The organism is Pantoea sp. sgz302252 (assembly GCF_042610525.1).
GTDB lineage: Bacteria > Pseudomonadota > Gammaproteobacteria > Enterobacterales > Enterobacteriaceae > Erwinia.
Map to the genome: position 1 here is coordinate 1 of NZ_JBHDVM010000014.1, position 56636 is coordinate 56636.

Consider the following 56636-nt stretch of genomic DNA (forward strand, 5'->3'; position numbering starts at 1 on the left):
GCGATAGCGGGCAAGGCGATGTCGCGTAAAACCGGCGCGCGCGGTCTGCGCTCCATCGTGGAAGGCGCGCTGCTGGAGACGATGTACGATCTGCCATCAATGGAAGCCGTAGAGAAAGTGGTGATCGATGAGTCGGTAATCGCAGGTGAATCAGCGCCGATGCTGATTTACGGCAAGAACGATGCGCAGCAGGCTTCTGGCGAATAAATAACCAAATCATTCCAACCGGTTACCGTAAAATGGGGGAAATTTTCCCCCATTTACTTTTCTCGCGCACATAACGTTGAATGTCCTGCATTCATCCCCATATACTCAACTACCTGTGGGTAAAACTGCATGCCTGACGAATGCGGTTCCCCTCACCCTGGCGGAAATTAAACTAAGAGAGAGCTCTATGAATCCTGAGCGTTCTGAACGCATTGAAATCCCTGTGTTGCCGTTGCGTGACGTAGTGGTTTATCCGCACATGGTAATTCCGTTGTTTGTAGGCCGTGAAAAATCGATTCGCTGCCTTGAAGCCGCCATGGATCATGACAAAAAGATCATGCTGGTCGCGCAAAAAGAGGCTTCAACGGATGAACCTGGCATTAACGATCTCTTCTCTGTAGGGACCGTAGCATCGATTTTACAGATGCTGAAACTGCCCGACGGCACGGTAAAAGTGCTGGTCGAAGGGCTGCAGCGCGCGCATATCACCACGCTCGCCGACAATGGCGATCATTTTACCGCCCAGGCGGAGTATCTGGTTTCGCCTGAGATCGACGAACGCGAGCAGGAAGTTCTGGTCCGCACGGCGATCAATCAGTTTGAAGGCTATATCAAACTGAACAAAAAAATTCCGCCGGAAGTGCTGACCTCGCTGAACAGCATTGAAGATGCGGCGCGCCTCGCGGATACCGTAGCGGCCCATATGCCGTTGAAGCTGGCCGACAAACAGTCCGTGCTGGAGATGTCCGACGTTAACGAGCGTCTGGAATATCTGATGGCGATGATGGAGTCGGAAATCGATCTGCTGCAGGTAGAAAAACGCATCCGTAACCGCGTGAAAAAGCAGATGGAAAAAAGCCAGCGCGAGTACTATCTGAACGAGCAGATGAAGGCGATTCAGAAAGAGCTGGGCGAAATGGACGATGCGCCGGACGAAAACGAAGCCTTAAAGCGTAAAATCGACGCGGCGAAAATGCCGAAAGAGGCGCGCGAAAAAACCGAAGCCGAGCTGCAAAAGCTGAAGATGATGTCACCGATGTCGGCAGAGGCTACGGTAGTGCGTGGCTACATCGACTGGATGGTACAGGTGCCGTGGAACGCGCGCAGCAAGGTCAAAAAAGATCTGGTTAAGGCGCAGGAAACGCTGGATACGGATCACTTCGGCCTGGAGCGCGTGAAAGACCGTATTCTGGAATATTTAGCAGTGCAGAGCCGCGTCAGCAAAATCAAAGGGCCGATCCTGTGCCTGGTAGGGCCGCCGGGCGTGGGTAAAACCTCGCTGGGGCAGTCCATTGCTAAAGCGACCGGCCGTAAATATGTGCGTATGGCGCTGGGTGGCGTGCGTGATGAAGCGGAAATCCGTGGCCATCGCCGTACCTATATCGGTTCTATGCCGGGCAAGCTGATCCAGAAAATGGCTAAGGTCGGCGTGAAAAACCCGCTGTTCCTGCTGGATGAAATCGACAAAATGTCTTCGGATATGCGCGGCGATCCGGCTTCGGCGCTGCTGGAAGTGCTGGATCCGGAGCAGAACATCGCGTTTAACGATCACTATCTGGAAGTGGATTACGATCTCTCCGATGTGATGTTCGTGGCGACGTCTAACTCCATGAATATCCCGGCACCGTTGCTGGATCGTATGGAAGTGATCCGCCTGTCGGGCTATACCGAAGACGAAAAGCTCAATATCGCTAAACAGCATCTGCTGCCAAAGCAAATTGAACGCAATGCGCTAAAAGCCAGCGAGCTGACCGTAGACGACAGCGCCATCGTCGGCATCATTCGCTACTACACCCGTGAAGCGGGCGTGCGTAGCCTTGAGCGCGAGCTGTCGAAACTGTGCCGTAAAGCGGTTAAAACGCTGCTGATGGATAAAACCGTTAGCCATATCGAAATCAACGCGGAAAACCTGAAGGATTTCCTGGGCGTGCAGCGTTTCGACTATGGCCGTGCCGACAGCGAAAACCGCGTAGGCCAGGTAACAGGTCTGGCGTGGACGGAAGTGGGCGGCGATCTGCTGACCATCGAAACCGCCTGCGTGCCGGGTAAAGGCAAGCTGACCTACACCGGCTCGCTCGGCGAAGTCATGCAGGAGTCAATCCAGGCAGCGCTGACCGTGGTGCGCGCGCGTGCAGAGAAGTTAGGCATCAATGGCGACTTCTACGAAAAACGCGACATTCACGTTCACGTGCCAGAAGGCGCGACGCCGAAGGATGGCCCGAGCGCCGGTATCGCTATGTGTACAGCGCTGGTTTCCTGCTTGACCGGCAACCCGGTACGTGCCGATGTGGCGATGACCGGCGAAATCACGCTGCGCGGCCAGGTTCTGCCTATCGGCGGCCTGAAAGAAAAACTGCTGGCGGCGCATCGCGGCGGCATCAAAACCGTGCTGATCCCGGACGAGAACAAACGTGACCTGGAAGAGATCCCGGATAACGTTATCGCCGATCTGGAGATTCATCCGGTTAAGCGCATCGAAGAAGTGCTGACGCTGGCGCTGCAAAATGCCCCTTACGGCATGCAGGTCGCCACCGCGAAATAGTGATATAAGACAAAAACACCCTAAATGCAGAGCTGGCAAACCAATTCGGACTTGCCAGCTTTTTTTTGTGCCGTTAATTTAGGGGGCTGTTAAGCCGGTGAAGGTCTGAACAGGCCCGCTTTTACGACTCGACAAAAATGATAATCAACGCGCGTTCGTAGCCGGGAAGCCCGTTTGCGAAGTGAAAATACTTAAAGAGGGGATGATTAAGTGAATAAATCACAGTTGATCGACAACATCGCTGCCAGTGCGGATATCTCTAAAGCAGCAGCTGGACGTGTATTGGATGCCTTCATGGAAGCCGTCACCGACTCGCTTAAGGCGGGCGATGAAGTGGCGCTGGTTGGCTTCGGCACTTTTTCCGTGCGCGAGCGCGCCGAGCGTACCGGGCGCAACCCGCAAACCGGGAAAGAAATCACTATTCCTGCGGGCAAAGTGCCGGGCTTCCGTGCCGGTAAGGCGCTGAAAGACGCGGTTAATTAACCTCAGGCAGCAATTTCTTCGGTGGAATGAGGACTGTCCTGACGTTCTCATGTACCATACGGGGCACATCACACAATGATGTGCCTTTTTTGTTTCAACGGTCGCGAGAGCCTGATACGCAGCGGCGTAGCGATCCCCGGTATCCGGGGAGCAAACGCAAGGGTTTACATTCATAACACAGCGGAGTGTTGTCACACCATGATGGACAATTTACGCGCGGCGTCGAACCATGTCGTGCTCAAAATTTTACTGGGTCTGATCATCCTCTCTTTTGTTCTGACCGGGGTGGGCAACTACCTGATCGGCGGCAACGGGGATTATGCAGCTAAGGTCAACGGCCAGGAAATCAGCCGGGCGCAGCTTGAAAGAGCCTTCAGCAACGAGCGTTCGCGTCAGCAGGAGATGCTGGGCGAGCAGTTTTCTCAGCTGGCCGGCAACCCTGCTTACCTGCAACAGATCCGTCAGCAGGCGCTGTCGCAGCTGGTGGACGAAGCGCTGCTGGATCAGTATGCGAAAGATCTGCATTTGGCGATTAGTGACGATCAAATTAAACAGGCGATCTTTAACCAGCCGGCATTTCAGAACAATGGCAAGTTTGATAACGCTCGCTACCTGGCGATTATCAACCAGATGGGCCTGACCGCCGACCAGTATGCCCAGGCACTGCGCAAGCAGTTGACCACCCAGCAGCTGATCGCGGCGGTAACCGGCACCGACTTTATGCTGCCGGGCGAGACCGATGCGCTGGCTGCGCTGGTTTCTCAGGAGCGTCTGGTGCGCGAGGCAACCATCGACGTAGCGGCGCTGGCAGCAAAACAGACCGTCAGCCCGGAAGAAGTGAAAAACTACTACGAGCAGAACAAAAACAGCTTTATGGCACCGGAGCAGTTCCGCGTGAGCTATATCAAGCTGGATGCGGCCTCGCTGCAGAAAGACCCCAGCGAGAGCGATATCCAGAACTGGTATAACGGCCATCAGCAGGATTATACCCAGCCGCAGCGCAGCCGTTTCAGCGTTATCCAGACTAAAACCGCCGCCGACGCACAGGCGGTGCTGGACGCGCTGAAAAAAGGCGAGGATTTCGCCAGTCTGGCAAAAGCGAAATCAATCGATCCTATCTCTGCCCGTAAAGGCGGCGATATGGGCTGGCTGGAGCCGGACACCACGCCGGACGAGCTGAAAGGCGCTAACCTGACGCAGAAAGGCCAGCTGTCTGGCGTGATTAAATCTTCCGTTGGCTTTATCGTCGCCCGTCTTGACGACGTGCAGCCGCAGCAGATCAAACCGCTGGCGGCCGTACATGACGAAATCGCCGCTAAGGTGAAACGTGAAACGGCTATCGACGCCTTCTTTAAACTGCAGCAGAAAGTCAGCGAGGCGGCCAGCAACGATAACGAGTCGCTGCAGAGCGCAGAAGAAGCGGCAGGCGTCAAAGCGGTGGAAACAGAGTGGTTCAGCCACGACAACCCGCCAGCCGAACTGAATTTCAAAGCGGTAGAGCAGGCGATCTTCAACGGCAACTTGGAAGGCGATAACGGCGCGCCGGGCAGCAATTCTGACATCATCACGGTCGATGGCGATCGCGCCTTTGTGCTGCGCATTTCTGCGCATAAACCGGAAGCGGTTAAACCGCTAACCGAAGTCAATGCAGAAATCGTTGCCACGCTGAAAAACCAGAAAGCGCAGGCGCAGGCTAAAGCGCAGGCAGAAAAACTGCTGGCGGATCTGAACGCAGGCAAGGGCGAAGACGCCATGAAGGCGGCTAACCTGAGCTTTGGCGAACAGAAAACGCTGACGCGCAGCGGCCAGGATGCGGTAACGCAGTCCGCCTTTACGCTGGCGCTGCCGGAAAAAGCTAAGCCGGTTTACGGTATCAGCGAAGACAGCAAAGGCAATGTCGTGCTGCTGGCGCTGGATCAGGTGCGCAGCGGCACTATGCCGGAAGCGCAGAAAAAAGCCATGGTGCAGGGCATTACGCAGAACAACGCGCAAATCGCCTTTGAAGCACTGCTGAGCAACCTGCGTAAAGAAGGCAAAATCAAGTACGGCGCAGCCGCGCAGGCGCAATAAGCCTCGCAAAATTTTTGCAACTTAATGCAAATTCAAAGGCCGCTTATGCGGCCTTTTCCATTTCTGTCATCTGCCGTTTGTGGCGATCTTTCAGGGGGCGTAGTCTGGCGTTGCTGTCAAACACATGGAGGAAAACAGCATGCAAAATAAATTAAGGGCTTTAGGTTTTACCTTGCTGCTTGGTATGGCTTCGCCACTGTACGCCGGCCCAGCTATCGATAATGTCAGCGCCGCGCAATCCGGCACGCGTCCGTCAGTGGAGCAAACTGCGCCACAGGCTGAACAGGGCGGGCAGGTCAGCATCAACAGCGCTACGGCAGAGGAGCTAAGCGCTGCGATGAACGGCGTCGGGCAAAAAAAAGCGCAGGCCATTGTCGGCTATCGTGAACAATATGGTCCATTTACACAGGTTGAACAGCTGAAAGAGGTTCCCGGCATCGGCAACGCGCTGGTCGAAAGAAACCTGACAAGGCTGAAACTGTGACTGCTCTCGCGACTCACCTTTGCGGCCTCGCAGAATAGCGTGGCAGCCTGCTACGCTGACAGAGGTCATACCAGCAGGTGCTGCTGCGCGATTCCCTGAACGCAGCTGCGTCTGGCCGGTTACTCAGGGCCACTTCTGCCGGAGTGGCCTTTTTCGCAGAGGGCAACTATGCAAATCAGCATCAAGGTTCGCGGCTATCATCTGGATGTTTATCAGCACGTCAATAACGCCCGCTATCTGGAGTTTCTGGAGGAGGCGCGCTGGGCCTGGTTAGAAAAACTCGACGCCCTGCGCTGGCTGCATGAAAACCAGCTGGCTTTTATCGTGGTGAATATCAATATCAACTATCGCCGCCCGGCGCTGCTGGGCGACGAGCTGCTCATCAGTAGCCAACTCTCGCGGCTGGGCGAAAAAAGCGGCGTGATTAGCCAGGCCATTACGCTGGCCCCGGGCGGCGAAGCGGTAGCCGATGCGGCGCTAACCTTTGTCTGCATCGACCTGCGCACGCAAAAGGCGCAGCCGCTAACGAGAGAGCTTAAGCAGCGGCTGGAAGCGTTGCTGTCGGCATAAACGCGTAGCGGCTGGGGCAGGGCGAAGGGGATAAATCAATGCCAGCCGGGGCGATTTAGCGCAGACCTGTTTTGCGCTGCATCTCCTGCATAACCGTGGCGCTATTTATTTGATAGTCGCGCAGGCCGTTAGCACGCAGATGGCAGGCGGCGCACTCGCCGCAGCCGTCGCCCTTGATGCCGTTATAGCAGGTAAGGGTTTCATTGCGCACCAGCGCCAGCTGCTGCCAGTAGTCCGCCAGCGCCCAGGTTTCCGCTTTGTTCAGCCACATCAGCGGCGTCTCAAAACGTACCGGGCGCGCCATGCCCAGCTCTACCGCATGATTCAGCGCCCTGACGAACTCATCACGGCAGTCAGGATAGCCAGAGAAGTCGGTTTCGCACACGCCGGTAATCACGGCTTCGGCTTCGACCTGATACGCGTAAATCGAGGCCAGCGTCAAAAACAAAATATTGCGCCCTGGCACAAAGGTGCTTGGCAGGCCGCTGGCTTCGGGGTCGTAAGCGGGCACCGGGATGCTGTCGCGGGTCAGGCTGCTGACGGCCAGTTCGTTAAGCAGCGTAACGTCCAGCACCTTATGCGCCCGCGCGCCCAGCGACTGCGCCAGCTCGCGGGCAATGTCTATCTCCGCGCGGTGCCGCTGGCCATAATCAAAGGTCAGGCAGTGCACCTCGTCATACTGCTGCAATGCCTGAATCAGACAGGTTGTGGAATCCTGTCCGCCGCTGAAAACCACTACTGCACGTTTCATACTTTCTACCTCATTAATCTGTTGGGCGTTATGGTACTGCCTGCGTCAGCAGAAAGGTAGTGCGTGGTTTGCCGTGGCCGCCAGCAGAATATCGCTCTCTACAGGCAGTTGCTGTTGCCAGGGGCGCAGATCGCCAATATGTTCAGCCACCCAGTCTGGGTGATAATAAGTATCCTGATAGCGCTCGCCACTGTCGCACAGCAGCGTGACGATAGCGCCGCCGCGCCGAGCTTGCGCCATGCCTTTCGCTACCTGCAAAGCACCCCAAACGTTAGTGCCGGTGGAAGGGCCAACCTTTCGCCCAAGCTTTTGCGTAAGCCAGTGCATAGCAGCGATGCTGGCGCCGTCCGGCACTTTAATCATCTCGTCCACCACGTCAGGAATAAATGAAGGCGCCACGCAGGGGCGGCCAATGCCTTCGATTTTACTGCCGCAATCGCTACGCAGATTGCAATCTCTGCGCTGCCAGTAATCGAAAAAAACCGAATTTTCCGGATCCACTACCAGCAGCCGGGAAGTATGGCCCTGATAGCGTAAATAGCGGCCAATAGTGGTTGCGGTATTGCCCGTCCCCGCGCCTGCTACAATAGCCGTGGGCACAGGAAAGGGCGTCCGCGCCAGCTGTTGGAAAAGGCTGGCGGCAATATTTTCTTTACGCCAGTCCGTAGCACGCTCGGCAAAGGTAAACTGATCCATGAAATGGCCATTGAGTTTTTTCGCCAGCCGGGCCGCTTCGGCAGCGAGTTCGCCTGCATGCTTTACAAAATGGCACTCGCCGCCCAGCAGCCGGATCTGTTTAATTTTCGCTTTGGCCGTGCTTTCGGGCATAACGGCAAAAAAAGGCAGCCCCAGCAGCCGCGCGAACCAGGCTTCGGAAATGGCAGTGCTGCCGGAAGAGGCTTCGATCACCGGCGTTCCCTGCTTTATCCAGCCGTTGCACAAGGCATACAGGAACAGCGAGCGGGCCAGGCGATGTTTCAAACTGCCGCTTGGCTGCGCGCTTTCATCTTTCAGGTAAAGCCACAGGCTGGATGTTAACGGCAGGCTAATCAGTGGCGTTTCAACCTGGCGGCGCTGTTCATCATAAAGTTTGGCAATAGCTGTAGCTATCCATGGATCGGACATCTGTTTTTCTCCGCTTATCAACGGAATGCAGCATAAGGCATTAACGGGAAAAATTTTTTACCTTATTCCCTGTAAAATCGCCGGTTAAGAGAAAATTATTCTCCGGAGAGCGGTTATGACAGATAAAACAGACCGTAAGCTGCTGGCGCTGCTGCAACAGGATTGTACAATATCGCTGCAGGCGCTGGCGGATGCCGTACATTTAACCACCACGCCATGCTGGAAACGCTTGAAAAGGCTGGAAGAGGAAGGCTATATTCGCGGCCGTGTAGCGCTGCTGGATGCGGACAAGCTGGGGCTGCCGCTGACCGCTTTTATGCTGCTCAAAACCCAGCAGCACAGCAGCAGCTGGTATCAGCAGTTTGTGCTGGTAGTGCAGTCGATGCCGGAAGTCATGGGCTGCTACCGAATGACCGGCGAATATGACTATCTTCTGCGCATCCGCGTCGCGGATATGAAAAGCTACGACGCCTTTTATAAGCGCCTGGTCAATGCAGTACCGGGCATGCTGGATGTGACCTCAAGTTTCGCAATGGAAGAGATAAAATACACCACGGCGCTGCCGCTGACCTAAAGCGCTCGCCCAAACCTGACCGGGACGTTTATTGTGCGACTTTTCAGCCAATTAAGCTGGTACTTTTTGCGTGAATGGCGCCGTTATCTCGGCGCCGTTTTGCTGCTGATCGCAATTGCGCTGCTGCAGCTGCTGCCGCCTAAAATCGTTGGCGTGATTGTAGACGGCATTTCTCATCAGCAAATGAGCGCCTCGCGACTGCTGATGTGGGTTGGCGTAATGCTGCTTACGGCCGTGGTGGTTTATCTGCTGCGCTATGTGTGGCGCGTGCTGCTTTTCGGCGCTTCCTATCAGCTGGCCGTTGAGCTACGTCAGGATTTCTACCGGCAGCTCAGCCGCCAGCACCCTGAATTTTATCTGCGCCACCGTACTGGCGATCTGATTGCCCGCGCCACCAACGATGTCGATCGCGTAGTTTTCGCTGCGGGCGAAGGCGTGCTGACGCTGGTCGACTCGCTGGTCATGGGGCTGGCGGTGCTGGCGGTAATGAGCACCCAGATCAGCTGGCAGCTAACCCTGCTGGCGCTACTGCCGATGCCGGTTATGGCGATAGTGATTAAACGCTACGGCGACCAACTGCATCAGCGGTTTAAACACGCCCAGGCAGCGTTTTCCTCGCTGAACGACAGAACGCAGGAGAGCCTGACCAGCATCCGCATGATCAAAGCTTTCGGCCTGGAAGACAACCAGTCGGCTCAGTTTGCCGATATCGCCCGCGATACCGGACAAAAAAATCTGCGGGTAGCCCGTATCGATGCCCGCTTCGATCCCACTATTTATATCGCCATCGGCCTGTCGAACCTGCTGGCGATTGGCGGTGGCAGCTGGCTGGTCTGGCACGGCGCCATGACGCTGGGACAGCTCACCAGCTTTGTGATGTATCTGGGCCTGATGATCTGGCCAATGCTGGCGCTGGCCTGGATGTTTAATATCGTCGAGCGGGGCAGCGCAGCCTGGAGCCGTATTCGTGCGCTGCTGTCAGAAGCACCGGCCGTAGCAGACGGCAGCAAAACGCTGCCGGAAGAGCGCGGCCAGCTGCAAATCGCCATTCGCGAGTTCTGCTATCCCGGCGCGCAGCAGCCATCGCTGCGGCACGTCAATGTTAACCTGAAACCCGGCCAGATGCTGGGGTTGTGCGGCCCTACCGGGTCCGGAAAAAGCACGCTGCTGAGTCTGATCCAGCGGCACTTTGATATCGCACAGGGCGATATTCGCTATCATGGTATTCCGCTAACGCAGCTGCGGCTGGATAGCTGGCGTAGCCGCATGGCGGTAGTCAGCCAGACGCCGTTTCTGTTCTCCGATACCGTAGCCAACAATATTGCGCTGGGAAGGCCAACGGCGCAGCAGAGCGATATTGAGCGGGCTGCAAGGCTGGCTAACGTGCATGAAGATATTCTGCGGCTGCCGCAGGGCTATGAAACCGAGGTTGGCGAACGCGGCGTAATGCTCTCAGGCGGCCAGAAGCAGCGTATCTCCATCGCCAGAGCGCTGCTGCTGAACGCGGAGATCCTGATTCTGGACGATGCGCTGTCGGCAGTCGATGGCCGAACTGAACATCAAATCCTGCACAACCTGAGAAAATGGGGCGCAGGAAGAACCATCATTATCAGCGCGCATCGCCTGTCGGCGCTGACCGAAGCCAGCGAAATCCTGGTAATGCAGCAGGGCACCGTAGCGCAGCGCGGGCAGCACGAGCAGCTGGCGGCGCAAAGCGGCTGGTATCAGGATATGTACCGTTATCAGCAGCTGGAAGCGGCGCTTAACGAGGATGAAATAGCGAAAGGGGTGCCGCATGGCAAATCTTAACCAGCTTTGGCCGACGCTGAAGCGGCTGCTGAGCTATGGCTCGCCGTGGCGGAAATCTCTTGGCCTGGCCATAGCGCTGCTGTGGGTAGCGGCGGCGGCAGAAGTGCTGGGCCCGGTGCTGGTCAGCTATTTTATTGACAATATGGTAGCGAAGCACCACATGCCGCTCGGCCTGGCGGCCGGTCTGGCTTTTAGCTTTATTCTGCTGCAGGTATTGGCCGCCGCGCTGCATTACTGGCAGGCGCTGCTGTTCAACGAGGCGGCGGTAGGCGTGGTGCAGCGGCTGCGCACGGATGTAATGGACGCCGCGCTACGCCAGCCGCTCAGCGCTTTTGATACGCAGCCCGTCGGGCAAATTATTTCACGCATCACTAACGATACGGAAGTAGTGCGCGATCTCTATGTCACCGTAGTAGCAACGGTGCTGCGCAGCGCTGCGCTAATCGGCGCCATGCTGGTGGCAATGTTCAGCCTTGACTGGCGGATGGCGCTGGTGGCGATAATGATTTTTCCGGCGGTGCTGGCAGTAATGCTGATCTATCAGCGCTACAGCACGCCTATAGTACGGCGGGTGCGCAGCTACCTGGCCGATATCAATAACGGCTTTAACGAAGTCATTAGCGGCATGAGCGTTATTCAGCAGTTTCGCCAGCAGGCGCGCTTCGGCGAGCGGATGAGCGAGGCCAGCCGTTCGCACTATCTGGCGCGAATGGAAACGCTGCGGCTGGATGGTTTTCTGCTCAGGCCGCTGCTGAGTCTGTTCTCCGCGATGATCCTGTGCGGGCTGATGCTGCTGTTCGGCTTTTCCGCCAGCGGCAGTTTCGAAGTTGGTGTCCTTTATGCTTTTATCAGCTATCTGGGCAGGCTGAACGAGCCCCTGATTGAGCTGACCACGCAACAGTCAATGCTGCAACAGGCGGTGGTAGCGGGCGAGCGTATTTTTGAACTCATGGATGCGCCTCGTCAGCATTATGGCGAGCACAACCAGCCGCTGACTTCCGGACGGATCGAAATAGAAAATCTCAGTTTCGCCTACCGCGATGACCGCAACGTGCTTAGCGATATCAACCTTAGCGTGCCCTCGCGCAGCTTTGTGGCGCTGGTGGGCCATACCGGCAGCGGCAAAAGCACGCTGGCTAACCTGCTGATGGGCTATTACCCAATAAGACAGGGCGAAATCAGGCTGGATGGCAGACCGCTGACTGAACTGAGCCACGGCGTACTTAGGCAGGGCGTGGCGATGGTACAACAGGATCCGGTAGTGCTGGCCGATACTTTTTACGCTAACGTCGCGCTGGGCCGTACCATAAGCGAGGAGGCGGTCTGGCAGGCGCTGGAGAAAGTACAGCTGGCCGGGCTGGCGCGTTCGCTTTCCGAAGGGCTCTACACGCGGCTCGGCGAGCAGGGGAATAATCTTTCCGTAGGCCAAAAACAGCTGCTGGCGATGGCGCGGGTGCTGGTTGCCTCGCCGCAGATCCTGATTCTGGATGAGGCGACGGCTAATATTGACTCCGGTACCGAGCAGGCGATTCAAAAAGCACTGCGGGCGATCCGCCAGCAGACCACGCTAATCGTTATCGCCCATCGGCTTTCAACTATCACCGAGGCCGATACCATCCTGGTGCTGCATCGTGGCCGCGTAGTCGAGCAAGGTACTCATCAGCAGCTGCTGGCAAAGCAGGGCCGCTACGGACAGATGTATCAGCTCCAGCTGGCTGGCGAAGAATTAGCAGAAGCGGAGCGCTAGCCGTCTCGCTGCACTATAAGCAGGCGGCTCTGGGTTTAAAACAGGCTGAATGCACATTTCCGAAGCACAACGCACCTTAATGGTGCGTTTTCTTTTTCTCTCCAGACTTAAAGCCGCTGCGGACAGGCTTATTTGCCATAGCCCCTTCTCAAAAAGCCCATTTCTGATTTATGGCACAGCCTTTGCTTTAGTGATTACGGGGCGGAAAAACCGTTGTCTTAACTGGAGGGGATCGTATGAAGCTGGTTACCGTGGTAATCAAACCGTTTAAATTAGAGGACGTGCGTGAGGCGCTCTCTTCCATTGGCATTCAGGGGCTAACCGTAACCGAGGTAAAAGGGTTTGGTCGCCAGAAAGGGCATGCCGAACTCTATCGCGGCGCTGAATACAGCGTGAACTTCCTGCCGAAAGTCAAAATCGATATCGCTATTGCCGACGATCAGCTGGATGAAGTGGTCGACGTCATCAGCAAGGCCGCCTATACCGGAAAAATTGGCGACGGCAAAATTTTTGTCGCCGAACTCCAGCGGGTTATCCGTATTCGCACTGGCGAAACGGACGAAGCCGCACTCTGATCTCGGGGCTAAGAATTGTTAGGGGATGGGAAAAAATGAAAAAAATGAATAAATTCGGCCTCGCCAGCCTTTGCCTGCTGCCGTCGCTTGCGCTGGCAGCGCCGCCAGCCGTGGCGGACAAGGCGGACAACGCCTTTATGATGATTTGCACCGCGCTGGTGCTATTTATGACACTACCCGGCATTGCTCTTTTCTACGGCGGCCTGATCCGCGCCAAAAACGTGCTTTCCATGTTAACCCAGGTCTCCGTAACCTTTGCGATGGTCTGCGTGATCTGGATGCTCTACGGCTATTCGCTGGCGTTCAGCTCTGGCAACGCCTTCTTCGGCGACTTCAGCATGGCGATGCTGAAAAATATTCAGCTAACGGCGCTGGTAGGGACTTTCTATCAGTATATTCACGTTTCGTTCCAGGCCTCTTTCGCCTGTATCACCGTAGGCCTGATCGTAGGCGCGCTGGCCGAACGTATTCGTTTCTCTGCGGTGCTGATTTTCGTCGCTATCTGGGTCACTTTCTCCTATTTGCCCATCGCGCATATGGTCTGGTCAGGCGGCCTGCTGGCGCAGGACGGCGCGCTGGATTTCGCCGGTGGTACCGTAGTACATATCAATGCGGCGGTAGCGGGGCTGGTGGGCGCTTACCTGGTAGGCAAACGCGCTGGTTTCGGCAAAGAGGCGTTCAAGCCTCACAACCTGCCGATGGTCTTTACCGGCACAGCTATTCTCTATGTCGGCTGGTTTGGCTTTAACGCCGGTTCAGCCAGCGCGGCTAACGAAATTGCGGCGTTAGCTTTCCTGAACACCGTAATGGCGACCGCTGGCGCGATGCTGAGCTGGACATTCGGCGAATGGGCGCTGCGCGGCAAGCCTTCATTGCTGGGCGTCTGTTCCGGCGCTATCGCTGGCCTGGTAGCGATTACGCCAGCCTGTGGTTATGTGGGCGTCGGTGGAGCACTGGTTATCGGCCTGATTGGCGGCCTGGCGGGATTATGGGGCGTTACAGTACTGAAAAAATGGCTGCGCGTGGACGATCCCTGTGATGTGTTCGGCGTGCACGGCGTTTGCGGTATCGTTGGCTGTATCCTGACCGGCGTCTTTGCCTCTTCTTCGCTGGGCGGCGTCGGCTACGCTTCCGGCGTCACCATGGGCCACCAGGTTTGGGTACAGCTCTACAGCGTAGGCGTAACGGTGATCTGGACGGGCGTGGTTGCCTTTATCGGCTTTAAGGTAGCGGATATGACGGTTGGCCTGCGCGTACCGGAAGATCATGAGCGCGAAGGGCTGGACGTCAACAGCCACGGCGAAAACGCTTACAACCAGTAACGGCCTTTCTGACTATAAAACGAGCCCCGCTTTGCGGGGCTTTTTTAATGGCGCTACTGGCGCTGGCGCATAACGCCTTCCTGCACCGTTGAAGCCACCAGCACGCCCTCCTGAGTAAAAAACTCGCCGCGAACAAAACCCCTGGCGCCGGAAGCCGAGGTGCTCTCTACGCTGTACAGCAGCCACTGATTTAGATCAAATGAGCGGTGAAACCACATTGAGTGATCGATGGTTGCTACCTGCATACCGGGTTCCAGAAAACCCTTACCGTGCGGCTGAAGCGCGACCGGCAGGAAGTTAAAGTCTGAAGCGTAGCCCAGAAGATATTGATGAATGCGCCTGTCTTCCGGCATTGGCCCGTTAGCCCGTAGCCAGACATGGCGTACCGGCTCATCGACATGGCCTTTCAGGGGGTTGTGAAACTTAACCGGACGAATTTCAAACGGCTTTTCAGACAGGAATTTTTCACGCACTTTTTCCGGAATAAAATGAGAAAACTGTTTTGCTATTTCATTTTCCGTAGGCAGTTCGTCCGGGCCGACCACATCCGGCATCGGCTTTTGATGCTCAAAACCCGTTTCCGGAGCCTGAAAAGAAGCGGTCATATAAAAAATCGGCTGGCCATTCTGGATAGCGCTTACCCGGCGCGCGCTGAAGCTATTGCCATCGCGCAGGGTTTCCACATCGTAAATGATCGCTTTCTGGCTGTCGCCGGGCCGCAAAAAGTAACTGTGAAAAGAGTGAATAATGCGTGCGGCAGGCACCGTTTGCTTAGCGGCGTAAAGCGCCTGGCCGACAACCTGGCCGCCAAAAACCTGGCGCAGCCCAAGATCTTCGCTCTGGCCACGGAATAGCCCTTCTTCCAGCTTTTCCAGATTTAATAAATTCAACAATTCTTGCAGTGCCTGGCTCATGGCGAGCTCCTTAATAGTCGATTCCCTTTCAGTTTGCGAAACCGAACCCGCAGCCGTCAACGGCAAAGCGAAATATTCCCCGCAGGCGAAAAACACTAACCTGTGCCAGAATTAAGGCTTACGAAGCAAACATTAATGCTTCTTACCCTCCGCATTGATCATAAGGAGAATAAATCAATGAAACTTTGGCCTGTATTGACCGGCGCTGCCCTGGCGGTCGCGCTTTCCGGATGTGCTGATAAAAGTGGAAATGTTCCTACGCCCACGCTGGCTTCTAAAGTTGCGGGAGAGGCAAATACGCTGCGCCAGCCACACGTTAGCGGCACTATTACGCTTCCGGCCAACGTGCGGCTGCCGCCGGATGCTTCATTAACCGTTATGCTTTCTGACGCTTCACTCTCTGACGCGCCGGCTAAAGTCATTTCGCAGCGCGTGGTGTTGACTGACGGCAAGCAGGCGCCGTTCAAATTTATTCTGCCGTTCAATCCTGCGGATATCCAGCCAAACGCAAGGATCCTGCTGAGCGCGGCAGTGATCGTCGATCGTAACGTGGTGCTGATTGCCGATTCAATCAAACCCGTGATTAACAACGGCGGCACCAAAGACCAGACGCTAAACCTGAAAGCGGTTCCGGCTAAAGCGTTGCCGACGGCGCCTGGCGCTGCAACGGCGGTACCTTCAACTTCGCCGACGCAGGTAACGCCAGCTACTACCGTTCCTGCACCAACCTCCCTGTAATTTCTCCGCCCCGCAAGGGGCGGTTTAACCCTGCCAGCGATAGCGCTCCAGCGCAACTTTGCCTGCGGGCGTGACCTCTATGCCTTCCGCCAGAAGAGCCTGGCGCTGCCGTTCAAGATCGCTGCCCGTCAGGGAAATTTCTCCCAGGCGGTTAATTACTCTGTGCCAGGGAAGTTTCGACCCCGGCGGCAGGCGTTTCAGCACGCCGCCAACCTGACGCGCAGCCCGTGGAGAGCCTGCCAGACGTGCGATATCGCCATAGGTGGTAACGCTGCCATAAGGAATGGCGGCGAGAATTTGCCAGATACGCTGCGGAAAATTTTCTTGCCCGTTCATTTTTGCTCCCTTTGATAAAGCTTAAAGTAAGCGAAAACGTGCCCAGGCTGAAGCAAAGGGCCGAAATTTTGCATAACAGAGCAGGGGTTGTGCAAGAAACCAACGGTTGTCGGGCATGGGGTTGCAATTGCCCAGGGCATCATTGATAATGCCCTCGCTCCATCACATGGAGCCGTCAATGGGGGCCCGGTTGGTTCTCCCGCAACGCTAACTTGTGAACTCGGTCAGGTCCGGAAGGAAGCAGCCGCAGCAGGTAACGCGTGTGCCGGGATGTAGCTGGCAGGGCCCCCACCCAATTCTTGCTGATAACCCTGCCTGTTTTATTCCACTTCTAACGTACAAACTTCCAGACTGCAACCGGTACCTTATCGTAAAGCTTATTCATAGTAAGTTCAGCTAAACGGTGGTCGGCAGCCGAATAAAAAACGGCCAGTTCATTATCGGAGAGTTCGTATTTGTTTTTTTCGATAACGCGTTCGAGCGTGTCAATTGAACGGCATCGTCTTAAACGCATCAGATAATCAGTTTTCGTAAGTAGTTTATCTGTCATTATTAAACCATTGAAAAAATAAAGGTTACTAAAATGAATGGCTTGCCTGTGCGGTGACGACAGCGCATTCCTCTATAAAAACGTTAAACAGCCGTTTCGCTGATTTTTGCCAGCGATGAAGATCCTGCACGTTAATACCGTAATTGCTGAACAGCACAAAGGTATCGTCAAGGTATTCATCAATCTGACTAATCAACTCGGTGTCTTCGATATGCTTGATTTTGTAATTCATGGTAAACCCAGCAATATGCTCAATAAGGTCATTAAGCTGCAAGTTAATTGCTGAAGTGGGATCGTTTACCCAACCGTGGTGGCTGTCGCCTAACGTCGCCAGGCTTTCATCATACAGGTTTTCACACAAAAATTTCAGCTGGGCAATATCATGCCTTTTCGGTGAGTATTCGTCCATCTTTTTCCCCTCCATAGCGAGTGAAAAATGGTTTACCGCTGACGTGCCGTCGGCGATGTGCCAGGAAGCGATATTGGATCTCAGGTGGATCACATATTAAATATAGCCCTATTAAAGATTATCTGTGCCTGATTACTGAAAATTACAATTCTTCAGCGGCTGAAGCGCGTGCTGTTTCAATAAAGTCGAAAACCAGCGCATCGGGCTGCCGCTCAAAATTTACCGACTGGATGGTCGTCTCATCGGCATCAATATCCAGGCAGGCGTTAAAAACGTTCCAGCGGAAACTGTAAGTCATTTTGTAGCCTGAGTGCTCGCCGCGTTCAACAGAAATAATTTTTAAACTTTCGGGAACATATTGCGCATTTTGTGAATACCACAACAGTGAGCCGGTTAGCTCGTCTTCTATTTTGGGAATAATCCGCTGAATAAGTTCAATCATTGCAGATTCGTCATCTTCGTTAATTACTGAAGAGACAGGAATACGTTTGCGCATTTTTTATCCACAGAGTTAATAAAAGCTTATAGAGATAATTGCTGCAAACCGCGAAACAATCAAGGTACCGGAAAAGACAAAAAACTATCTCAATGATTTGTCTGTTAATTATTTTAGTAGAGGATGGCGTTTTCTGCGATAGAAAATTTCAATTAAGTTGAAGAAATTTTATATAACCTTGTCTCGTCTTGTCTATTTTCGTAGAAATAAAAAGATACATTTTTACCACGGCATCCTTAAGCTCAACAGATTATGATATTGTTATGTTATAACGTAATAGATAATAAACTATGGCTTCTTCCCGTTTTCGTTTCCAGACCTCACTCCTGATGCAGTCGGCCGCTCTGCGTTTGCTCTGGGCTGCAAGTGCCGTGGTCATACTGAGCTTGCTGACCGGATGGGCGGTATCCTGATGATTAAACTTGAAAATTTGCGCGTCGGCTACCAGGGGCGCGCCGTTACGCCACCGCTTAACGGTGTTTTCGCCCAGGGGTCAATGACTGCGCTGGTCGGTGCTAACGGCTGTGGCAAATCGACTTTATTAAAAACTATTGTCGGCCTGCTACCGCCGGTTAGCGGCCTGGTAGAACTGGCCCCGCCGCAGCTCAATGTCGGCTGGCTTCCTCAACAAGCGGAGATTGAAAAAAGTTTTCCCATCAGCGTATTCGATCTGGTGGCATTGGGCTGCTGGCGACACTGTGGATGGTTCGGCGCGATTGACCGACAGGGAAGGCAAAAGGTGATGGCGGCGCTGGAGCAGGTCAATATGGCGGAATTTGCCGCGGCCCAGCCCGGTACGCTTTCCGGTGGTCAGCTACAGCGCGTGCTTTTTGCCCGGCTACTGGTCCAGGAAGCTTCGCTGCTATTGCTGGACGAGCCGTTTACCGGCATAGATGCCGAAACTACCAGGCTCTTGTTGACGCTATTGATGGATTTACATCAGAAAGGGCACACCCTGATTGTGGTTCTGCACGATCAGGCGATAGTAGAGCATTATTTTCCGCAAGTTTTACGGCTGGAAGGCGAAAAGGCCGAGTGGTTGCAGACCTTGCCGGTAGTAACCAGGCTGGAGTCGGCATGATCCTGAATCTACTTCATCCTTTTATCGAATTCGGTTTTATGCGGCGCGCGCTGGTAGCCTGCATTGCGCTGTCGCTCAGCGCTACGCCGCTGGGCGTCTTTCTGCTGTTGCGCCGGATGAGCCTGGTTGGCGATGCGCTTTCCCATGCGGTGCTGCCTGGCGCGGCGATTGGTTATTTGATCTCCGGACTGTCACTGGTGGCCATGGGCGTTGGCGGCATCATAGCCGGATTATCGGTAGCTTTGTTGTCAGGTGCAGTCAGCCGTTATACACCACTACGCGAAGATGCCAGCTTCGCCGGATTCTATCTTGGCTCGCTGGCGCTGGGCGTTACCCTGGTTTCGCTGCGGGGTTCCAGCGTCGATCTGCTACACGTACTTTTTGGCTCATTGCTGGCCGTTGATAATCCATCGATTCTGCTGGTCAGCGCTATCTCTTCGTTAACGCTGCTGGCGTTGGCGCTGATCTATCGTCCGTTGGTAATTGATGCTTTCGACCCGACATTTTTACGCGCCCAGAGCCGCTGGGTCGCGCCGCTGGTGCACTCTCTTTTTCTGATTCTGGTCGTGACCAATCTGGTCGCGGGCTTCCAGGTGCTCGGCACTTTAATGTGCGTCGGTCTGATGATGCTGCCGGCTGCGGCTTCGCGTTTCTGGGGTCGTGAACTGCCGGGCACCCTCGCTGCTGCGATGCTGCTGGCGTTAATTGCCAGTTTTGGCGGCCTGAGCGCGTCATTTTATCTGGCGTTGCCCGCCGGGCCTGCCGTAGTGCTCTGCGCCGCGCTGCTGTTTTTTATTTCAATTTTAGTCGGGCCGCGCGGCGGTATTTTGCGCACGCGTCCTTTTACTGTTGGTAAGGAGAAAATATGAAGAAGTTACCTGTTGTGCTGGCTCTGGCGGCAATCTGCGCAACGCCGCTGGCGATGGCTAAGGATCTCAATACAGTCGCCAGCTTTACGGTATTGGCTGATATCGTTAAACAGGTCGGTGGCGATCGTGTTCAGGTAAAAAGCCTGGTCGGGCCAAACGGCGATCCGCACAGTTTCGAGCCTACGCCGCAGGACAGCCAGGCGCTGGCAAAGGCCGATGTGGTGTTTGTCAGCGGCCTCGGTCTGGAAGGCTGGATGGATCGGCTAATCACTGCGTCAGAATATAAAGGCGAAGTCGTGGTCGCTTCTAAAGGAATTTCGACGCGTTCAATGGAGGAAGAGGGGAAAACCATTACCGATCCCCATGCCTGGAACAGCATGAAAAACGGCGAAACTTACGCCAATAACGTCATGAATGCACTGATAGCCGCCGACCCGCAGGATGCTGACTATTTCCGCCAACGCGGCACGGCCTATATTGAGCGGCTACACAAACTGGACGAGTGGGCAGCCGCCGAATTTGCAGCAGTACCGGCAGCGAAACGCAAAGTCCTGACCAGCCATGATGCGTTCGGCTATTTCGGCCAGCGCTACAAGGTTTCGTTTATGTCGCCAGTGGGGTTCTCCACGGAATCGGAGGCCAGCGCGTCTGACGTGGCGGGATTGATTAAGCAACTTAAAAATGAACATATCAGCAGCTACTTTATCGAAAACCAGACCGATCCGCGTTTGGTGAAGCAGATTGCCGATGCAACCGGCGCGAAGTCTGGCGGCGAACTCTATCCCGAGGCGCTGACGGAAAAGGGCGGCGAGGCGGATTCTTACGAGGCGGCTTTCCATCATAACGTGACGGCGATGCTGAACAGCATGAAATAAAAATAAGGCGGGCCGCTTAACGGCCCACCTTAATGAAATATTGCTGTGGCTTCCTTGCCGAACGCGCTTCCCGGCGCAAAACGCTATCCTCAGCGCTTCTTCTTCCTGCCCTGTACGGCTTTAAAACGCGGATTGCTTTTACAAATTACAAATACCCGGCCATGACGGCGGACAATCTTGCAATCCTTATGGCGTTTTCTGGCGGAAGCCAGCGAGTTTAATACCTGCATGAGCGCCCCCTATTTTTTAAAAAAGCGGCCAAAGCGCTGGTTGAAACGGTGCGCGCTGCCTTCTTTAGCAAACTCTTTTTGTTTGCCGGTGTAATAAGGATGCGAAGCTGAAGAGACATCCAGCACCACATAGGGCAGCGTCTTGCCTTCCAGCTCGATAGTACGGTCGGTTTTGATGGTGGAACCGACCACAAAAAAGGTATCGGCGCTGGTATCGTGAAAAGCAACGGTGCGATAGGCCGGATGGATATTCTCTTTCATGAACTACCTCTTATTCGTACGTTATAACATAACAATAATTATGCGCGGCGGCTGAACAAAATGCAACGGCAAAAAGAGAAGGGCAGGGAGAAGCAGCACGAAAGAACAGAGTAAGTAGAAAACGGCGGGATGCGACAGGCGGACAAAAATCAGCTTAAAGTTGGCGAGCGGGACAAAAAAAAGAGGCCGCGAAAGCGGCCTCTGAGATTTTAAAAGTTAGTGCGTTTGATCCGGATGATGCGGCTCCAGATCCTCTTTGTGCTTGCTGAAGCGGCGGCGAACCACCACAAAGAACACAGGCACGAAGAAGATAGCCAGGATAGTTGCCGTCACCATACCACCCATTACGCCGGTACCTACCGCGTTCTGCGCGCCGGAACCTGCGCCGGTGCTGATAGTCAGCGGCAGTACGCCCAGGATAAAGGCCAGTGAGGTCATCAGGATAGGACGCAGACGCATACGTACCGCTTCCAGCGTCGCCTCCACCAGGCCTTTGCCTTCTTTCTCCATCAGGTCTTTGGCGAACTCTACGATCAGGATGGCGTTCTTCGCCGACAGGCCGATAGTGGTTAACAGGCCTACCACGAAGTAAACGTCATTGCTCAGACCGCGAATGGTGGTGAACAGCAGCGCGCCGATAACGCCCAGCGGTACCACCAGCATTACCGAGAACGGAATAGACCAGCTCTCATACAGCGCTGCCAGACACAGGAACACCACGATCAGCGAGATAGCATAGAGCGCTGGCGCCTGGTTACCGGAGAGGCGTTCCTGATAGGACATGCCTGTCCACTCATAGCCGATGCCCTGCGGCAGCTTAGAAGCCAGCTCTTCCATCAGGTTCATCGCATCGCCCGAACTTTTGCCCGGTGCGGCCTGGCCCAGAATTTCCATTGACGGCAGACCGTTATAGCGTTCCAGACGCGGCGAGCCGTACTGCCATTTGGCGCTGGCGAAAGACGAGAACGGCACCATCTCGCCGTTAGAAGCGCGCACGTACCATTTATCGATATCGCTCGGCAGCATGCGGGAATCGGCTTTACCCATTACGTAGACTTTCTTCACGCGACCGCGATCGATAAAGTCGTTAACGTATGAGCCGCCCCAGGCCGCGCCCAGCGTGGTGTTGATATCGGAAATAGAAACGCCCAGCGCCTCTGCTTTCTCCTGGTCGATAGTCAGCTTGTACTGTGGCGTATCTTCCAGACCGTTTGGACGCATGCCGACCAGCGTATCCGGATGTTCGGCAGCCATGCCGAGCAGCTGGTTACGGGCGTTGGTCAGCGCTTCGTGGCCCAGGTTAGCCTGGTCAATCAGCTCGAAGTCAAAGCCGGTGGCGTTGCCCAGTTCGATAATCGCCGGCAGGTTGAACGGGATCACCATGGCATCTTTGATAGCGCCGAAAGCCTGCATGGCGCGACCGGCAATGCCTTCCACCTTGTTCTCTGACCCGCTGCGCTCGTCCCACGGCTTCAGGCTGACAAAAGCGATACCGGTGTTCTGGCCGCGTCCCGCAAAGCCGAAGCCGTTAACGGTAAACACCGAACGCACGTTATCCTTCTCTTTGGTCAGGAAGTAATCCGTTACCTGGTCCAGCACTTTCTGCGTACGACCCTGAGTTGCGCCAGCAGGCAGCGAAGCCTGGGCCAGCAGCAGCCCCTGATCTTCTTCCGGCAGGAAGGCGCTTGGCAGCTTCACGAACATATAAGCCATGCCGACCACAATCACCAGATAGATCAGCAAATAACGGCCAGTGCTGCGGATAATATGACCGACGCTGTTGGTGTAGTGATTGGTGCTCTTGTCGAACATACGGTTAAACCAGCCGAAGAAACCGGTGGTTTTGCCGTGATCGCCTTTTTTGATCGGCTTCAGCAGCGTTGCACAGAGTGCTGGCGTCAGGATCAGCGCCACGATCACCGACAGCACCATCGCGGAAACGATAGTGATCGAGAACTGGCGATAGATAACCCCGGTAGAGCCGCCGAAGAAGGCCATGGGGATAAATACCGCGGAAAGCACCAGCGCGATACCGACCAGCGCGCCCTGAATCTGCCCCATCGACTTGCGGGTAGCTTCTTTCGGCGGCAGGCCTTCTTCCGCCATAACGCGCTCGACGTTTTCCACCACTACGATGGCGTCATCCACCAACAGGCCTATCGCCAGCACCATCCCGAACATCGTCAGCGTATTTATCGAGTAGCCGAAGGCGCTGATAATCGCGAAAGTGCCCAGCAGAACAACCGGCACGGCAATCGTTGGGATCAGCGTGGCGCGGAAGTTTTGCAGGAACAGATACATTACGATAAAGACCAGCACGATCGCTTCAATCAGGGTTTTCACCACTTCCATAATGGAGATTTTAACGAACGGCGTAGTGTCGTACGGGTAAACCACTTTCAGACCGGCCGGGAAGAACGGCTCCAGCTTGCCCAGCTCCGCTTTTACCGCAGCGGCAGTATCCAACGCGTTAGCACCGGTTGCCAACTTGATACCGATACCGGAAGCCGGCTTGCCGTTATAGCGCGCGACGATCTCGTAGTTTTCACCGCCCAGCTCGATTTTCGCCACGTCTTTCAACAGCACGCGCGAGCCATCCGTGTTGACTTTCAACAGGATTTTACCGAACTCGTCGGTAGAGGTCAGACGCGTCTGCGCGATGATCGAGGCGTTCAGCTGCTGGCCTGGCACCGGCGGTGAACCGCCAAGCTGGCCCGCGGCCACCTGGGCGTTTTGCGTATTGATAGCGCTGATAACGTCGACCGGCGTCAGCTGGTAGTTATTCAGCTTATGCGGATCCATCCATATACGCATCGCATACTGCGCACCGAAGATCTGAGTATCGCCCACGCCAAGCGTACGGCTGATAGGATCTTTGATATTCGACGCCACGTAGTCCGCGATATCGTTCTGGGTCATGCTGCCGTCATCGCTGACGAAACCCGCCACCATCAGGAAGCTGCTGGAGGATTTCTGCACCTGGATACCCTGCTGCTGAACTTCCTGCGGCAGCAGCGGCGTGGCCAGCTGCAGCTTGTTCTGCACCTGAACCTGCGCGATATCTGGATCGGTGCCTGACTGGAAGGTCAGGGTCAGCTGCAGCGTGCCCGATGAATCACTGTTCGACGACATATACATCAGGCCGTCGATGCCGTTCATGTTCTGCTCGATAACCTGGGTTACGGAATCCTGCAGCGTTTTAGCATCGGCACCCGGATAGGTGGCGCGAATCTGTACGGCCGGCGGCGCAACATTAGGATATTGCTCGATCGGCAGTTTTAGAATCGACAGCACGCCCACCAGCATAATAATAATGGCGATAACCCACGCGAAAATGGGGCGATCGATAAAGAACTTAGCCATGTATCAGCGGCTCCTGGTTAAGACTTCGGTTGTTCAGACTGCGTTTTGCTGACGTCGTCTGCACTGACTTCCTGCGGAGTCACAGTAGCGCCTGCTTTGGCACGCTGCACACCCGTGGTAATGACGCGATCGCCATCTTTCAGACCTGCCGTAACCAGCCATTTGTCGCCAATTGCCTGCTCGGTCGTGACGTTACGGGATTCCACTTTATTATCCGCGCCTACCACCATAGCGGTAGCCTGACCGGTCGGCGTGCGGGTAATCGCCTGCTGCGGCACCAGCAGCGCGGCAGGATTGGTGCCTTCTTCCAGACGGGCACGCACAAACATACCGGGCAGCAGCGAATGGTCCGGGTTAGGGAATACCGCGCGTAGCGTAATGGAGCCAGTGGTTTCATCCACAGTGACATCAGAGAATTCTAATGTGCCGGGTTGCGCAAATTCGCTACCATCCTGCAGTAACAGTTTTACTTTGGCTTTACCGTCAGTCTGCTGCAGCTTGCCAGAGTTCAGCTCCTGACGCAGACGCATAAAATCTTCGCTGGATTGCGTGACGTCGACGTAAATAGGATCAAGCTGCTGAACTGTGGCGAGGGCAGTGGTCTGGCCGCTCTGCACCAGCGCGCCTTCGGTTACGGCGGATTTACCGATCCGTCCGCTGATTGGCGAAATCACTTTGGTGTAGGCCAGATTGATACGGGCGGTTTCCACGCTGGCTTTTGCCACCTGTACTGCGGCGGCGGTCTGGCTCTGCGTGGCGACGGCGTTATCGTAATCCTGCTGGCTGATATACTTTGTACCCATCAGCGGCTTATAGCGCTTAACGGTCAGCGCGGCGATCTGGGCATTGGCCTGAGCCTGAGCTAAATCGCCTTTGGCGCTGTCGTAAGTCGCCTGATAAGGCGCCGGGTCGATCTGATACAGCGACTGTCCCGCTTTGACATCGCTTCCTTCCACAAAATTACGCTTCAGAATGATGCCCGAAACCTGTGGGCGAACCTCTGCAACACGGAACGAGGAAGTGCGGCCCGGAAGATCGGTGGTAATAGTTAACGGAGCGCTTTTCAGGGTTAGCACGCCGACTTCCGGCGCTTTTTGCTGACCACCCTGCTGTGCGTCTTTGTTATCACATCCTGTTAGCACCAGGCTGCCTGACAGTATCAGAGCGGCCGCCAGAGGCGTTAACCCCCTGTTTTTATTCATAAATAAACCTCGAGTGTCCGATATCGATTGTTCAATGGATCACAAAATCCATAAACCCATTGCTGCGTTTAAATTATGGTCGTGCTATGGTACATACATTCGCAAATGTATGTAAGTGCACCTTGATTGTTAACATCACCCTATGGCACGAAAAACCAAACAGCAGGCGTTAGAAACGCGAAATCATATCCTTGACGCAGCGATAACAAGGTTTTCCGCACATGGCGTAGCCAAAACTTCGCTGGCCGATATTGCGGCGGCTGCTGGGGTGACGCGCGGTGCGATTTACTGGCATTTCAAAAATAAAACCGATCTGCTCAACGAAATATGGGCGCAGTCCGAGTCCGGGCTGGAGAACATAGAGCTTGAGTATCAGTTAAAATACCCTTCCGATCCACTCTCTGTTTTACGCGCAATGCTTACCTATGTGCTTGAAGCCACAGTAAGGGATACGCGCAGGCGGGCGCTGATGGAAATTATTTTCCACAAGTGCGAGTTCGTAGGGGAAATGACCACGCTACAGATGATGCAGCAGACGCTCTATCTGGAGTGCTACGAAAAAATCGAGGATGTGCTGCGGCAGTGTATGACGGCGGAGCAGCTGCCGGAGAAACTGGATACCCGGCGCGCCGCCGTAGTGATGCGCGGCTATATCACCGGTCTCATGGAGAACTGGCTGTTTATGCCAGAGAGTTTCGATCTGGCGACGGATGCGCCGCAGCTGGTAGAAGTGCTGATCGATATGCTCAGGCAAAGCGCAACGTTAAGAAAAGTCGTTGATTAACCGGCCGTGCCGCGTTCTGCTTTGCCGTGGCCGTGCGCTTTCTTTTCAAAGTCTTTTTGCACTATAGCCAGGGCGGCCAGCACCGTCTGCGGCGCAATATTGTTTTCTTCCAGCAGCATAATTAAATCTACCGCCAGCTTTACTTCTTCCGGAGCGCTTTCCAGCGACATCTTTTCTCTCCTGCAGGTCAGATACGGAGTTTTTTAACAAGCAGCGCCATCAGCAGGGCGCCAAGTAACGCCAACAGCTGTGCGCCGTGTTGCGATTCGCCCAGCGTACCATAATTAAAAAAGACGCCGATATAGCCGCCGACCAGCGCGCCGACTACCGCCAGCACCAGCGTAGCTATCAGTCCGCCCGGACGGCCAGGGAAAAAGCGGCGGCTGGTAAAGCCTACCGCCAGCCCAATGATTAACCAGGAAAGAAGCGCCATCAGCTATCTCCAGTGAATTTTTCCGGCAAGTATAGCAAGCGCATTGCGTATCTACTGGCGTTCACGATTTTCGATAGCGCGCTCGATTTTTTTCAGCGCCTGAAGACAGCGCTGCAGGCGACCTTCCAGCGCCGCTATCTCACGCTGTAGCTTCTGCTGCTGGGCCAGCGTCTCCTGTTGCCCTAGCTGGCTTTCTCTGTCGGCGACCATAGCGCGCAGGCGGCGTTCGTAATCCTGATGCTTCGCCAGCTTTTCATAAAGGTTCTCCTGTTCCGGCTCCGGCGGCGTTTCGCGGCTGCGTAGCTTTAGCGTTGCCAGCTCGCGCTGTAGCGCGCTCATTTGTAATACCACGCGCTCTGCCATCCACGCGACACGCTCCGTACGCTGGCCGTTGACGCTTTGCCTGAGTAGCAGCAAACTTTGCCGGACTTCCTGCATATAGTCGCCCAGTCGCGTCGAGTGACAGTGAAAAAGCTGGCTATCAAAGCGCGCTTTTGGGGTTTGTTTATTAGCGTGAGGCGCAACGGCCTGCGCCAGCTCTTCCAGCTTTGCCTGCAGCTGTTCAAGTAAATGGGCGCTTTTCATTTTTTTCTCCCGAGTTTGCCGCGCCTATAATACGCTTAATTTGATCGTTCTGTGCGCGGGCCTGTTTTTTCCCGTTCCGGCAGGCTTGATAAAAACCAACAAAAGCGCTGATTTTGCTTCTGGAGGTTGCAATTGCCGGACGATTTGCATAGATTTGGTCGTTTTCGTGCGTGGCTTCCCCCGGACACTCCTGTTTTGCTCTGCGATTTTCCTCGTCAGGGCAACGAAGCTGCGCGAGTCAGATTTGTATTTACCAGGCATAACATTATGACCGCGACTGCGCAGCAGCTTGAATTTCTTAAAAACAGTATCAAAAGCATTGAGGATTACCCCAAGCCAGGCATTCTGTTCCGTGACGTCACCAGCCTGCTGGAAGATCCAAAAGCTTACGCACTCAGCATTGAACTGTTGGTTGAACGCTATCGTGATGCAGGCATTACCAAAGTCGTAGGCACCGAAGCGCGTGGCTTCCTGTTTGGCGCGCCGGTAGCTTTAGGCCTTGGCGTCGGCTTTGTCCCCGTACGCAAGCCGGGCAAACTGCCGCGTAAAACCTTTGCCGAGACCTACGAGCTGGAGTACGGCACGGACTGCCTCGAGCTGCATTGCGATGCTATCGGCCCGGGCGATAAAGTGCTGGTAGTGGACGATCTGCTGGCTACGGGCGGCACCATTGAAGCCACCGCTAAGCTGATCCGTCGCGCCGGCGGCGAGGTAACGGATGCGGCCTTTATCATTAATCTGTTCGATTTAAGCGGCGAGGCGCGTCTGAACGCGATGGGCCTGAACTGCTTCAGCCTGGTGAATTTCCCGGGCCACTAAATCCCCCTACGAATAAAGAAGGCTGGCTCATGCCAGCCTTCTTTCGTTTTAAATGGCTATTAGTTTAAAACTTCATATTAAAGGATGCGGAAACCGCCTGAGCCGTCTCATGCGAAGACTTTTGCACATCGTAATGTAAGCCGTAGGTCAGGCTGCCTTTTTGCAGCAGCGCACCTGCGCTAAGGCTGAAGGCCGAACCGTCAGCGAGACGGGATTCGCTCCAGGCATTGCCGTTTACGCCAGCCATACTGACTTTAGTCCCCTTAGTGGTATCGCCGGTGGTGGCGATAAAAGAGAGATCGACGCGCGGCTTCAGCGTGTAGCCCGAATCGCTTTTAAACTCGCGGGATAAACCTACGCCCAGCGGTATCGACCAAAGCGAGGCAGAGGTGCCAGCGTTGTCAAACAGCGATTTTCCACTGCTCTTTGCCGTAAACCTTTTGTTTTTCAGAGAGGTGTAGCGCAAGCCGATATGCGGAATAATATCGAAATAGTCGGTATCGAAAAGATATTCCGCCGCTACGCCGCCGCTGATAATCGTCGATTTGGCTTTGCCAGAGAGTTTGCCGTATCCCGCTACAGGTAGCGACATAGTCATTTCATGATTGACGCGTGAGTAGTTGAGATCGGCCATCAGATTCCAGTTGTTGTTCAGCCAGCTGCCGTAGAGCGAACCTCCCCAGAAATCCAGATCGTTTTTTAGCGGATAAAGATTGCCGCTTGCCTTGCTTTTGCCACGGCCGATATTCAGCGCGCCGCCGGTTTTCAGAATGGCGTCATAGCGCGTAATCAGCGTATCTTCCGCACCGATAAAAGCGCCGCCCAGCCAGGTTTTGCTTTTGCTGTGGAAACCGCCTGCGCTGTAGCCTTTTAGCTGCGCATTGTCGTAAAGCAGCGATGTCCACAGATTAAAGCCTTCCTCCAGCGGCGTGCCATTGAAAAAATGTTCGCCCTGTGAAAGGTGTCGCGCTATAGCATGAGTTGCTGCCGACATCACCTGATAGCCGGTGCCCGCAACATTAGCCACTGAGGCAAAATTGATGGCGGATTCTGCGATGCGCGTAGCGATTGCGGCATCGCTTACGTAGCGCACATCCATCACCTGCGAAAGGAACTGCTGGGCGGCATTATCAGAAGCGGTATCAACGCCGATTTGGCTGGTCATAGCGGTAAGTAGCCGTTTTGAACCGGCGGACAGGCCGGGCAGGGCAGAGCTGTAATCCGCATTGCTGAAGGTCAGTAAAGTCCCGTTCTCGCTGGCTGAAGGCGTTAACGCCAGCAGTCGGCTGGTGGTATTGATATTGGTTTGCTGCCAGCCGGGCGCCTGACCGGCACCTGTGCCTGAAACCGCTGTAAAGCTTTCCCCGGCGCTTACGCCACCGTCCGTCAGCACCAGCAGGCTTGCCCGGTCGTCGATTTGCGCATTGCCCAACGCCAGGGCTACCTTGCCAGAATCAATATAGGATCGGGCGTGGATCACCGTCAGCGAGGAAGATCCTAACCCCCATGTGGCTTCATCGCCGCCGATCCGCCAGTTGAGATCGCTACTGGAGAGATCGATCGTGTCAGCACCGCTCAGGATCAGCTTGCCGTTCCAGCTTGCCTGCTGCGTCTGGCTGAGCAGGGCCACGCTTTCCTGCCAGTTATGGGCGTTCAGTTCTGTAGAACCAAAGATAATCGTCCCTTCGCCGCTAACGGTGAAAGTTCCCTGACTGGCATCCAGGGTTTGGCTGGCAAAAGTGCCGTTGCTGACGCTCAGGCTGCCATTGTTGATCTCAGTCGTATTGACCTGAAAAGTTCCGCCGCTTTGCACATACTGACCTTGCGCCGTTGCTGTCACGCCGGTTAATGCATTCCAGGCCGTAGCGGTGCCGATAGCCAGCGTGCCTGCGGTAAAGGTGCCGCCCCTGATTTCCAGCAGGCCTGTGCCGCCAGCGCCAGCGGATTGCGCCCAGGCGCTATTGTTTAACACACCGTCGTGGCTGCCGCTGGCGCCGCCCAGCTGGACGAGCGCGCCGATTTGGCCGCTGCCGCCGCTGAAAATAGCCGTGCCCGCGCCGCCGTTACCCGCCAGACCGCCGTTGCCCGAGCGGCCTTTAGCGCCGCTGTTGATGCCGCCGTCGCCCGCATCGCCTCCCTGGCCGCCCAGTTGCATATCGCCGCTGTTGGCTATCATGCCGCTATTGAATAAAAGGGTTCCCGCTGCGCCATCGGAACCGTTGCCCCCGCTACCAGCAGCCGCGCTTCCCTGTAGCGAACCTCCAGTGCCGCCGTTGCCGCCGTTACCACCAATTTGCATGCCGGTGGTCAGGTTTAGCGTACTGTTGGCGACGGTTAGCGTGCCAGCGCCAGCGCTACCGCCGTTGCCGCCTTTGCCTCCCTGACCGCCAGCAGCGCCTTTACCAGCTGCGGCCACGCTATCTGCGGCGCCTGCCTTACCGTTACTGCCGCTGTTGCCGCCATTGCCGCCGTTCGCACCACTGGCGCCAATAGCGATTGACTGCGCATTGATCACGCTGTTTTCAAGCAGTAACGCGCCTTCACCGCCGCTGCCGCCATTAGCACCATTGCCGCCATTACCGCCACGACCGCCGTTGCCGCCATCGCCGCTGTTGCCTGTTTCGCCCGTTACGTTGGTTTCGGTATAGGGATCGGGCGTATGGCCCGCATCGCCGCCATTACCACCGCTGCCGCCGCTGCCGCCGTTCGAGCCCTGGCCAGCGGTGCCGCCAATGCTCAGCGTATTGTTAACTGTCAGCGTAGTATTGTTGAGCGTCAGCACGCCGTTACCGCCGTTGCCGCCGTTTGCGCCATCGCCGCCGCTGCCGCCAGCGCCGCCCGAGCCGCCTTTACCGCCGTCGCCCGGCAGGCCCCCAGCCGCCTGGAGGCCAGGCACGCCCGCTTCGCCGCCGCTGCTGCCCGCGCCGCCGTTACCGCCAGCCTGACCCTTGCCGCCCGCGCTGGCTGCACCGCCCGCGCCACCGACCACCAGATCGCTGCTGCTGAACTTGCTTTGATTTATCGTCAGCGTACCGTTGCCGCCGCCTGCGCCGTTACCGCCGCTACCGCCGCTCGCGCCATTGCCGCCGTTACCCCCGTTGCCGCCATCACCGCCATCACCGCCCATTCCGGTGGTGCCACCGCTGCCGCCGTCGCCGCCTTTTCCTGCCGCCTGACCGCTGGTGCCTGCGGAAGCTACGCCTGCCAGTCCGCCTTCGCCGCCGTCCGCGCCGATCTGTAGCAGGCCGAGCTGGCCTTTAACATTGCGCAGCGTGCCGGTTTCATCGGTTCCCGCCGTTCCGGCAACGCCGTCGACACCTGGCGTGCCGTTGGCACCGCTGCCGCCTGAAACGCCGTCGCTGCCGTTACCGCCGCTACCGCTGCCCGCCGCATGGGCACCGCTGGTGCCGCTACTGCCGCTGCTTGCCTCGCCAGCCTGGCTCGCGCCGCCACCGCTACCGCCGCTGCCGCCCTGGATGCCGATAGTAATATTATCCTCAGCCTGGAGAGGATTTATTGCGACCATGGCAGGTAGCGTTATTATTGCCAGCGCATTGAACAGGCGCTTCTTGTTTAATATTCCCGACCTCACGGAATGAAGCTGTTTTTCCTTATTCTTCATTTTACCAATCCATTAGTTTTATATAACAAGGTTTATCTGAAGGTTTTTTCTTTAAAGTCCAGCTATTTCAATGTGTTGCTATGCCAGGATGTTTCTTGCTTGCCGCAAAGGAAATTCCCGATGTTAGCGATTAATTAAAACTTCCCACGCTACTGCTTATTAAATACCCTAAAATTTCGCCGGTAAATTAATTTTGGAATTTTAGGAAAATAGACTGGTTTTTTTAATTATTTGGTTACAGCAGAATGCAACGGGTAATTTCAGGTGAATTCTCATCCTGTATTTTCTTATAAATTCTCAGGACGTTTTTAGCCGCACGCGGGACGCCAGCGGATTTAGCCGCCTGTTTTACGCAAAGTGATAGGAATGTGCCAGGCCGTACTGGTACACTGTAGCGGCAATCAGCAACGAGGCTAAAACACGGGTTAACGGTGTTTAGATGAATTATTCTCTATAAATCAATGATGAATCACGAATGAGCTACCAGGTACTGGCCCGCAAGTGGCGTCCCCAGGCGTTCAGTGATGTCGTCGGTCAGGAGCACGTGCTGACCGCGCTGGCTAACGGCCTGTCGCTTGGCCGCATCCATCACGCTTACCTTTTTTCCGGCACCCGCGGCGTGGGAAAAACCACTATCGCCCGCCTTCTGGCGAAAGGCCTGAACTGTGAAACCGGTATTACCGCCACGCCCTGCGGCAAGTGCGATAACTGCCGCGAAATCGAACAGGGGCGCTTTGTCGATTTAATCGAAATCGATGCGGCTTCGCGTACCAAGGTCGAGGACACCCGCGATCTGCTGGACAACGTGCAGTATGCGCCAGCGCGCGGCCGTTTCAAGGTCTACCTGATTGACGAAGTCCATATGCTCTCGCGCCACAGCTTTAACGCGCTGTTGAAAACGCTGGAAGAGCCGCCGGAGCACGTAAAATTTCTGCTTGCCACCACGGATCCCCAAAAGCTGCCGGTCACTATCCTGTCGCGCTGCCTGCAGTTTCATCTGAAAGCGCTGGATATTGAACAGATCCGCGGCCAGCTTGAGCATGTGCTGCAGGAAGAGCAGATTGAGGCCGAAACGCGAGCGCTACAGCTGCTGGCGAGGGCGGCCGACGGCAGTATGAGGGATGCGCTGAGCCTGACCGATCAGGCTATAGCTATGGGGCAGGGGCAAATCACCACCGCTACGGTCAGCAGCATGCTCGGCACGCTGGATGACGAGCAGCCGCTGGCGCTGATCGAAGCGCTGGTAAACGCCGAGGGCGAGCAGACGATGTCCCTGCTGAATCAGGCCGCCTCAAGAGGCGTAGAGTGGGAAGCGCTGCTGGTAGAGATGCTGACGCTGCTGCACCGCGTGGCGATGATCCAACTGCTGCCTTCTGCGCTGGGCGAAGAGTTCGCAGGCGTGGAACAGCGTCTGCGCGAACTGGCCCGCGTTTTGCCGCCGGCGGATGTGCAGCTCTATTACCAGACGCTGCTGGTTGGGCGCAAAGAGCTGCCGCTGGCGCCGGATCGCCGCATGGGCGTAGAGATGACGCTGCTGCGCGCGCTGGCTTTTCACCCTAAACAGGTGATTGCCGAGCCGGTTGCCCGTCCCGCCATGACGCCGCAGTCGCAGCCGCAGCCGCAGGAAGCGCCTCGTCAGAGGGTCGCGCCGCCGCCAGCAAGCAGCGAGCCGCCATCAGGCCCGCCGCCGACGCATACTGTGCAAAATAGCGCGCCGCTCTCCGACGCTACCAGCCAGCTGCTGCAGGCGCGAACGCAGCTGATGCGCCAGCAGGGAGCGACCAAACTAAAAAAGAGTGAGCCGGCGGCGCCCAGTGCGCGGCCGGCAGGCTCGGCCCTGGAGCGGCTGGCAGCCGCCACCGAGCGCGGCCAGAAGCGGCAGAGCGCCGTTGCCGCACCCGATCCGGTAAAACCGGAAGCCTACCGCTGGAAGGCGCAAACCGTTGCCGCTAAGCCAGAGCCGGTGGCTACGCCCAAGGCGCTGCGCACGGCGCTGGAGCATGAAAAAACGCCGGAGCTGATGGCGAAGCTGACGACGGAATCGCAGCAGCGCGACGCCTGGGCAGCGGAAATCGCCGGGCTGACGCTGCCTAAGCTGGTGCAGCAGCTGGCGCTGAACGCCTGGAAAGAGCAAACGGAAAACGGCATCTGCCTGCATCTGCGCTCCAGCCAGCGCCATCTGAATTCGCCTTCGGCGCAGAAAGCGCTAAGCGAGGCGTTGAGCGCGGCGGCGGGCAAGCCGGTTGAACTGACGCTGATTGAAGACGATAATCCGGCGGTGCTGACGCCGCTGGAGTGGCGGCAAAAAATCTATGAAGAGAAACTGGCGCAGGCGCGTCAGGCAATTATCGCGGATAATCATATTCAGACGCTGTGTCGTTTTTTTGACGCGGACGTGGATGAAGAGAGTATTCGCCCCCTTTGAAAACGCTGTATACGCGCTGCGGCGCGCGTGCGGCCCGATCTGAAGAGAGAAAACTATGTTTGGAAAAGGCGGACTGGGCAACCTGATGAAGCAGGCCCAGCAAATGCAGGACAAAATGGCGCAGGTGCAGGAAGAGATCGCGGCCATGGAAGTAACGGGCGAATCGGGCGCGGGCCTGGTGAAAGTCACCATCAACGGCGCACACAACTGTAAGCGTGTGGAAATCGATCCCAGCCTGCTGGAAGACGATAAAGACATGCTGGAAGATTTGGTGGCCGCTGCATTTAACGACGCCGCTCGTCGCGTAGCGGAAGCGCAGAAAGATAAAATGTCTGCGGTCTCCAGCGGTATGCAACTGCCGCCTGGCTTCAAGATGCCGTTCTGATGCAGACCAGCCCGCTCCTTGAAAGCCTGATGGAGTCGCTGCGCTGCCTGCCCGGCGTGGGGCCAAAGTCGGCGCAGCGTATGGCGTTCCAGCTGCTGCAGCGCGACCGCAGCGGCGGCATGCGCCTGGCGCAGGCGCTGACCCGCGCCATGTCGGAAATCGGTCACTGTGCGGACTGCCGCACTTTTACCGAGCAGGAAGTCTGCACCATCTGCGCCAATACGCGTCGTCAACAGACCGGCCTGATCTGCGTGGTAGAAAGCCCGGCTGACATTCACGCCATCGAGCAGACCGGGCAATATGCCGGTCGCTACTTTGTGCTGATGGGGCATCTTTCGCCGCTGGATGGCATTGGCCCGAATGATATCGGTCTTGACCGGCTGGAACAGCGGCTGGAAAAAGAAACGATTCAGGAAGTGATCCTGGCCACCAACCCAACGGTAGAAGGGGAGGCGACCGCCAACTATATCGCCGAGCTGTGCGGGCAGTATGGCGTCGAAGCCAGCCGCATCGCTCACGGCGTACCGGTCGGCGGCGAGCTGGAGATGGTGGACGGCACCACGCTGTCGCACTCTCTGGCCGGGCGCCACAAGATTAGATTTTAGTTATTTAACGGCACGATACGTCGTGCCGTCTTGAAAAGCCGCTAACCGTCCCCATTCTACCTTTCAACGTAAACCGCCAAGTTAACTGAGGTAGCAATGACCATGAAAGGACAAGAGACGCGTGGCTTCCAGTCAGAGGTAAAACAGCTTCTGCACCTGATGATCCATTCCCTCTATTCAAACAAAGAAATCTTCCTGCGCGAACTGATCTCCAACGCTTCCGATGCGGCCGATAAGCTGCGCTTCCGTGCGCTCTCTTCGCCGGATCTTTATCAGGGCGATGGCGACCTGCGCGTGCGGGTTTCTGTGGATAAGGAAAATCGCACCCTGACGCTGAGCGACAACGGTATCGGGATGACGCGAGACGAAGTCATTGAGAATCTGGGCACCATCGCTAAATCGGGCACCAAATCCTTCCTGGAGTCGCTGGGTTCGGATCAGGCGAAAGACAGCCAGCTGATCGGCCAGTTCGGCGTCGGTTTCTACTCCGCCTTTATCGTGGCGGACAAAGTTTCTGTGCGTACCCGCGCCGCTGGTGCCAGCGCTGATGAAGGCGTGTTCTGGGAGTCCGAGGGCGAAGGCGAATACACCATCGCCGATATCACAAAAGAAGATCGCGGTACCGAAATCACGCTGCACCTGCGTGAAGGCGAAGACGAGTTCCTGGATGCATGGCGCGTGCGCAGCATTATCAGCAAATACTCTGACCATATCGCGCTGCCAGTAGAGATTGAAGAACACAACGAAGAAGAGAAAACCACCAGCTGGGAAAAGATCAACAAGGCGCAGGCGCTGTGGACGCGCAACAAGTCTGAGATCAGCGACGAGGAGTACAAAGAGTTCTACAAGCACGTTTCCCATGACTTCGCCGATCCGCTGACATGGAGCCACAACCGTGTTGAAGGCAAACAGGAGTACACCAGCCTGCTTTATATTCCTTCCCAGGCGCCATGGGATATGTGGAACCGCGATCACAAGCACGGTCTGAAACTGTACGTGCAGCGCGTCTTTATTATGGACGATGCCGAACAGTTTATGCCGAACTACCTGCGCTTCGTAAGGGGTCTGATAGATTCCAGCGATCTGCCGCTGAACGTTTCTCGTGAGATCCTGCAGGACAGCCGCATTACCCAGAACCTGCGTAACGCGCTGAGCAAACGCGCGCTGCAAATGCTGGAGAAAGTAGCGAAGGATGACGAAGAGCAGTACCAGAAATTCTGGCAGCAGTTCGGCCTGGTGCTGAAAGAAGGCCCGGCGGAAGACAGCGCCAACAAAGAAACCATCGCTAAACTGCTGCGTTTCGCCTCTACCAGCAGCGAAGGCTCCGCACAAACCGTTTCGCTGGAAGACTATGTCAGCCGCATGGTGGAAGGGCAGGAGAAGATCTACTACATCACTGCCGACAGCTACGCCGCCGCGAAGAGCAGCCCGCATCTGGAGCTGTTCCGTAAAAAAGGCATTGAGGTACTGCTGCTTTCCGATCGCATCGACGAATGGATGATGAGCTACCTGACCGAATTCGACGGCAAAACTTTCCAGAGCGTCAGCAAAGCGGACGAAGCGCTGAGCAAGCTGGCCGACGAAGAGAGCGAAGAGCAGAAAGAGGCGGAGAAAGCGCTGGAGCCGTTTGTAGATCGCGTGAAAACGCTGTTGGGCGAGCGCGTGAAGGACGTACGCCTGACGCACCGCCTGACAGACACGCCAGCTATCGTCACTACCGACGCCAATGATATGAGCACCCAGATGGCGAAGCTGTTTGCCGCTGCGGGCCAGGCTGTGCCGGAAGTAAAATATCTGTTCGAGCTGAACCCGGAGCACGCGCTGGTGAAACGCGCTGCGGATACGCAGGACGAAGCCCGCTTCGGCGAGTGGATCGAACTGCTGCTGGATCAGGCGATGTTCGCCGAGCGCGGCACGCTGGAAGATCCTAACCAGTTTATCCGCCGTATGAACCAGCTGCTGCTGGGCTGATAAAGCTAAATGCGGAGAGCTAAGCTTGTGCTCTCCGCTTTTTCTCTCTTCGTGGTTTAAACTTGTTTTTCCTGCCTGACTGTTTTTCCTGAAACCCTTTTCGCAATAACGTTAACATTGGTAGCGATCCTGCTATCACCAGGTGAAAGAGTCTGAAAACAAGGCTTTCAGGCTGCCTGCTACTGTAACGCGCTAAAGCTGCGTGATTTATACTGAAACACCCGGAAGTTACCGGTAACTTCATCAGCCAGTCCGTAAGCTTAACTGCCGCGTTCCTTGTGGATACAGGGGCATAATGGTATGTTCATGCCCTACATAACTTGATTAAAGCGATTCGCAAGGGGATTTACGCAATGCGTATTATTCTGCTCGGTGCTCCGGGTGCAGGTAAGGGGACTCAGGCTCAGTTTATTATGGAGAAATACGGCATTCCGCAGATCTCCACGGGCGACATGCTGCGCGCGGCGGTTAAAGCCGGCAGCGAGCTGGGCAAACAGGCCAAAGAACTGATGGATGCAGGCAAACTGGTCACTGACGAACTGGTTATTGCGCTGGTAAAAGAGCGTATCGCCCAGGAAGATTGCCGCAACGGTTTCCTGCTGGACGGTTTCCCACGCACTATTCCTCAGGCGGACGCCATGAAGGAAGCGGGCATCAAGATTGATAACGTGCTGGAGTTCGCGGTGCCGGACGAGCTGATCGTCGAGCGCATCGTTGGCCGTCGCGTTCACGCGCCTTCCGGCCGCGTTTACCACGTCACCTTCAATCCGCCTAAGGTTGAAGGCAAAGACGACGTGACCGGCGAAGAGCTGACCACGCGTAAAGACGACCAGGAAGAAACCGTGCGCAAGCGCCTGGTAGAGTATCATCAGATGACCGCACCGCTGATTGCTTATTACAGCAAAGAAGCGGAAGCGGGCAACACCGCCTACCACAAAATTGACGGCACCCGCAAAGTGTCTGAAGTCAGCGCCGAGCTGGAAAAAATCTTCGGTTAATGCCTGCCAGGGCCGATAAAAGTCGGCCCTACTACAGCAATTGGTTTTCCCTCCCCGATTTTCCGCTAAAATGATTCTCGTTTTCATCATCTGCAATGCCTGAGAAGGAATAACAATGAGGCAAGATAAACCCGGCGTACTGCTGGTCAACCTGGGTACGCCTGACGCGCCAACCACGCCTGCTGTTAAACGCTACCTGAAACAGTTCCTTAGCGACAAGCGCGTAGTGGATACGCCGCGCTGGCTGTGGTGGCCGATCCTGAACGGTGCCATTCTGCCAATTCGTTCGCCGCGCGTGGCTAAGCTCTATGCATCGGTGTGGATGGACGAAGGTTCGCCGCTGATGGTCTTTAGCAAACGGCAGCGGGACGCGCTGGCGGCACGGCTGGATATGCCGGTGGAACTGGGCATGAGCTACGGCAATCCGAGTTTGAAAAGCGCGTTGGATAGCCTGATGGCGCAGGGCGTGACTCGTTTAATCGTACTGCCGCTTTACCCGCAATTTTCCTGCTCCACCGTGGCGGCGGTCTGGGACGGCATTACCCAGGTTTTTGCTGGCTATCGCAGCCTGCCTTCCGTGCAGTTTATCCGCGATTACGCAACGCATCCTGCCTATATCGCCGCGCTGAAAGCTTCTGTTGAACGCTCTTTTGCTAAACACGGCAAGCCGGATCTGCTGGTAATGTCCTATCACGGTATTCCACAGCGTTTTGCCAACGAAGGCGATGATTATCCGTTACGCTGCCGGGAAACCAGCGACGCGCTGATCGCGGCGCTGGGCCTGAACGAGCATGAAGCCATGATGACCTTCCAGTCGCGCTTTGGCCGCGAGCCCTGGCTGACGCCTTACACGGACGAAACCATGCAGTCGCTGCCAGCGAAAGGCGTGAAGCACGTGCAGATTATGAGCCCGGGTTTCTCTGCCGACTGTCTGGAAACGCTGGAAGAAATTAGCGAGCAAAACTGCGAGTTCTTTATGCACGCGGGCGGCACCAAATTTGAATATATTCCGGCGCTGAACGACGATGAGCTGCATATTGATATGATGGTGGAACTGGTCAACGGCCAGCGCTAAAAATCGGGGGGTGTGGGCAGCCAGCCGCATCCCTGTTATCATTGCCTGCCTGTATCCCTTCCTGAAGTCAGCAACATGAAATTTCCCGGCCAGCGTAAATCCAAACACTACTTTCCCGTCAGCGCCCGCGACCCGCTGCTCCAGCCCGTGCAGCAGGAGAGCGAAACTGCAACCAGCTGGATAGCCGGCATCGATCAGATTCTGGTGGATATCGAAGCGAAGGTAGATGACGATTTTATCGCTCGCTACGGCCTGAGCGCGGGCCATTCTCTGGTAATCGAGGATGATGTCGCGGAAGCGCTGTATGAAGAACTGACGCGTGCTAACCTGATTACCCATCAGTTCGCTGGCGGCACTATCGGCAATACGCTGCACAACTACTCGGTGCTGGCGGATGACCGCTCGGTGCTGCTGGGCGTGATGTGTAGCAACGTGCAGATTGGCAGCTACGCCTATCGCTATCTTTGCAACACTTCCAGCCGCACCGATCTCAACTATTTGCAGGGCGTGGATGGCGCTATCGGGCGCTGCTTTACGCTAATCGGCGAACACGGCGAGCGTACTTTCGCCATCAGTCCGGGCATGATGAACCAGCTAAGCAAAGAGAGCATCCCGGAAGAAGTCGTAGCGGGCGCGTCCGCGCTGCTGCTAACCTCCTATCTGTTGCGCTGCAAGCCAGGCGAGCCGATGGCGGAAGCAACCATGCAGGCCATCGCCTGGGCTAAAAAGCACAATGTGCCGGTAGTGCTGACGCTGGGCACCAAATATGTCATTGGCGACAATCCGCAGTTCTGGCGTGATTTCCTGCGCGATCACGTTTCCGTGGTGGCGATGAACGAAGAAGAAGGCGAGGCGTTAACCGGCTTCAGCGATCCGCTGCAGGCCGCCAATATGGCGCTGGAGTGGGTAGATCTGGTGCTCTGCACCGCCGGACCGAACGGTCTTTATATGGCGGGCTACACCGAGGAAGAGGGCAAGCGGAAAACGCAGCATCCGCTACTGCCCGGCGCTATTCCGGAGTTTAACCAATATGAGTTCAGTCGCGCGATGCGCCGCCAGGACTGCCAGCAGCCGCTACGGATCTTCTCGCATATTGCGCCATATATGGGCGGCCCGGAAAAAATCATGAACACCAACGGCGCGGGCGACGGCGCGCTGGCGGCATTGCTGCACGATATTACCGCCAACGACTATCACCGTCTGAACGTGCCTAACTCCAGCAAGCATGGTCGGCGCTACCTGACTTATTCCTCATTGGCTCAAGTCTGTAAATATGCCAACCGCGTCAGCTATCAGGTGCTGAATCAGCACTCGCCGCGCTTAACGCGGGGGCTGCCGGAACGTGAAGACAGCCTCGAAGAGTCCTACTGGGAAAGATAAGCTTCAGGAAATAGCCCGGCTCAGATCGGGCACTCCTGCGGCGCGTTTTCTTTTTCGGCCAGCATAATATTCAGCATGCTGTTGGCGATTTCCCGCTCGCCCATGATGACCTGGTTGGCCCCGCGCTCGGTGATATAACTGACTTCTTCATTGTGATGGGCGCGGGCAAGGATTTCGATAGCCGGACGCTTTTCACGGGCGGCGACAGTAATCTCGCCAGCCTCATAACCGTTAGGGATAGTCAGCAGCAGCCAGCGCGCGCAGTCCAGGCGCGCCAGATCCATTATCTCCGCGCGGGCCGCATTGCCCAGCACTGCGCTGATGCCTTGCTCTCTTAACGCTGCCACGCGGGTGCGGCTATTTTCTACTACCACAATTGGCACGCCGTTCTCGATAAGCTGTTGCCCCAAAAGGCTACCGACACGACCAAAACCTACGATAATGGCGTGATTGCAAAGGTCGACCGGGATCTGCTGCTCTTCCTCCAGCGCTTCCGCCTGCGCCTGTTCCTCAGCCTTGTCCTTTTTATCCAGATAGCGCTGTAAAAAGGCGAAAAGCACGGGATTAAGCATAATTGAGAGAATAGCCCCGGCCAGCACCAGATTGCGGCCTTCTTCCGGCAACAGCTTTAGCGAGATGCCTAACCCGGCCAGAATAAAGGCGAACTCGCCGATTTGAGCGAGGCTTACAGAGATAGTCAGCGCCGTGCGGCGCGAATGGCCGAACAGCAGCACCAGCAGCAGCGCCGCCAGCGATTTGCCCAGTACGATAATCGCCAGCACGCCTGCGACTGCCAGCGGCTCTTCAAGCAGGATCATCGGATCGAAAAGCATGCCAACGGAAACAAAAAAGAGCACTGCAAAAGCATCGCGCAGCGGCAGCGTATCGTGAGCGGCGCGGTGGCTCAGTTCAGATTCGTTTAATACCATACCCGCAAAGAAAGCACCGAGCGCGAAGGAGACATCAAAAAACTCTACCGCGCCAAAGGCGATGCCCAACGCCAGCGCCAGCACCGACAGCGTAAAAAGCTCTCGCGAGCCGGTTGCTGCGCTGCGGGCAAGGATCCAGGGCACTATGCGGCGTCCAACCACCATCATCAGCACCATAAAGGCAACCACTTTACCTATGGTCATCAGCAGATCGATCAGCAGCATGCTGATGCTGGCGTTGCCTTCTTCAAACATACCCGCGATGGCGGGCAGCAGCACCAGCGCCAGCACCATCACTAAATCTTCCACAATCAGCCAGCCGATAGCGATCTGCCCGCGTTTACTGTCGATAAGCTGGCGCTCTTCCAGCGCGCGCAGTAGCACTACCGTACTGGCAGTGGAAAGGCAAAGGCCAAACACCAGCCCGGTCATCAACGACCAGCCCATCAGCGAAGCAAGCCCCATTCCCAACAGCGTGGCGACGGCAATTTGCGCCACGGCACCGGGAATAGCGATCCGCTTTACCGCCATCAGATCCTTTAGCGAAAAATGCAGGCCGACGCCGAACATCAGCAGGATAACGCCCAGCTCCGCCAGTTCCGGCGCCAGATTAGTATCGGCCACAAAGCCTGGCGTAAAAGGGCCAGCCAGCACGCCCGCCAGCAAATAGCCCACCAGCGGCGAAACGCGAATTTTATTCGCCAGCATGCCCAGGAGAAAAGCGAGAACAAGTCCGCCGACAATGGTGGTGATAAGCGGGGTAGTATGATGCATGCTTGTCTCCTTGTATGTGCAAATGTATCCGAATGTAATAGTAAAGTGTATGGCATTTTGGCCTGTCTCGCTCAGAATATTCGGACTAAAATCGGGAAAAAAAGCGTTGGCGGGTAAAATTCTCTTATTGTTGGGATTTATGTCACTTAAGTTAAGTACGGTCTTACTGACTGAAGTGTCAGCTCAAATAAACGAGCAATTATCTGGCGGCAGAAACGGGTTTTTTTTCTGTAGAGAACCACAGAACGGCGAGGCGGCAAAGATTTGGTAAATAAAGGCCTGGTTTCAACAATCATTTTACCGTCACGCTAGTTGTAGAGAATTTTGTGTTACTGTCGTTTCCGGCAAGGTACGCTCTTGCCTGCAAAAGGCGCCAGCCGGATTAAGCACACAAGGAGATTCGCTATGCTTTCATCAAAGAAAACAATGCTGGCGCTGTTGACGCTGGCTTTCCTCAGCACGCCGATTGCCGCTCAGGCCTGGGTAAAAGATCGGGTTTACAAATTCACCGTGCTGCACACCAACGACCATCATGGCCGCTTCTGGCAAAACGAGCATGACGAGTACGGGCTGGCCGCGCAGAAAACCATGATGGATCAAATTAAATACGATGTGCAGGCTCATGGCGGCGCGGTGCTTATTCTCTCTGGCGGCGACATTAATACCGGCGTGCCGGAATCCGATTTACAGGATGCCGAACCCGACTTTCGCGGCATGAATCTTATTGGCTACGATGCGATGGCGATCGGCAATCATGAATTCGATAATCCGCTTTCCGTGCTGCGCCAGCAGCAAAAATGGGCGAAGTTCCCGCTGCTTTCCGCCAATATTTACCAAAAAAGTACCGGTAAACGTCTGTTCCAGCCTTATGCCCTGTTTAACCGTATGGGGCTGAAAATTGCCGTGATTGGGCTAACCACCGACGACACGGCGAAAATCGGCAATCCGGAAAATTTTACCGATATCGTTTTCCATAAACCGGCGACGGAAGCGAAAGCGGTAGTGGAAGAACTACGCCAGCAGGAAAAACCGGATGTCATTATCGCGGCGACGCATATGGGTCATTACGACAACGGCAACCACGGCTCCAACGCACCGGGCGATGTGGAAATGGCGCGCGAGCTGCCGCCGGGCTATCTGGATATGATCGTCGGCGGCCATTCTCAGGATCCGGTCTGTATGGCAAAGGAAAACGTAAAACAGGCCGACTACGTGCCGGGCACGCCGTGCCAGCCGGACAGGCAAAACGGCACCTGGATAGTCCAGGCACACGAATGGGGCAAATATATTGGCCGGGCGGACTTCACCTTCCTGAACGGCAAGCTGACGCTGGAGCATTATGAACTGGTGCCAATTAACCTGCGCCATAAAGTGACCAACAGCGACGGCAGCGTTAGCTGGGTCAATTACACCCAGGAAATAGCCAAAAACCCGGCGATGATGAAACTGCTGACGCCTTTCCAGAAAAAAGGCGAAGCGCAGCTGCAGGTGAAAATCGGCAGCGTTAATGGTCATCTGGAAGGCGACCGTAGCAAAGTGCGTTTCGTACAGACTAACCTCGCCCGGCTGCTGCTAAGTGCGCAAATGGAGCGAGCGGGTGCAGATTTCGCCGTGATGAGCGGCGGCGGCGTGCGTGATTCCATCGAAGCTGGCGATATTACCTATAAAGATGTGCTGAAGGTACAGCCTTTCGGCAACACCCTGGTCTATGTCGATATGAAAGGCAGCGAGGTGGAAAAATATCTGGCCGTGGTAGCGAACAAGCAGGTTGATTCTGGGGCCTATGCGCAGTTTGCCAACGTCAGCCTGACCGCAGACGGCAGCGGCGTAAGCGATATCAAAATCAAAGGCGAGCCGCTGCAGGCGGATAAAACCTATCGCATGGCGACGCTCAACTTTAACGCTACGGGCGGCGATGGCTATCCTGTTATTACTCAGTTTCCGGGCTACGTTAATACTGGCTTTGTCGATGCCGAGGTGCTGAAGCAATACATAGAAAAGCACTCGCCGCTGGATGCCAACGCTTTTGCGCCGCACGGCGAGATCAGCTATCGGCGGCAGGATGCCGTAACGGAAACTAAAGCGGAAGAGCCGCCAAAGAAATGGCGGCTGGCGCGCATTGAATTAGCCATGCGCGAAGCCTGGTCATCGCTGTTCTGAAGAAGTTTGACGCGCTTTGTGCTGCCATTTAGCGCGAAGCGTGTCATACAGCCAGTTATACACCACCGTATAGGGCAGGAAGAAAAGGAAAAAGCCAATTTCCAGCAGCAGCGCCTGCCATAGCGTTACTTTCAGCATCCAGGCGGCGATGGGCAGGCCAATCAGAATAAAACCACCTTCAAAAGCCAGCGCGTGCAGAATACGCAGCGGCAGGCCTCTGCGACCTTGTGGAAAAAGACGGTCAAACCCGGCGTTATAAATCATATTCCAGAGCATGGCGACGGTGGAGAGCATTAGCGCCAGCGCGCCCATCTGAAACAGGGGTTTATGCATTGCCCAGGCGGCCAGCGGCGAAATCAGCAGGATCGCCAGCGCCTCGAAACCAACCGCATGGAAAAATCGTTCTTTCAGGGTACGGGTCATCTTTGCTCCTTACTAAATCAGCAGCGCATTCTGCCTGTAAGCTTTGCTAAGATAAAATGAGTACCTATCGGAAAAAGCGATACTTTGATGCGATATTCACCGGAATCCCTGCAGGCTTTTGTGCAAACCGTAGAAAGCGGCTCCTTTTCAGCGGCCGCAAGAGCCTTACGTAAAAGCCAGTCCACCATTAGCGCCGCCGTCGCCGGTCTGGAGGCGGATCTGGGATTCGCGCTGTTCAGCCGCGACGCGCGCTCGCCGGTATTAACGGAAAACGGCCAGCGGGCGCTGATTCAGGTCAGAGAAATGCTGGCGGCCAGCGAGCGGCTGGAAGAGCTGGCAATCCGCCTGACCGGCGAGGTGGAACCCCGTCTGAGCATGGCGATTTCCGACTTCTGGCAGGCGGACTATCATGAGTCGCTGCTAAGGCGGTTTGCCGAGCGCTATCCGCATATTGAGTTTGAATGCATGATTGCAGAGGATGCCGACGTTATCGATCTGCTACAGGCCGGACGAGCGCATATCGGCGTGATCCGCGTCCAGCCCCATTATCCGGCAGATATCGCTACCACAAGGCTACAGGTAAAAACCCAGCTGGCGATCTATCTGCATCAGGATCATCCGCTGGCACAGCAGCAGGCGGTCAGCGAAGAGGCGTTAAAAAGCGTACGCCAGCTTTGCCTGAATACGTGGGTGGGAAAAGTACAGCCGCAAACGGGTAACGGCGTCTGGTCGGCGCCTTCCTATTTGCTGCTGCTGGAGATGGCGGAGCAGGGATTTGGCTGGACGATCCTGCCGCGCTGGCTGGTGGAACAGTTCGGCCACCAGGTCCTGCATGAGCTGCCGGTTGGCGGCTGGCCGCAAAGCATTCCGGTTGATGTCGTCTGGTCCCGTGTTTCTCCGCCAGGTCCTGCAGGGCGCTGGATGATCGACCAGCTTCTGGCGCAGACCAACTAGCTCAGGCTGCGTTTTGCAATATCGGCGAAGCTGGCGTTTAGCTGCCGGGCCAGATCCGCAGGCGAAAGCTCGATCTCCAGCCCGCGGCGGCCGCCAGAAACAAAAATCGTGGAGAACTGCTGCGCCAGGCGATCGATCACTACGGGTAGCCGTTTTTTTTGCCCCAGCGGGCTGATACCACCGAGCTGATAGCCAGTGATCCGCTGCGCTATTTGCGGATCGGCCATCTCCACTTTTTTAACCCCAAGCGCTTTGGCGACGTTTTTTAAATCCAGCTGCCCGGCGACTGGCGTAACGGCTACCGCCAGCGCGTTTGCGTCGCCGTTAAGCGCTACCAGCAGCGTTTTATATACCTGGTCGGCGTCCTGATTAAGCTTGCGTACGGCCTCGTCGCCATAGTGCGTTTCGCTGCTGTCATGCTCATAGCTGTGCAGCCTGAAAGCTATCTTTTGTTTTTCCAATAGCTTAACGGCAGGGGTCATCAGGCTTCTCCTTATGCGGCCAATCGGTGAAAAAAAATACTGGCGAAAACGGTAAATTCAGGCGACAATCTGTGCCCCTTCGGTATGCGCCGGGGGCGAACTAAAATCAGAAAACAGACCTTATTCACGGCCGATAGCGATATTGGCCTTTTTTTTAGCCTTTTTTCAACAGGTCGGGCAAATTGCCTTCGCCATAGAGGTGGAGCGCGCCAACGGCCACCACGTAGTCGCCCGAAGGCAGTGCCGCCAGCGTCTGCCGCCAGCGCTCGTTGCGTTGCAGCATCAGCACGTCGTTCAGCGCGCTGTTAAAGGTGCCGGGCAAAGCAGGGCGGCTGTCTACGGGCGGCCTTTCCAGCCACCAGCCAATCATTGTTTGCAGCAGGCGCGCATTGGTATGCCAGTGTTTCAGCGTATCCTGCAGCAGCGACAGGCCGTTCTCCGGCAGCGCTTTCAGCAGCGCCAGCTGCGCCTGCGGGCCTTCCAGCTCCAGGATCTTTTTCCCCTGCGTTTTCGCCTCGCGCAGCAGCTGGAAATCGATGCCGTAATTCGCTCTTAGCCCCAGCTGTTGGGCCTGCTGCGCCTGCAGCATTAGCGCAATTTGCCAGGCGGGCAGACCATCTATCACTTCCATATCCACATTAACTTCACTGCAAAGCCGCTGAAGCTGCTGAAGCTCATCCGTGCTTAACCGCTCCGCTAATGGCGGACAGAGCTCGCTTTCGTTAAAAGGCGAAGCGCCGGAAGTGATATCCGCTTCAACGATTAGCGCATCCGCCTGCGCCAGCTTTTTCTGCAGCGCGGCCGGCAGCGGCATCATGGTTTGCGTGCCCATATGAATACTGCCGACCAGATGCAGGCGACGCTCGCCGAGCGCCATATCCTGAGCCGGATAGGCATAGCGCGGCGGCGAAATTCTGCGCCATAGCGCCACTGCACGCTGCAAGAGTTTTCCCATAGATTCCGCCTTGTTAGTTTCCTTTATGCTAACGGCTTCACTGGCTGAAAAACAGAGGGCGGCCGGGCTTTCAGATAAGGCCTGAGAATAGCTATTGCTTCGACGGCCGATAGCGTAACAGGCGGTTAGCATTGCTGACCACGGTAACAGAAGAGAGCGCCATTGCCGCGCCAGCGACTACCGGACTCAGCAGCGTTCCGGTTAACGGGTAAAGCGCACCAGCCGCAACTGGAATGCCGCAGACGTTGTAGATAAACGCGCCCAGCAGATTTTGCTTCATATTGCGCAGCGTCGCTTTCGCCACTGCCAGCGCATCGGCAATCGCCTGTAAATCGTGACGCATTAGCGTGATCCCCGCTGTTTCGATCGCTACGTCGCTGCCGCTGCCGATAGCGATGCCAACGTCGGCCTGGGCCAGCGCGGGCGCGTCATTGATACCGTCGCCAATCATGGCCACTCGCGCACCCTGCCGTTGAAGTTTTTCAATCGCTTCGGCTTTGCCCTCTGGCAGAACCCCGGCAATGACTTTATCTATACCGGCTTCACGGGCGATAGCCTGCGCGGTAAGCTCGTTGTCACCCGTCAGCATTACCAGTTGATAGCCCTGTTGATGCAGCTGTTTTAGCGTGGCCGCGCTTTCTTTACGTAGCGGATCGCGTAGGGAAAACATCGCTTTCAGTTGACCATCCGCCGCCAACAGAACCGGCGTCATTCCTTTAGCTGCCTGAGAAGCGATCAGTTCGTCCATCTCTGAACCGGCTATATTTTGCTGTGCCATCAACGTGCGGTTGCCAAGCCAGAGCATCTCGCCATTAACGCGGCCGCTAACGCCCAGCCCGCCCAGCGACCGGAAGCCAGCGACTTCCGGCAGGGAAAGCCCCTCAGCGCGTTCGATAATAGCGCGGGCCAGCGGATGCTGTGAGCCTTGTTCCAGCGCGGCCGCCAGCAATAGCGCCTGCTGTTCAGTGGTATCGTCGAATAAGGTGATTTCAACGACCTGAGGTTTTCCTTCCGTCAACGTGCCGGTTTTATCGAATACCAGCATGGTAAGCGAGCTGGCCCGCTGCAATGCATCGGCATCACGTACCAGCACGCCGAATTCAGCGGCGCGGCCCATTCCGGCAGTAAGAGACATTGGCGTAGCCAGCCCCAGCGCGCACGGACAGGCGATGATCAGTACTGTGGTAGCAATCACCAGGCTATAGACTACCTGTGGAGCAGGCCCAACAAAATACCAAATCGCGGCGCTCAGCAGCGCAATAGCTACTACTGCAGGCACAAATATTGCCGAGATTCTGTCGACCAGACGGCTGATTTCCGGTTTGCTGCTTTGCGCCTGGCGCACCAGGTTCACGATGCGCGCCAGAGTAGTATTTTTGCCCACCGCGCTGGCGGAGAACAGCACGCTGCCGTCCTGCATCAGGGTGCCAGCATGTACCTTGTCGCCTTTGCTTTTTTCCTGCGGTAGCGCCTCGCCGGTCAGCATCGCCTCATCCAGCCAGGCCTCGCCCTGAATGATTTCGCCATCGACGGGCACGCGATCGCCCGGCGTCAGACGCAGCGTCATGCCCGGCACTACTTCGCTAAGCGGCACGGTTTTTTCTTCTCCCGCCGTCACGATACGAGCAACGGGCGGCGTCAAATCCAGCAGCCGCTCCAGCGCCCGCGAAGCGCGCTGGCGGGCGCGTTGTTCCAGCATATGCCCAAGATTAATCAGGCCGATAATCATGACGCTGGCTTCGTAATAGAGGTGGCGCGCCTCGGGCGGAAAAACGGCGGGCCATAGAGTGACCATGCTGGAATAGAGCCAGGCCGCCGCCGTGCCGAGCGCCACCAGCGTATCCATAGTAGCGCTAACGTTCAGTAGGCTGCGCCAGGCGCTGCGGTAAAAATGGCCGCCAGCGATAATCATTATTGCAAGGGTGATAACGCCCAGCGTCAGCCAGACAGGGCGGTTATCCGCTGTCAACACCATGTTGTCGCCAGACATGCCCCAGACCATCAGCGGCACGCCGAAAGCCAGCGCCAGCAGTGCCTGCCAGCGGAAGCGGCGCATCGCACTCTGTGCCGTTTGCTGCTGTTTCGCCCGGCGTTCGCCTTCATCTTCGATAACTTCGGCATCGTAGCCCGCTTCACGCACCGCTTCGATCAGTGTGGCGGGCGATGCCTCTCCCATAACCAGCGCGCTGCGCTCAGCAAGGTTCACGCGTGCCTGAGTAATGCCCGGAACCTGCTGCAACGCGCGTTCGACACGGCCTACGCAGCTGGCGCAGCTCATGCCCTCAATAAGAAGATGAAAATCCTGCGCCGGAAGCTGGTTAGAGGCCGCTGTCAGCGCTTCCGGCTGGAGTTCTGAGTCTGTCAGCGGTTCAGGCTTTGGGAAGGCGTCTTCCGCCAGCGTAGCCTGGTAGCCAGCCTGTTCGACAGCGGCGATGAGCGCCTGTGGATCGGCTTCTCCGGTTACGCGAGCCTGGTTGATTGAGACCTCCGCCTGTTCTACATCGGCGCGTTGTTCCAGCGTCTCTTTTACTCTTTTTACGCAGTGGCCGCAGGAGAGGCCATCCAGCGTCAATAAAGTCGTTTGTGTCATAGAATTTCCTTTTTGCGTTAGCGACAGGGATTAACACTCATCGCTAAGGTTAAACCTTCCATCAAGGGGAAGGTCAAGCTCCGGGCGGGGCGTTTTTTCTCGCGGGCGCAGAAGTGCTAAAATCAGGGGAAACCAGGCGATCGGGAAACAAGATGAACATCAGCGACGTGGCCAAAAAAACCGGGCTCACCAGCAAGGCGATTCGTTTTTACGAAGAGAAAGGGCTGCTGACTGCGCCAGCGCGCGGCGAGAATGGCTACCGCAATTATACGGCAAAGCATCTGGAGGAGCTGACGCTGCTGCGGCAGGCCCGGCAGGTGGGTTTTAATCTGGAAGAGTGCCGCGAAATGCTGTTGCTGTTTCATAACCCTCAACGTCACAGCGCCGAGGTGAAAGCCAGAACGCTGCATAAGGTTGCTGAAATCGAAGCGCATATCAGCGAGCTGAACCTGATGCGCGAGCGGCTGCTGGCGCTGGCGGCCAGCTGTCCGGGCGATGACAGCGCCGACTGCCCAATCATTAATAATCTGGCGGGCTGCTGCCACAGCGTGAAAGCACGCTAAACGGCGGCTATCGGTAAAAAGACCGATTGCCGCCAGAAAGATTAGCGGGATGGTTTTGCCGCTGGCTTCCGTTGTTAGCTGCTTTCGCTGTGCTGCTCGCTTTCTGAAGCGTTGTCGGCTTGCCGCCGGACAATACGGAGCGTAATGCCCTCTACCGCAACCACGGTAACAGGCGTGCCGGCGGGCAAATTCTCAGTGGCCTGAACGCGCCAGCTGCTGTCGCCGACGCGCACATGCCCGATGCCATCCCGCAGCGGTTCATCCAGCAGCAGCGCCGAACCTATTAGCTGGCTGCCACGCTGGTTCAACGAGGAAGAGGGCCGACGACGATCTCTCTGCTTCAGCCAGCGATACCACCACAGCGCGGAAAGCACGGTCAGCACCGCGAAGCAGATCCCCTGCCATTCCCAGGGCAGCGGCGCCAGCCAGACCAGCAGCCCCACCAGCACGGCGGCTATGCCGCTCCACAGCAGGTAACCGCTGGCACCCAGCATTTCGGCAGCAAGCAGCAGCCCGCCCAGAGACAGCCATAGCCAGGCAGGATGTGACAAGAATTCACCTGCCATCAGGCCCCCCGATCTTGTTTGCTTTCCTTCAGCAGTTCCGAAATACCGGCGATAGAACCCAGCAGGCTTGAAGCCTCCAGCGGCATCATGATCATTTTACTGCTCTCAGAGGTGCCGATTTGCTGTAGCGCGTCCGTGTATTTCTGCGCGACAAAATAGTTGATGGCCTGGATATCACCGGCGGCGATCGCCTCCGACACCATTTTGGTCGCTTGCGCCTCCGCTTCCGCGCTACGTTCCCGCGCTTCCGCCTGTAAAAATGCCGACTGGCGTTCCCCTTCGGCTTTCAGAATTTGCGCCTGCTTTTCTCCTTCCGCGCGCAGGATCGCTGCCTGGCGAACGCCTTCTGCTTCCAGAATATCGGCACGCTTGGTTCGTTCCGCCTTCATCTGCGCGTTCATTGAGGCAGTCAGCTCTGCTGGCGGCCGCACGTCGCGGATCTCAATGCGGGTTATCTTAACGCCCCACGGATTGGTTGCTTCATCGACAATACGCAGCAGCCGCGTATTGATGTTATCGCGCTGCGACAGCATCTCGTCGAGCTCCATTGAGCCCAGCACGGTGCGCATATTGGTCATGGTCAGGTTGACAATAGCCAGCTCAAGATTGCTGACCTCGTAGGCGGCGCGGGCGGGATCTATTACCTGGATAAAGCAGACGGCATCGATGGTCACGCTGGCGTTATCTTTAGAGATAATCTCTTGAGAAGGGATATCCAGCACCTGTTCCATCATGTTGATCTTGCGACCAACGCGATCCATAAAAGGGATCAGCAGATTAAGACCGGGCTGCAGCGTTTTGGTGTAGCGGCCGAAACGCTCTACCGTCCACTGGAAGCCCTGCGGCACAATTTTGATGCCTGACCAGACTACAACCAGCGCAACGACAATAAGAACGGGAATCACTGTTAACATATAACCTCCGGGTTGTTGAATTACGGGCTGAATCATTCAGCCCGAGCGCTCTGTTAATAAAGCAAAGAATAAAGCTGACGGCGATACTTTGAGGCCAGCGCGTCGCCTGTGCCCAGCGCGGCCAGGATTTCCTGCAGGATTTTACGCGCCTGGCCCTCTGCTGCGCCTAAATCTTTTTTCAGATGGTCGAACAACAGCGCCAGCGCCTCTTCGTTGCGGCCAACCTGATGCAGCTGAATAGCGAGTTTGGTCGCCAGCTCTGCGTTATCCGGATCGGCGGCAATCTGCTGCTGCAGCTGCTGGATCTCCGGCGAGTCGGCCGCCTGCTTCAGCAGGTCGATCTGGGCGATCAGGCCCTGATAACGGGTATCTTTATCCTGTAGCGGCACCACGTCCAGCACCGCCTGCGCTTCATCGCTGCGGTTCAGGCTGATTAAGGCTTCGGCCAGTAAAAAGCCGATTTCGCTGCTTTGCTTGCTTAGCTGCCAGGCCTCTTTCAGCAGCGGCAGCGCCTCCAGCGTTTTGCCTTCCTGCATTAGCTGCATGGCCTGCTGCGCTTTTAACTCTTCTTCTTTCGGCAGCACTTTATGCAGTAATGCGCGCACTGCTTCTTCTGGCTGCGGGCCCTGGAAGCCGTCTACCGGCTGGCCGTTCTGGAAGAGATAAACGGTAGGGATAGAGCGCAGCCCAAACTGCTGCGCGACCGCAGGCTCGGCATCGCAATCCAGCTCGGCAAGGATAAACTGGCCGGCATACTCCTGCGCCAGACGCTCCAGCACCGGCGTCAGCTCCTGGCAGTGCGCGCTGCGCGCTGACCAGAAATAAAACAGCACCGGCACCTGCATGGATTGCTCAAGCGTCTGATGAAGGTTGCTTTCGTTAATAGTAACAATGGCAGCTTGTGGTGACATGAATTCGTCTCTTTCTACTGGGTTTCTTACTCTATTGGGGCAGATGCCCTGGCTTCAAGGTTTTGTTGACGCGGGCGCCGTTTTACCGCGCAAAATGCGATCCAGCATCCGGCCCGGTAGCAAACGGCGTAACAGGCTAAGCGCATGAGCGACCAACGTCACAGGATAGCGCAGACGGGGCCGCGGACTCTCCAGCGCGTGGCGCAGTTTCGGCAAAATCGCCTCCGGCGGCAGCGTAAAGCGGGCGGCGATACCGGGATTTTTAACCGGCTTATCCCGCTCGGCCTGATTGACATTACTGGTGAAGCGGGTAGCAATCGGGCCTGGCTCAATCAGGCTAACCTGAACGCCGCTGCCGTGTAGCTCCATACGCAGCGCGTCCGTCCAGGCTTCCAGCGCATATTTGCTTGCCGCGTAGGCGCCACGGCCAGGCGTGGAAATTAATCCCATTACCGAGCTGGTATTAACGATCCGCGCGTCGCCAGAGGCGCGCAAAGCCGGAAGCAGCAGCATCGTCAGCTGATGCGTGCCGAAGAAATTAGTGGCGAACTGCTGTTCCATCTGCTGGCGGCTGATAGCGGTGAGCGGGCCATAGACGCCGAAGCCGCCGTTATTGAACAGGGCATAAAGCCGGTTATCGCTCAGCTTCAGGATTTCTTCGGCAGCGCGAATCACGCTTTCGCTGCTGTCCAGATCCATTTCAATACCGGTAAAACCCAGCTCATGCATGCGCTGCACGTCCTCCGGCTTGCGGCAGGCGGCCAGCACGCGATAGCCGCGCCGCAGCAAATCGTTGGCGGCAACCAGACCGATTCCGCTGGAACAGCCGGTAATGACTACTGTTTTTTGCATAACTTTACCTGTAAAACCTCTGTAACGGCCTATTGCTCATGGTTAACTAGCGGAGCCAGCGCTTTTTCCATCAAATCGGCGATAAAGGGCTGAGCGTCAGGATTGGGATGGATGCCGTCCTGCTGCATCCACTGCGGCTTCAGGTAAACCTGCTCCATAAAAAAGGGCAGCAGCGGCACGGAAAATTCTTTCGCCAGCTTTGGATAAACCTCGCTAAAGGCCTCGGTATAGCGGCGGCCATAGTTGGCGGGCAGGCGAATTTGCATCAGCAGCGGCTGCGCATTGGCCTTTTTTACCTGCAAAATAATCTGCCGCAGCTGCTGTTCAAGCTGCGCTGGCGGGAAACCGCGCAAACCATCGTTGCCGCCCAGTTCAATCAGCACCCAGCGAGGCTGATGCTGTTTTAACAAGGCGGGCAGGCGGGCCAGCCCCTGCGCCGCCGTATCGCCACTTATGCTACCGTTAATGATAACGGGAGATTGCTGCCATTTATTATTAAGCAACGCCGGCCACGCGGCGCTGGCGGACATGCGGTAGCCTGCGCTCAGGCTGTCGCCCAGTACCAGCAGCTTGTCCGCTGCCGTCACGCGCAGCGTCGTCAGGGCCAACAATAACAGGATAAGGTAATGCCAGCGGAAAACATTCTTGAAGTTCATCGTCTTAGTAAGTCCGTCGGTCAGGGTGAGCATCAGCTTTCCATCCTTACCGGAGTTGAGCTGGTTGTCAAACCGGCGGAGACCATCGCGCTGGTTGGCGAGTCCGGCTCCGGCAAGTCGACGCTGCTGGGGATCCTGGCAGGCCTGGACGATGGCGGCGCAGGCGAGGTGTTTTTACTGGGAAGGCCGCTGCATCAGATGGATGAGGAGCAGCGGGCGGCGCTGCGGGCTGAAAGCGTTGGTTTCGTCTTCCAGTCTTTTATGCTGGTGCCAACGCTAAATGCGCTGGAAAACGTGCAGCTTCCGGCGCTGCTGCGCGGCGAGAGCGATGCACAAAGCCGTGAACAGGCCAAAAATCTGCTGACCCAGCTGGGGCTGGCGGGCCGTCTGGATCATCTGCCTTCGCAGCTTTCCGGCGGCGAACAGCAACGCGTGGCGTTGGCAAGGGCTTTTAGCGGCCGACCGGCGCTGCTGTTTGCTGATGAACCAACCGGCAATCTGGATCGTCATACCGGCGAACGCATCGCCGATCTGCTGTTTTCGCTGAACCGGGATTTCGCTACCACTCTGATTCTGGTAACCCATGACGAGCAGTTGGCTGCCCGTTGCGACCGGCGATTGAGGATGCGCGACGGCAAACTTCAGGAGGAAGCATGATCTGGCGCTGGTTTTGGCGAGAGTGGAAATCGCCTTCGCTGCTGATTGTCTGGCTGGCGCTAACGCTGGCGGTGGCCTGCGTACTGGCGCTGGGGTCACTGAGCGACAGAATGGAAAAAGGGCTGACGCAGCAGAGCCGCGACTTTATGGCAGGCGATCGCACGCTGCAAAGCTCGCGTGAGGTTCCCGAATCCTGGCTCGACGAGGCCCGGCGCGAGGGCTTGCAGGTTGGTCGTCAGCTGACGTTTATGACCATGACTTTTGCTGGCGAGACGCCACAGCTGGCTGCTGTAAAAGCAGTGGACGATCGTTATCCTATGTTCGGCGATCTGACCACGGAACCAGCCGATTTACGGCCTGAAGCGGGCAAAGTGCTGGCCGCGCCGCGCCTGCTGGCATTATTGAATTTAAAGGCGGGCGGCGAACTGGATGTCGGTGATGCGACTCTGCACGTAGCGGGTACGGTAATTCAGGAGCCGGACGCTGGTTTTAACCCTTTCCAGACCGCGCCGCGCCTGCTGATGAACCTGGCCGATGTGACCAAAACCGGCGCGGTGCAGCCGGGCAGCCGCCTGACGTGGCGCTATAAATTCGCCGGTACGCCTTCACAGCTGGCGAACTACGATCGTTTTATCGCGGCGAATCTCAAACCCGAACAGCGCTGGATAAGCGTGGAAAACTCAGAGGATGCGCTCGGCAAATCAATGCAGCGCGCCCAGCAGTTTTTACTGCTTTCAGCACTGCTGACGTTAATGCTGGCGATTGCCGCCGTAGTGGTGGCGATGAACCATTACTGCCGCAGCAGATACGATCTGGTAGCCGTGCTAAAAACTCTGGGCGCAGGCCGGGCAGCCTTACGTAAGCTTATCATCGGGCAATGGCTTGCCGTGCTGCTGCTGGCGGCGCTGTGCGGCAGTCTTGTCGGCAAGGGGTTTGAAGCGCTGCTGCTCCATATGCTCAGAGCAGTATTGCCCGGCGAATTGCCTGCGGCCAGTTTCTGGCCCTGGCTATGGGCGATTGGCTCGCTGTTTGCCATTTCTTTGCTGGTAGGATTACGGCCTTATCGTTTGCTGCTGGCCACTCAGCCGCTGCGCGTGCTGCGGCGCGATGCGATAGCCGCCGTCTGGCCGCTAAAGTTTTATCTGCCGGTGATGGCGGTGACGATTATAGCCTTGCTGGCGCTGCTGGTCGGCAGCAGCAAACTGCTTTGGGCATTAATTATCGGCATCCTTCTTTTGACGCTGCTGTTGGGCGCTTTAGGCTGGGGCGGGCTACTGCTGTTGCGGCGCCTGCGCGTGCGGAATCTTGCTTTCCGTCTGGCTGTGAACCGGCTGCTGCGCCAGCCTTCCGCCACTTTTAGCCAGCTGGCCGCTTTCTCACTCTCTTTTATGCTGCTCGCTTTACTATTGGTGATGCGCGGCGATCTGCTCGACCGCTGGCAACAGCAGCTTCCGCCGGACAGTCCCAACTATTTTTTGCTTAACCTGACTCAGGAGCAGGTTCCACAGGTCAGGGATTTCCTGAAGCAGCATCGCATTGAGCCGCAAACCTTTTACCCAATAGTTCGGGCGCGCCTGACGGATAT

Annotated in this window: 53 protein-coding genes, 1 other RNA gene, 1 pseudogene and 1 other annotated feature (1 of these 56 running past the window's edge); of the genes and pseudogenes, 30 read left to right on the forward strand and 25 right to left on the reverse strand. The window is 56.2% G+C overall.

Annotation, left to right across the window (positions count from 1 at the left end; all coding sequences use genetic code 11):
• From clpX to ACETPC_RS20040, 6 genes and pseudogenes are all read left to right on the forward strand, one after another.
• Nucleotides 1-207, forward strand: a pseudogene (gene clpX / locus ACETPC_RS20015) (ATP-dependent Clp protease ATP-binding subunit ClpX); the annotation flags it as partial.
• Between the two features lie 187 nt (nt 208-394).
• Nucleotides 395-2749 carry an endopeptidase La gene (gene lon, locus ACETPC_RS20020; protein ID WP_380184241.1) on the forward strand — a complete coding sequence of 785 codons (2355 nt, stop codon included), beginning with the start codon at nt 395-397 and terminating at the stop codon, nt 2747-2749.
• Nucleotides 2750-2959: 210 nt separating this feature from the next.
• Nucleotides 2960-3232 carry a nucleoid-associated protein HU-beta gene (gene hupB, locus ACETPC_RS20025; RefSeq protein WP_380184242.1) on the forward strand — a complete coding sequence of 91 codons (273 nt, stop codon included), beginning with the start codon at nt 2960-2962 and terminating at the stop codon, nt 3230-3232.
• A gap of 198 nt (nt 3233-3430) precedes the next feature.
• The gene (ppiD, locus tag ACETPC_RS20030) at nt 3431-5302 is read left to right on the forward strand and encodes a peptidylprolyl isomerase (protein WP_380184243.1); all 1872 of its coding nucleotides are present in this window, start codon (nt 3431-3433) and stop codon (nt 5300-5302) included.
• 139 nt (nt 5303-5441) lie between these two features.
• A complete protein-coding gene (locus tag ACETPC_RS20035; protein ID WP_380184244.1) occupies nt 5442-5786 on the forward strand; it encodes a helix-hairpin-helix domain-containing protein in 345 nt (114 codons plus the stop codon).
• A gap of 168 nt (nt 5787-5954) precedes the next feature.
• Nucleotides 5955-6356: an acyl-CoA thioesterase gene (locus tag ACETPC_RS20040; protein WP_380184245.1), complete on the forward strand. Its 402-nt coding sequence runs from the start codon at nt 5955-5957 to the stop codon at nt 6354-6356.
• A 55-nt stretch (nt 6357-6411) separates the two neighbouring features.
• On the opposite strand, the gene queC is transcribed toward ACETPC_RS20040, so the two are convergent.
• Entirely contained in the window at nt 6412-7107 is a 696-nt protein-coding gene (queC, locus tag ACETPC_RS20045; protein WP_380184246.1) for a 7-cyano-7-deazaguanine synthase QueC, read from the reverse strand.
• A 45-nt stretch (nt 7108-7152) separates the two neighbouring features.
• Nucleotides 7153-8232, reverse strand: a complete 1080-nt coding sequence (locus ACETPC_RS20050) for a PLP-dependent cysteine synthase family protein (RefSeq protein WP_380184247.1) — start codon at nt 8230-8232, stop codon at nt 7153-7155.
• A gap of 115 nt (nt 8233-8347) precedes the next feature.
• On the opposite strand from ACETPC_RS20050, the gene ACETPC_RS20055 reads away from it, so the two are divergent.
• The 5 genes from ACETPC_RS20055 (at nt 8348) to amtB (ending at nt 14259) form a co-directional block, all read left to right on the forward strand.
• Nucleotides 8348-8806, forward strand: a complete 459-nt coding sequence (locus tag ACETPC_RS20055) for an Lrp/AsnC family transcriptional regulator (RefSeq protein WP_380184248.1) — start codon at nt 8348-8350, stop codon at nt 8804-8806.
• A 33-nt stretch (nt 8807-8839) separates the two neighbouring features.
• On the forward strand, nt 8840-10615 hold the full coding sequence (locus ACETPC_RS20060) for a SmdA family multidrug ABC transporter permease/ATP-binding protein (RefSeq protein ID WP_380184249.1): 1776 nt from the start codon (nt 8840-8842) through the stop codon (nt 10613-10615).
• Nucleotides 10602-12362: a SmdB family multidrug efflux ABC transporter permease/ATP-binding protein gene (locus ACETPC_RS20065; protein WP_380184250.1), complete on the forward strand. Its 1761-nt coding sequence runs from the start codon at nt 10602-10604 to the stop codon at nt 12360-12362. The genes ACETPC_RS20060 and ACETPC_RS20065 overlap by 14 nt, the downstream gene beginning before the upstream one ends.
• Nucleotides 12363-12598: 236 nt before the next feature.
• A complete protein-coding gene (gene glnK / locus ACETPC_RS20070; protein WP_007886947.1) occupies nt 12599-12937 on the forward strand; it encodes a P-II family nitrogen regulator in 339 nt (112 codons plus the stop codon).
• A gap of 35 nt (nt 12938-12972) precedes the next feature.
• Complete coding sequence (gene amtB / locus ACETPC_RS20075) at nt 12973-14259, forward strand: ammonium transporter AmtB (RefSeq protein ID WP_380184251.1); 1287 nt, start codon at nt 12973-12975, stop codon at nt 14257-14259.
• 53 nt (nt 14260-14312) lie between these two features.
• On the opposite strand, the gene tesB is transcribed toward amtB, so the two are convergent.
• Complete coding sequence (gene tesB, locus ACETPC_RS20080) at nt 14313-15173, reverse strand: acyl-CoA thioesterase II (RefSeq protein WP_380184252.1); 861 nt, start codon at nt 15171-15173, stop codon at nt 14313-14315.
• 177 nt (nt 15174-15350) lie between these two features.
• On the opposite strand from tesB, the gene ACETPC_RS20085 reads away from it, so the two are divergent.
• Complete coding sequence (locus ACETPC_RS20085; protein ID WP_380184253.1) at nt 15351-15911, forward strand: YbaY family lipoprotein; 561 nt, start codon at nt 15351-15353, stop codon at nt 15909-15911.
• Nucleotides 15912-15935: 24 nt separating this feature from the next.
• Here the strand turns inward: ACETPC_RS20085 and ACETPC_RS20090 are convergent, their stop codons facing one another.
• The gene (locus tag ACETPC_RS20090; RefSeq protein WP_380184254.1) at nt 15936-16247 is read right to left on the reverse strand and encodes an MGMT family protein; all 312 of its coding nucleotides are present in this window, start codon (nt 16245-16247) and stop codon (nt 15936-15938) included.
• 188 nt (nt 16248-16435) lie between these two features.
• On the opposite strand from ACETPC_RS20090, the gene ffs reads away from it, so the two are divergent.
• Nucleotides 16436-16532, forward strand: an RNA gene (ffs, locus tag ACETPC_RS20095) — signal recognition particle sRNA small type.
• A gap of 46 nt (nt 16533-16578) precedes the next feature.
• Here ffs and ACETPC_RS20100 read toward each other — a convergent pair.
• From ACETPC_RS20100 to ACETPC_RS20110, 3 genes are all read right to left on the reverse strand, one after another.
• Nucleotides 16579-16797 carry an HHA domain-containing protein gene (locus ACETPC_RS20100; RefSeq protein WP_147195830.1) on the reverse strand — a complete coding sequence of 73 codons (219 nt, stop codon included), beginning with the start codon at nt 16795-16797 and terminating at the stop codon, nt 16579-16581.
• A 28-nt stretch (nt 16798-16825) separates the two neighbouring features.
• Nucleotides 16826-17206 (reverse strand): Hha toxicity modulator TomB, encoded by a 381-nt coding sequence (gene tomB, locus ACETPC_RS20105; RefSeq protein ID WP_380184255.1) that lies wholly within the window; start codon nt 17204-17206, stop codon nt 16826-16828.
• Nucleotides 17207-17348: 142 nt separating this feature from the next.
• Nucleotides 17349-17702, reverse strand: coding sequence for a hypothetical protein (locus tag ACETPC_RS20110; protein ID WP_380184256.1), 354 nt, complete (start codon nt 17700-17702; stop codon nt 17349-17351).
• Nucleotides 17703-18114: 412 nt separating this feature from the next.
• Here ACETPC_RS20110 and ACETPC_RS20115 point away from each other — a divergent pair, with 412 nt between their 5' ends.
• Genes ACETPC_RS20115 through ACETPC_RS20125 form a run of 3 tightly spaced genes read left to right on the forward strand, consistent with a single transcriptional unit; the run spans nt 18115 to nt 20527 of the window.
• On the forward strand, nt 18115-18783 hold the full coding sequence (locus tag ACETPC_RS20115; RefSeq protein ID WP_380184257.1) for a metal ABC transporter ATP-binding protein: 669 nt from the start codon (nt 18115-18117) through the stop codon (nt 18781-18783).
• Nucleotides 18780-19652: a metal ABC transporter permease gene (locus ACETPC_RS20120; protein ID WP_380184258.1), complete on the forward strand. Its 873-nt coding sequence runs from the start codon at nt 18780-18782 to the stop codon at nt 19650-19652. The genes ACETPC_RS20115 and ACETPC_RS20120 overlap by 4 nt, the downstream gene beginning before the upstream one ends.
• Nucleotides 19649-20527: a metal ABC transporter substrate-binding protein gene (locus ACETPC_RS20125; protein ID WP_380184259.1), complete on the forward strand. Its 879-nt coding sequence runs from the start codon at nt 19649-19651 to the stop codon at nt 20525-20527. The genes ACETPC_RS20120 and ACETPC_RS20125 overlap by 4 nt, the downstream gene beginning before the upstream one ends.
• An 89-nt stretch (nt 20528-20616) precedes the next feature.
• On the opposite strand, the gene ykgO is transcribed toward ACETPC_RS20125, so the two are convergent.
• The 4 genes from ykgO to ACETPC_RS20145 all read right to left on the reverse strand — a co-directional run bounded on the left by ykgO (nt 20617) and on the right by ACETPC_RS20145 (nt 25583).
• The gene (ykgO, locus tag ACETPC_RS20130; protein WP_380184260.1) at nt 20617-20757 is read right to left on the reverse strand and encodes a type B 50S ribosomal protein L36; all 141 of its coding nucleotides are present in this window, start codon (nt 20755-20757) and stop codon (nt 20617-20619) included.
• A gap of 9 nt (nt 20758-20766) precedes the next feature.
• A complete protein-coding gene (locus tag ACETPC_RS20135) occupies nt 20767-21018 on the reverse strand; it encodes a type B 50S ribosomal protein L31 (RefSeq protein WP_380184261.1) in 252 nt (83 codons plus the stop codon).
• A 216-nt stretch (nt 21019-21234) separates the two neighbouring features.
• Nucleotides 21235-24381, reverse strand: a complete 3147-nt coding sequence (locus ACETPC_RS20140) for an efflux RND transporter permease subunit (protein ID WP_380184262.1) — start codon at nt 24379-24381, stop codon at nt 21235-21237.
• Nucleotides 24382-24398: 17 nt separating this feature from the next.
• Entirely contained in the window at nt 24399-25583 is a 1185-nt protein-coding gene (locus ACETPC_RS20145; protein ID WP_380184263.1) for an efflux RND transporter periplasmic adaptor subunit, read from the reverse strand.
• A 142-nt stretch (nt 25584-25725) separates the two neighbouring features.
• Between ACETPC_RS20145 and acrR the strand changes: the two genes are divergently transcribed.
• A complete protein-coding gene (acrR, locus tag ACETPC_RS20150; RefSeq protein WP_380184264.1) occupies nt 25726-26367 on the forward strand; it encodes a multidrug efflux transporter transcriptional repressor AcrR in 642 nt (213 codons plus the stop codon).
• On the opposite strand, the gene rsmS is transcribed toward acrR, so the two are convergent.
• The 3 genes from rsmS to priC are packed head-to-tail and all read right to left on the reverse strand — an operon-like array spanning nt 26364 to nt 27385.
• Nucleotides 26364-26537, reverse strand: a complete 174-nt coding sequence (gene rsmS, locus ACETPC_RS20155; RefSeq protein ID WP_380184265.1) for a pleiotropic regulatory protein RsmS — start codon at nt 26535-26537, stop codon at nt 26364-26366. The genes acrR and rsmS overlap by 4 nt on opposite strands.
• A gap of 17 nt (nt 26538-26554) precedes the next feature.
• On the reverse strand, nt 26555-26800 hold the full coding sequence (locus ACETPC_RS20160; RefSeq protein WP_380184266.1) for a GlsB/YeaQ/YmgE family stress response membrane protein: 246 nt from the start codon (nt 26798-26800) through the stop codon (nt 26555-26557).
• A gap of 51 nt (nt 26801-26851) precedes the next feature.
• Nucleotides 26852-27385 carry a primosomal replication protein PriC gene (gene priC / locus ACETPC_RS20165; protein WP_380184267.1) on the reverse strand — a complete coding sequence of 178 codons (534 nt, stop codon included), beginning with the start codon at nt 27383-27385 and terminating at the stop codon, nt 26852-26854.
• A gap of 267 nt (nt 27386-27652) precedes the next feature.
• On the opposite strand from priC, the gene apt reads away from it, so the two are divergent.
• A complete protein-coding gene (apt, locus tag ACETPC_RS20170; RefSeq protein ID WP_380184268.1) occupies nt 27653-28204 on the forward strand; it encodes an adenine phosphoribosyltransferase in 552 nt (183 codons plus the stop codon).
• 64 nt (nt 28205-28268) lie between these two features.
• Here the strand turns inward: apt and ACETPC_RS20175 are convergent, their stop codons facing one another.
• Nucleotides 28269-31826, reverse strand: coding sequence for a hypothetical protein (locus ACETPC_RS20175; protein ID WP_380184269.1), 3558 nt, complete (start codon nt 31824-31826; stop codon nt 28269-28271).
• Nucleotides 31827-32301: 475 nt separating this feature from the next.
• On the opposite strand from ACETPC_RS20175, the gene dnaX reads away from it, so the two are divergent.
• The 7 genes from dnaX (at nt 32302) to ACETPC_RS20210 (ending at nt 40665) form a co-directional block, all read left to right on the forward strand.
• Nucleotides 32302-34251 carry a DNA polymerase III subunit gamma/tau gene (gene dnaX, locus ACETPC_RS20180; protein ID WP_380184270.1) on the forward strand — a complete coding sequence of 650 codons (1950 nt, stop codon included), beginning with the start codon at nt 32302-32304 and terminating at the stop codon, nt 34249-34251.
• Nucleotides 33596-33657, forward strand: a sequence feature (DnaX frameshifting element). (Overlaps the previous gene by 62 nt.)
• 55 nt (nt 34252-34306) lie before the next feature.
• The gene (locus ACETPC_RS20185; protein WP_380184271.1) at nt 34307-34636 is read left to right on the forward strand and encodes a YbaB/EbfC family nucleoid-associated protein; all 330 of its coding nucleotides are present in this window, start codon (nt 34307-34309) and stop codon (nt 34634-34636) included.
• Nucleotides 34636-35241, forward strand: a complete 606-nt coding sequence (recR, locus tag ACETPC_RS20190; RefSeq protein ID WP_380184272.1) for a recombination mediator RecR — start codon at nt 34636-34638, stop codon at nt 35239-35241. Before ACETPC_RS20185 ends, recR begins: the two co-directional genes overlap by 1 nt.
• Nucleotides 35242-35337: 96 nt before the next feature.
• On the forward strand, nt 35338-37212 hold the full coding sequence (gene htpG / locus ACETPC_RS20195) for a molecular chaperone HtpG (RefSeq protein WP_380184273.1): 1875 nt from the start codon (nt 35338-35340) through the stop codon (nt 37210-37212).
• Nucleotides 37213-37565: 353 nt separating this feature from the next.
• Entirely contained in the window at nt 37566-38210 is a 645-nt protein-coding gene (gene adk, locus ACETPC_RS20200; protein WP_380184274.1) for an adenylate kinase, read from the forward strand.
• Nucleotides 38211-38325: 115 nt separating this feature from the next.
• A complete protein-coding gene (gene hemH, locus ACETPC_RS20205; protein ID WP_380184275.1) occupies nt 38326-39285 on the forward strand; it encodes a ferrochelatase in 960 nt (319 codons plus the stop codon).
• 75 nt (nt 39286-39360) lie between these two features.
• Nucleotides 39361-40665 carry an inosine/guanosine kinase gene (locus ACETPC_RS20210; protein ID WP_380184276.1) on the forward strand — a complete coding sequence of 435 codons (1305 nt, stop codon included), beginning with the start codon at nt 39361-39363 and terminating at the stop codon, nt 40663-40665.
• A 20-nt stretch (nt 40666-40685) separates the two neighbouring features.
• Here the strand turns inward: ACETPC_RS20210 and ybaL are convergent, their stop codons facing one another.
• On the reverse strand, nt 40686-42368 hold the full coding sequence (gene ybaL, locus ACETPC_RS20215) for a YbaL family putative K(+) efflux transporter (RefSeq protein ID WP_380184277.1): 1683 nt from the start codon (nt 42366-42368) through the stop codon (nt 40686-40688).
• A 405-nt stretch (nt 42369-42773) separates the two neighbouring features.
• Here ybaL and ushA point away from each other — a divergent pair, with 405 nt between their 5' ends.
• Nucleotides 42774-44528 carry a bifunctional UDP-sugar hydrolase/5'-nucleotidase UshA gene (gene ushA / locus ACETPC_RS20220; RefSeq protein WP_380184278.1) on the forward strand — a complete coding sequence of 585 codons (1755 nt, stop codon included), beginning with the start codon at nt 42774-42776 and terminating at the stop codon, nt 44526-44528.
• Here ushA and ACETPC_RS20225 read toward each other — a convergent pair.
• Nucleotides 44514-44951, reverse strand: a complete 438-nt coding sequence (locus ACETPC_RS20225) for a multidrug/biocide efflux PACE transporter (protein WP_380184279.1) — start codon at nt 44949-44951, stop codon at nt 44514-44516. The genes ushA and ACETPC_RS20225 overlap by 15 nt on opposite strands.
• Before the next feature lie 87 nt (nt 44952-45038).
• Here ACETPC_RS20225 and ACETPC_RS20230 point away from each other — a divergent pair, with 87 nt between their 5' ends.
• Entirely contained in the window at nt 45039-45905 is an 867-nt protein-coding gene (locus ACETPC_RS20230) for a LysR family transcriptional regulator (protein WP_380184280.1), read from the forward strand.
• Here ACETPC_RS20230 and ybaK read toward each other — a convergent pair.
• The 3 genes from ybaK to copA form a co-directional block, all read right to left on the reverse strand.
• Complete coding sequence (gene ybaK / locus ACETPC_RS20235) at nt 45902-46387, reverse strand: Cys-tRNA(Pro)/Cys-tRNA(Cys) deacylase YbaK (protein WP_380184281.1); 486 nt, start codon at nt 46385-46387, stop codon at nt 45902-45904. The genes ACETPC_RS20230 and ybaK overlap by 4 nt on opposite strands.
• Nucleotides 46388-46541: 154 nt before the next feature.
• Complete coding sequence (locus tag ACETPC_RS20240) at nt 46542-47342, reverse strand: TraB/GumN family protein (protein WP_380184282.1); 801 nt, start codon at nt 47340-47342, stop codon at nt 46542-46544.
• Nucleotides 47343-47433: 91 nt separating this feature from the next.
• Complete coding sequence (gene copA, locus ACETPC_RS20245; protein ID WP_380184283.1) at nt 47434-49932, reverse strand: copper-exporting P-type ATPase CopA; 2499 nt, start codon at nt 49930-49932, stop codon at nt 47434-47436.
• A 152-nt stretch (nt 49933-50084) separates the two neighbouring features.
• Between copA and cueR the strand changes: the two genes are divergently transcribed.
• Complete coding sequence (gene cueR / locus ACETPC_RS20250; protein WP_380184284.1) at nt 50085-50495, forward strand: Cu(I)-responsive transcriptional regulator; 411 nt, start codon at nt 50085-50087, stop codon at nt 50493-50495.
• Nucleotides 50496-50569: 74 nt separating this feature from the next.
• Here cueR and ACETPC_RS20255 read toward each other — a convergent pair whose 3' ends face one another.
• The 5 genes from ACETPC_RS20255 to tesA are packed head-to-tail and all read right to left on the reverse strand — an operon-like array spanning nt 50570 to nt 54394.
• Nucleotides 50570-51061 (reverse strand): NfeD family protein, encoded by a 492-nt coding sequence (locus tag ACETPC_RS20255; protein WP_380184285.1) that lies wholly within the window; start codon nt 51059-51061, stop codon nt 50570-50572.
• Nucleotides 51061-51975 carry an SPFH domain-containing protein gene (locus ACETPC_RS20260; RefSeq protein ID WP_380184286.1) on the reverse strand — a complete coding sequence of 305 codons (915 nt, stop codon included), beginning with the start codon at nt 51973-51975 and terminating at the stop codon, nt 51061-51063. The genes ACETPC_RS20255 and ACETPC_RS20260 overlap by 1 nt, the downstream gene beginning before the upstream one ends.
• Nucleotides 51976-52028: 53 nt before the next feature.
• Nucleotides 52029-52886, reverse strand: a complete 858-nt coding sequence (locus ACETPC_RS20265) for a co-chaperone YbbN (RefSeq protein WP_380184287.1) — start codon at nt 52884-52886, stop codon at nt 52029-52031.
• Between the two features lie 54 nt (nt 52887-52940).
• Nucleotides 52941-53738 (reverse strand): SDR family oxidoreductase, encoded by a 798-nt coding sequence (locus tag ACETPC_RS20270; protein WP_380184288.1) that lies wholly within the window; start codon nt 53736-53738, stop codon nt 52941-52943.
• Nucleotides 53739-53767: 29 nt separating this feature from the next.
• On the reverse strand, nt 53768-54394 hold the full coding sequence (gene tesA, locus ACETPC_RS20275; protein ID WP_380184289.1) for a multifunctional acyl-CoA thioesterase I/protease I/lysophospholipase L1: 627 nt from the start codon (nt 54392-54394) through the stop codon (nt 53768-53770).
• Between tesA and ybbA the strand changes: the two genes are divergently transcribed.
• Both ybbA and ybbP read left to right on the forward strand, forming a co-directional pair.
• Entirely contained in the window at nt 54365-55051 is a 687-nt protein-coding gene (ybbA, locus tag ACETPC_RS20280) for a putative ABC transporter ATP-binding protein YbbA (protein ID WP_380184290.1), read from the forward strand. The genes tesA and ybbA overlap by 30 nt on opposite strands.
• Nucleotides 55048-56636, forward strand: partial view of a putative ABC transporter permease subunit YbbP gene (gene ybbP / locus ACETPC_RS20285; protein ID WP_380184291.1) — the 5' portion only. Its footprint extends 829 nt past the window's final position; 1589 of the gene's 2418 nt are visible here — the first part of the coding sequence; its start codon is at nt 55048-55050; its stop codon lies off the right edge, out of view. Before ybbA ends, ybbP begins: the two co-directional genes overlap by 4 nt.

Coding starts and splice junctions, on each gene's coding strand:
- ACETPC_RS20110 (WP_380184256.1), bottom strand. CDS start 17,702: ATGCGCAAACGTATTCCTGTCTCTTCAGTAATTAACGAAGATGACGAA.
- ACETPC_RS20160 (WP_380184266.1), bottom strand. CDS start 26,800: ATGGCGCTTCTTTCCTGGTTAATCATTGGGCTGGCGGTAGGCTTTACC.
- apt (WP_380184268.1), top strand. CDS start 27,653: ATGACCGCGACTGCGCAGCAGCTTGAATTTCTTAAAAACAGTATCAAA.
- ACETPC_RS20125 (WP_380184259.1), top strand. CDS start 19,649: ATGAAGAAGTTACCTGTTGTGCTGGCTCTGGCGGCAATCTGCGCAACG.
- ACETPC_RS20085 (WP_380184253.1), top strand. CDS start 15,351: ATGAAACTTTGGCCTGTATTGACCGGCGCTGCCCTGGCGGTCGCGCTT.
- ACETPC_RS20035 (WP_380184244.1), top strand. CDS start 5,442: ATGCAAAATAAATTAAGGGCTTTAGGTTTTACCTTGCTGCTTGGTATG.
- copA (WP_380184283.1), bottom strand. CDS start 49,932: ATGACACAAACGACTTTATTGACGCTGGATGGCCTCTCCTGCGGCCAC.
- ACETPC_RS20090 (WP_380184254.1), bottom strand. CDS start 16,247: ATGAACGGGCAAGAAAATTTTCCGCAGCGTATCTGGCAAATTCTCGCC.
- queC (WP_380184246.1), bottom strand. CDS start 7,107: ATGAAACGTGCAGTAGTGGTTTTCAGCGGCGGACAGGATTCCACAACC.
- amtB (WP_380184251.1), top strand. CDS start 12,973: ATGAAAAAAATGAATAAATTCGGCCTCGCCAGCCTTTGCCTGCTGCCG.
- ACETPC_RS20115 (WP_380184257.1), top strand. CDS start 18,115: ATGATTAAACTTGAAAATTTGCGCGTCGGCTACCAGGGGCGCGCCGTT.
- ACETPC_RS20050 (WP_380184247.1), bottom strand. CDS start 8,232: ATGTCCGATCCATGGATAGCTACAGCTATTGCCAAACTTTATGATGAA.
- tesA (WP_380184289.1), bottom strand. CDS start 54,394: ATGAACTTCAAGAATGTTTTCCGCTGGCATTACCTTATCCTGTTATTG.
- ACETPC_RS20135 (WP_380184261.1), bottom strand. CDS start 21,018: ATGAAAGAGAATATCCATCCGGCCTATCGCACCGTTGCTTTTCACGAT.
- ACETPC_RS20055 (WP_380184248.1), top strand. CDS start 8,348: ATGACAGATAAAACAGACCGTAAGCTGCTGGCGCTGCTGCAACAGGAT.
- ACETPC_RS20270 (WP_380184288.1), bottom strand. CDS start 53,738: ATGCAAAAAACAGTAGTCATTACCGGCTGTTCCAGCGGAATCGGTCTG.
- ybaL (WP_380184277.1), bottom strand. CDS start 42,368: ATGCATCATACTACCCCGCTTATCACCACCATTGTCGGCGGACTTGTT.
- acrR (WP_380184264.1), top strand. CDS start 25,726: ATGGCACGAAAAACCAAACAGCAGGCGTTAGAAACGCGAAATCATATC.
- ACETPC_RS20175 (WP_380184269.1), bottom strand. CDS start 31,826: ATGAAGAATAAGGAAAAACAGCTTCATTCCGTGAGGTCGGGAATATTA.
- adk (WP_380184274.1), top strand. CDS start 37,566: ATGCGTATTATTCTGCTCGGTGCTCCGGGTGCAGGTAAGGGGACTCAG.
- hemH (WP_380184275.1), top strand. CDS start 38,326: ATGAGGCAAGATAAACCCGGCGTACTGCTGGTCAACCTGGGTACGCCT.
- ACETPC_RS20265 (WP_380184287.1), bottom strand. CDS start 52,886: ATGTCACCACAAGCTGCCATTGTTACTATTAACGAAAGCAACCTTCAT.
- ACETPC_RS20260 (WP_380184286.1), bottom strand. CDS start 51,975: ATGTTAACAGTGATTCCCGTTCTTATTGTCGTTGCGCTGGTTGTAGTC.
- ACETPC_RS20145 (WP_380184263.1), bottom strand. CDS start 25,583: ATGAATAAAAACAGGGGGTTAACGCCTCTGGCGGCCGCTCTGATACTG.
- ACETPC_RS20120 (WP_380184258.1), top strand. CDS start 18,780: ATGATCCTGAATCTACTTCATCCTTTTATCGAATTCGGTTTTATGCGG.
- htpG (WP_380184273.1), top strand. CDS start 35,338: ATGACCATGAAAGGACAAGAGACGCGTGGCTTCCAGTCAGAGGTAAAA.
- ppiD (WP_380184243.1), top strand. CDS start 3,431: ATGATGGACAATTTACGCGCGGCGTCGAACCATGTCGTGCTCAAAATT.
- ACETPC_RS20230 (WP_380184280.1), top strand. CDS start 45,039: ATGCGATATTCACCGGAATCCCTGCAGGCTTTTGTGCAAACCGTAGAA.
- ACETPC_RS20185 (WP_380184271.1), top strand. CDS start 34,307: ATGTTTGGAAAAGGCGGACTGGGCAACCTGATGAAGCAGGCCCAGCAA.
- ushA (WP_380184278.1), top strand. CDS start 42,774: ATGCTTTCATCAAAGAAAACAATGCTGGCGCTGTTGACGCTGGCTTTC.
- tomB (WP_380184255.1), bottom strand. CDS start 17,206: ATGGACGAATACTCACCGAAAAGGCATGATATTGCCCAGCTGAAATTT.
- lon (WP_380184241.1), top strand. CDS start 395: ATGAATCCTGAGCGTTCTGAACGCATTGAAATCCCTGTGTTGCCGTTG.
- ACETPC_RS20255 (WP_380184285.1), bottom strand. CDS start 51,061: ATGGCAGGTGAATTCTTGTCACATCCTGCCTGGCTATGGCTGTCTCTG.
- ybbA (WP_380184290.1), top strand. CDS start 54,365: ATGCCAGCGGAAAACATTCTTGAAGTTCATCGTCTTAGTAAGTCCGTC.
- dnaX (WP_380184270.1), top strand. CDS start 32,302: ATGAGCTACCAGGTACTGGCCCGCAAGTGGCGTCCCCAGGCGTTCAGT.
- ykgO (WP_380184260.1), bottom strand. CDS start 20,757: ATGCAGGTATTAAACTCGCTGGCTTCCGCCAGAAAACGCCATAAGGAT.
- rsmS (WP_380184265.1), bottom strand. CDS start 26,537: ATGTCGCTGGAAAGCGCTCCGGAAGAAGTAAAGCTGGCGGTAGATTTA.
- ACETPC_RS20065 (WP_380184250.1), top strand. CDS start 10,602: ATGGCAAATCTTAACCAGCTTTGGCCGACGCTGAAGCGGCTGCTGAGC.
- ACETPC_RS20140 (WP_380184262.1), bottom strand. CDS start 24,381: ATGGCTAAGTTCTTTATCGATCGCCCCATTTTCGCGTGGGTTATCGCC.
- ACETPC_RS20240 (WP_380184282.1), bottom strand. CDS start 47,342: ATGGGAAAACTCTTGCAGCGTGCAGTGGCGCTATGGCGCAGAATTTCG.
- cueR (WP_380184284.1), top strand. CDS start 50,085: ATGAACATCAGCGACGTGGCCAAAAAAACCGGGCTCACCAGCAAGGCG.
- ACETPC_RS20040 (WP_380184245.1), top strand. CDS start 5,955: ATGCAAATCAGCATCAAGGTTCGCGGCTATCATCTGGATGTTTATCAG.
- priC (WP_380184267.1), bottom strand. CDS start 27,385: ATGAAAAGCGCCCATTTACTTGAACAGCTGCAGGCAAAGCTGGAAGAG.
- glnK (WP_007886947.1), top strand. CDS start 12,599: ATGAAGCTGGTTACCGTGGTAATCAAACCGTTTAAATTAGAGGACGTG.
- ACETPC_RS20225 (WP_380184279.1), bottom strand. CDS start 44,951: ATGACCCGTACCCTGAAAGAACGATTTTTCCATGCGGTTGGTTTCGAG.
- ybaK (WP_380184281.1), bottom strand. CDS start 46,387: ATGACCCCTGCCGTTAAGCTATTGGAAAAACAAAAGATAGCTTTCAGG.
- recR (WP_380184272.1), top strand. CDS start 34,636: ATGCAGACCAGCCCGCTCCTTGAAAGCCTGATGGAGTCGCTGCGCTGC.
- tesB (WP_380184252.1), bottom strand. CDS start 15,173: ATGAGCCAGGCACTGCAAGAATTGTTGAATTTATTAAATCTGGAAAAG.
- ACETPC_RS20210 (WP_380184276.1), top strand. CDS start 39,361: ATGAAATTTCCCGGCCAGCGTAAATCCAAACACTACTTTCCCGTCAGC.
- ACETPC_RS20100 (WP_147195830.1), bottom strand. CDS start 16,797: ATGACAGATAAACTACTTACGAAAACTGATTATCTGATGCGTTTAAGA.